Genomic DNA, 54,922 nt, shown 5'->3' with positions numbered 1-54,922 from the left:
GTCCTCCAAAAGCAGCGCCACCTTGATCCGCTCAATCCCAGCCCGGCGCAACACCTCCGCCTGCCGGGGATCCCCCTCTAGGTATTGCCATTCCCCTTTCCGAGAAGGCGGCAGGCAGGGAGCCACCACCACTGCCCGCTGTCCAAACTCTTCCAGAATCTCGAGCGTCAACTCCGCTAAATCGTTGTAGCCACAAACCAGAATGGAAGCACCTGGGTCGCGGCCATTGTCCTGCAGTTGCGCAGCCAGCTCTTGGGAAAGGGAGCCCGCCATACCCTGTCACCTGCTCTGCTCCCTTTATACCCAGGACGGCAGGATCCCCCTCTTATCTGGCCGAGCTTGGGAAAGAGGCTGCTGCTAGTCCCGGCTCCCGACCAGAAAAAAAGGCAGCGCAAGCCCCGGCATTCATGGCAAGTGCTCTGCGCCGCTGCCGCGAGGGGGATTAGGGCATGGCGTCCCCCACAGGCTCGTGGTATATCTGGCCCTGTGTAGCCCCCCAGCGAGTAGAAACCTAGCCGCTACAAGCCGTGAAAAAATCTCCATCCTCTAGAGCTGGGGAGAACGTCCAAGGAGAGCTGTAGGGGGTGTTTCATGGAATCTGTAGCCGACACTTGGTCCACTTCTAGGCTCTGCAGCCTAGCGGCCGTTGCTACCTCGGCAAGGGGTAGCGGAGCTTTGGTGCGGGTTATGAATGGCGCTTCTAACCCGTAGTTCCGCCGCTGTAGGGTCTTGTCCTTTAGCCCACTCCCAAGATAAAACGGTGGTTCGCACTGCCTCCCTTAGCCCTATGCCTTCCCCCAAGGACGCTGTTTCTGTTGCCCCCGTCAAACAGCCTGCCGCCCAAGCCAGCTCTACTGGGGGCGAGTCTTTTCTCCAAGGGTATGGAGCCTTTCCCGCCCACCTCATCCCCCAGGGATCGCTGCAGCTCTACACCCAGCCCGGCCGGGGCATGTTCACTCCTGTGATGGTCCAGGCCCTGCGCTTGGCTGGTCAGGGAACGCGGGTGTTGATTGTGCAATTCCTCAAAGGCGGGATTAAGCAAGGGCCGGAGAACCGGGTTTTGCTGGGCAGTTCCCTGGAGTGGGTTCGCTGCCGTCTACACCGCTGCATTGATACGCCGCATCTGGAGCCAGAGGAGCGCGTAGCTCTAGACGAGTTGTGGCAATTTACCCAGGAGGCCGTTAGGAGTGGCCGGTATGGCTTGGTGGTGCTGGATGAGCTGAGCTTGGCCATCAAGCTGGGCTTGATCCCGGAAGAACAGGTGCTGGATTTGGTCGATCAGCGGCCAGTCTGGATGGATATGATCATCACCGGGCCCGAAATGCCGGCTTCCCTTCTAGAACGCGCTGATCTCATCACCCAGCTACGCCCCCGGCAGGAGTCCTCGCGGGCTCTGGGCAGGCGCCGGGATCCCTCGCGAGTCAGTAGTCCCTAGTACCTTCTGGTCTTGCCGTCATCTAGCCATGCTAAAGAGCGACCGCTGGATCCGTGAGCAAGCGCAGCGGGGGATGATCGAGCCGTTTTGCCCCGAATTGGTGCGGGCCGTGGAGTGGAATGGACAAATGCGGCCTGTTTTGAGCTATGGGCTTTCCTCCTATGGCTACGACATTCGTCTTTCCCCCGTGGAGTTTAAGATCTTTCGCCATGTGCCTGGTACTGTGGTAGATCCCAAGCGGTTTAACCCCAAGAACCTCGAACCGGTGGAGCTTCACCACGACGAGATGGGGGACTACTTCATCATCCCTGCCCATTCCTACGGGCTGGGGGTGTCCCTCGAGCGGCTGCAGGTGCCCGACAACATCACTGTCCTCTGCATCGGCAAGTCTTCCTACGCCCGGGTGGGGCTAATTGCCAACCTGACTCCAGCGGAAGCGGGGTGGCGCGGCTACCTGACGCTAGAGTTTTCCAACGCCTCTAGCGCTGACTGCCGGGTGTATGCCAACGAAGGAGTGGTGCAGCTGCTGTTTTTTGAGGGGGATCCCTGTCAAATTACCTATGCCGACCGTCAAGGCAAGTACCAGGATCAGCCGCAGCGGGTGGTGGTGGCTAGGGTTTAGCTATCTGCCCCAGTTTATCGTTCAGACTGGCTGCCTAGCAGGTGTTGGGCAATGAAATCCGTATGCACCTCACCCCGCAAAAAAGCCTCGTGGCGCAGGATCTGCTGGTGAAAAGGGATCGTGGTGGGCACGCCCGTGATGGCGCACTCTCCCAAAGCCCGCTGCATGCGGCGGATGGCCGCTGACCGGTTGGGCCCCCAGACAATCAACTTGCCCAATAGCGAGTCGTAGTAAGGGGGAATGGTGTAGTCGGTGTAGATGTGGGAGTCCATGCGCACCCCTGGCCCACCGGGGGGCAAGTAGGCAGTGATGGTGCCCGTGCAAGGGCGAAACTGTTGCTTGGGATCCTCGGCATTGATGCGGCACTCAATGGCATGGCCTCGCAGTTGCACATCCTTCTGGCGAAAGGTGAGGGGCTGACCTTGGGCAATGCGAATTTGCTCGGCAATGAGATCTAGTCCCGTCACCATCTCGGTTACGGGGTGCTCTACCTGGATGCGGGTGTTCATCTCGATGAAGTAGAACTGGCCGTTTTTGTCCAGCAAAAACTCCACTGTGCCCGCCCCCACGTAGTTCACCGCCTTGGCTGCTTTCACAGCCGCCGCCCCCATGCGAGCACGCAAGCTCGGGGTTAGAGCAGGGCTAGGGGCCTCTTCCAACAGCTTTTGGTGCCGCCGCTGGATAGAACAATCCCGTTCGTAGAGGTGCACCACATTGCCATGGCTGTCAGCCAAAATCTGAAACTCCACGTGGCGGGGGCGCTCGAGGTATTTCTCCAAATAGATGCCCCCATTGCCAAAGGCAGCCTGCGCCTCCCCCTGGGCGGTGCGCATCATCTTCCGCAATTCTTGGGGATCTCGGGCCACCCGCATACCCCGCCCCCCACCGCCGGCCGTGGCTTTGAGGATCACGGGGTAGCCGATTTTCTCAGCTAGCCGCAGCGCCTCCTCTTCAGAGGTGATCAACCCGCGGCTGCCCGGCACAGTCGGCACCCCCACCGCTTGCATGGTCTCCCGCGCGGTAGCCTTGTCACCCATCTTGCGCATGGCCTCGGGAGAAGGGCCAATGAAAATTAGGTTGTGGTCGGCACACATCTCGGCAAACTTGGCATTCTCCGCCAAGAAGCCGTAGCCCGGGTGAATGGCATTGGCCCCGCGGGTAAGGGCTGCCGAGATGATGTTGGGGATGTTGAGGTAACTTTTGGCCACAGGGGCTTCCCCGACACAGACTGCCTCATCCGCCAGTTGGACATGGAGCGAGTTCTGATCCGCAGTGGAGTAGACAGCCACTGTGCGGATCCCCATTTCCTGACAGGTGCGGATAATGCGCAGAGCAATCTCGCCCCGGTTGGCAATCAGGATCTTGGTGATGGGCGGCATAAACCCTGAAAGCCAGCAGCCTCAAGCCGACGGATACCACGATGCTAACGTACCCCAGAACGACGCCGGGCAAGAGGTTCTTGCGCCCCCCTACTTACCCATTGGGAGGTTGCTGCCCTGCCAGGCGTTCCATCTCACAGGCCGACGATCTGGGTATTTTCAAAGGTGGAGAGAATCCTGTCCAGATCGCAAGCCTGCCGCAAATAGGTGGCGGTGGCGTCGCTGCCCAACTGGATTTCGTCTCCATCTTCGAGCTCTCGAAACTCTACCCGCTCCCCCCGAACGTAGAGGCCGTTGGTGCTGGGGTTGCCGTGGATGTCTCCATCGATGATTTGGTAGGTAAACCCGTCGGGAGAGGTGGGAGATTCAGTCTTCACCAAAAGGGCGTGGTGGCGGGAGACGTACTGGGAGTCGATGCGAATGCTGTTGCTTGGATCCCGCCCCAGGGAATAGAGCTCAGCTGTCAGCCAGTAAGCCTTAGGCCCTTGGCGATCTTTGACGATGAGCAGGTGATTAAGAGTAAGTTGACGAGGGGACGGAGTCATGGGGGAACAACCACTGGCATAACACGAAACGTAGCACGGGATCCCCGGCTAGGATCCCCTGACCGGTTGGGGGGCAACGCCAGCTCCCAAGCGGGCTAGACGTGTACAAAAGCATTGCGGAGAAAGCAAGTAGATTTTTGTAACAGATCCTCTCATAATAGGATCGAGCAACGCAGACCCTTCCTCAATCGCTCCATGAATGGTGCCCACTCGCCTCTTGTCGACCCGTCCAAAGCCACCAAGGCACCCAAGCTCATCGAGCTGCCGGAGGATGAAACCGAGGCTCAGCTTGGCGATCCCCAGAGCCTGCAGCGGTACGAATGCCGCGCTTGTGGCTATGTCTACGAGCCAACCCAGGGGGATCAGCTCAATCGCATCCCGGCAGGCGTGCCCTTTGAGGAGCTGCCCCCTACCTGGAGATGTCCGGTGTGCCGAGCCGATAAGCGCCTGTTCCAAGCGGTGGGCGCCAAGGGCAAGCCTTCCGGCTTTCAGGAAAACCTGCGCTACGGTTTTGGGGTTAACGTGATGACCCCTGCGCAAAAAAACCTCCTCATCTTCCTGGGGTTGGCGCTGGGGTTTCTGTTTTTGATGAGTTTTTATTTCGTCGAGTAACAGAATGGTGAAGCTCCTGAGGCTAGTGCTGTTGGCTGCCTTCTCGCTCCTGCTGATGGCAGCGGGAATGCCAGAGATGAAGGTGGTGCCCTGGGAACAGGTGGAGGTGCCCACGCAGAACATCCTGCTGGATATTGCCTTCACCGGCACTAACCCTTCTCATGGCTGGCTGGTGGGCGACAAGGCGACCCTGCTGGAGTCTCAAGATGGCGGTCTGCACTGGCAAGTGCGCCAGTTGTCGGCTCTAGAGCCCGAGGCTTACTTGAGATCGATTAGCTTTGCCGGGGCAGAAGGGTGGGTAGTGGGGCAGCCGAAGATCCTGCTGCACACCTTGAATGAGGGAGCGGACTGGACGTTGATTCGCCTTAGCAAGCAACTGCCAGGAGAGCCCCTCTTGATCCACGCCCTCGGCCCTGGCGCTGCCGAAATGGTAACCAATGTGGGAGCCATCTACCGCACAGAAGATGGGGGGCAGACCTGGCACGCCCAGGTGGAAGAGCCGATTGGGGCAATCAAAAACATTGCCCGCGGTCCTGGAGGGGAGTACCTAGCCGTTTCCTCGCGCGGCAGCTTCTACTTTTTGTACACGCCTGCAACCCAAGCTTGGAAGCCCTATCTGCGGGAGAGCTCTCGCCGCATCCAGAACATGGGCTTTGGCCCCAACGGCAGTGCCTGGAAACTGAATCAGGGGGCAGAGATTGCCTTTACCGACGACTTTACCTCTGGCAAATGGTCTAAGCCTCTGCGACCTGGGCGAGCCCTTAGCTTTGGCTATCTCGATGCAGCCTACCAAAACGACCACGACCTCTGGGTGGTGGGGGGCGGCGGCACGCTGATCCACAGCCCTGATGGTGGCAAAACCTGGGAGGAGGCCAAAAAGTTGAGCAGCATTCCCGCCAATTTCTACAGCATCGAGTTTTTCGGCCCCGACCGAGGGTTTATCCTGGGGCAGCGAGGCACGCTTCTGCGCTACGTCGGCTACGGCAGCTCCTGATCCCAGGGCAAGGGTGAAGAGAACCAGCAGGGATCCCGCTTCCCCACCGCGGCTGCTGGTGGCAGCCAGTGGCACCGGAGGTCACATCTTTCCAGCCCTAGCTGTTGCTGAGCAGTTGCCCACCTGGCAGATCGAATGGCTGGGAGTGCCGCAGCGGCTGGAGGAGAAACTGGTGCCAGAGTGCTACCCGCTGCATCGGGTCACCATGTCGGGCTGGCAGGGATCCCCTTTGCAAAAGCTGGGATCCCTAATCCAGTTGGCCCGAGCAACGCGGCAGGTGCAGCAGATCCTCCGGGAGGGACGGTTTGACGCTGTGTTGACCACCGGTGGCTACATCGCTGCCCCGGCCATCTTGGCAGCTCGCTCGCTGGGGGTGCCGGTGCTGCTGCACGAGTCCAACCGTATCCCAGGCAAAGTAACCCGCTGGCTGGGAAGGCTTTGCCAGGTGGTAGCCTTGGGCCTGGCGGAAGCAGCGGAGCATTTGCCAGGAGTAGCTACCTGGGTGGTGGGCACGCCGGTGCGGCCAGAGTTCTATCAGCCTCAGCCCTTGCCTGCAGATCTGCCCATTCCAGAGGGGGATCCTTTGATTGTGGTGATGGGGGGGAGCCAGGGAGCGCAGGGCCTGAACCGCCTGGTGGCCGCCTGTGCCCCAGCCTGGTTGGAGGCAGGGGCCTGGATTGTGCATTTGACCGGCGGCAGTGAGGTCGGGATCCCTTCCCACCCCCGCTACCGCGCTTTTCCTTTCCGCACCGATGTGGCCGCTCTGCTGCAGCGGGCAACTTTTGCCATCAGCCGAGCTGGCGCCCTCAGCCTGGCAGAGTTGTGGGCCACCGCCACCCCCGCCATCTTGATCCCCTATCCGTTTGCCGCCGAAGACCATCAGTATCACAACGCCCTGGCTTTTGTGGAGCGAGGTGGGGGAGTGGTCCTGCGAGAGTCTGAAGAGAATTTGGACTTGCTGCGGCAAACGGCGCTAAGCTGGCTGGATCAGCCCCAGGTGGTTGCCCAAATGGCCGCTAACTTGAAGGCGACAGCTCCTCCCCCTGCCAGCAAGGCAGTTGCCGGCCTGCTTCAGGAGATCTGCCGAGCTTCCGCCCGTTAACTTCCCCAGGAGGCCAGCCGTGGTACAGCCGAGATGGGATCGGGACCCTTTTGCCGCAGCCGTCGACACCTCGGCCCGGCTGGAGCCTCGTCCTCCCAACACCATCGCGGTGGAATTGCTGTTGGCGCGCCTGGAACAGTGCTTTGGCGTCCCCCAACGTCCTTGCAGCCCCGACGGCCTGCCTCTCTATCCCGACCTCTTGGACGAATTGGTGGGCACAATCCTCTCCCAAAACACCACCGACCACAACAGCAGCCGCGCCTTTCGCGCCCTCAAAGCCCCTTTTCCCTCCTGGGAAGCTGTCTTGGCTGCCGACCCGGCCGAGGTGGCCCAGGTGATCCGTCCTGGCGGCCTGGCCCAACTCAAAGCAGCCCGCATTCGGGAGATTCTGGCTGCCATTGTCCAGCGCCAGGGATCCCTGAGCCTCGACTTTTTGCGGGATCTCGACGACGCAGACGCTCTGGCCTATCTCCTCTCCCTGAAGGGGGTGGGACTGAAGACAGCCGCCTGTGTGCTGTTGTTTGGCCTGGGCCGAGATCTCTGCCCGGTGGATACCCATGTGCATCGGGTGGCCAACCGTCTTGGCTTGGTGCGAACCAGACATCCCGACGACACCTTTGCCCAACTGTTGCCGCGGATCCCGACAGGCAAGGCTTATTCCCTACACGTCAACCTCATCCGGCTGGGCAAACGCCTCTGTAAGGCGCGCCTGCCCGACTGCGGTCGCTGCTCCCTGCACCACGAATGCCCCTCCGCCCTGCTGCGGCAGCGCTGATCCCTACTCTGCCGGCCTAGGGGAAGAAGGGATCCCGTTTTCGCTCCCCTCTGAGGCAGGAACTTCCGGATCGAGGACTTGCCGCACAGATTCAATCTCTTGGGAGAGCAACACCCGCTCCCGATCCAGGAGGCCAACCACATGCTCCGGATCCTCCCGCGAGACTACCGGCAACTGGCGCAGATCGTACTCGTACATCGGCTCGGCAGCCACCACCACCGCCTCGTCGGGGAAAGTGGTGAGCACAGGCGACTGGCTGACCTGCTCTACCGTCAGTTCGGCCACTTCCCCGGCTCCCCTATGGGCTAAGGCCCGCTCGAGGTCTTCCAGGGTGAGGATGCCCCGCAGCCGATCTTGCCTGTCCACCACCAAAGCGCTGTGGCACTTTTGCTGCAGCAAACGCTCCAGGGCCTCTCGCAGAGGCGTATCCTGTTGCAGCAGCAGAGAAGGAGGCACCATGACCTCTTGAACTGTTAGGCCCTTGGGCTCCTGCCTGCGGCGGGCGGAAGGGTAAACAACTGGCGGGTGCAAATGCTCCGTTAGCCAAATGCTCAAGCCCACCGCCGCCATCACCGGCAGGGCAATGTGGTAGTCCCGCGTCATCTCAAACAGCAGCAGAATTGCCGTCAGGGGAGCCCGCACGCTGGCTGCTAGTACCGCCCCCATGCCCACCATGGCGTAGGCGGCAGGGGGAGAGAGGGCAAAAGCAGGCAAAACCCTTCCCATCACCTGGCCATAGCCTGCTCCCAACACCGCCCCCAGGAACAGAGCCGGGGCAAAGGTGCCCCCGACAAAGCCGCTGCCCAAGCTCACCGCGCTGAGGAATACCTTGCCCAACAACAGCAAGCCCAACTGGCCAAGGGAAAAGGGCACTCCTTGCAAGATCGACTCAATGGTCTCGTAGCCCACCCCCAGCGCTAACGGGATCCAGAGGCCAACACCGCCGAGGATGGCACCGCCCAGAATAGGCTTGCTCCAGGTTGGCCAGGCCGCCATGCGGCTAAATAGCTGCTTGCCCCCCTCCAGGGCATAGCTAAAGGCCAGGGAGACCAAGCTGGCCAAAAAGCCCAAGCCCAAATAAAGCGGCACCTCCAGCAGACTGTGAAGCTCGTAGGCAGGCAAGACAAAAGCCGGCTGCGTAATGGTTGGCAGCAGGAAGGCCGGCTGCGCCCCTAGCCCCACTTGAGCAATTAGAGCGGAGACCACAGCCGCCAGGACCACCACGCTGACCGCGGAGGTGGTAAAAGAGCGGGCCAGGGCCAGCTCCAAAGCCAAGAACACCCCTGCAATCGGTGCGTTAAACCCCGCCGCCAAGCCCGCTGCCGCCCCGGCAGCCATCAATAGCTGCACCCGCTCCCGCGCAAGACGGAGGTTCTGCCCTACCAGGGATCCCAGCAGGGCGCCGCTTTCCACACTAGGAGCCTCCGGACCCAGAGAGGCTCCCGCCCCCAAGGAGATGGCAGCGGCCACCAGCTTAAGAGGGATCCAGCTTGGCCGAGGGAGGAAGGCTCGGCTAGGACTTACCAAGCTGGAGAGGCTGAAGTTGGGAAGAGGCAGAGCCACCTTCAGCACGCCAATCAAGAGGCCTCCCAAGAGCGGTGCCAAAGCCGGGACCCAGAATCCCAACTGCTCCAGGCCATAGGGTTGGACAGCCTTGGCAAGGTTGCCGAGCAGAAGCTCTTGGAAGAGATGGCGACACCAGCCAATCAAATAGCGAAACCCAACCACCCCTAGGCCCGTGCCCAGGCCGACGGCTGCTGCCAACAGCAGCACCAGATTCTCAGAGGAGAGGCGCAGGCGGGGATCCGCACTCATAGGGAGCCTAACTGGAGGAAGGCAACGTCAGGATCTCCACGCCGGTTTCAGTGACAGCAACAGTATGCTCAAACTGGGCAGAAAGCTTGCCGTCTGCCGTCACCACTGTCCACCCGTCGGAGAGCACCCTCACCTCCCAAGTGCCCTCGTTGATCATTGGCTCAATGGTAAACACCATGCCCGGGCGGAGCTTTTCCCCCTTTCCTCGCTCGCCGTAGTGAGGGATCTGGGGGGCGGTGTGGAACTGCCGTCCCACCCCGTGGCCGACAAAGTCCCGCACCACGCTGTAGCCCTGGGACTCGGCGTACTCCTGGATGGCTGCTCCAATGTCCCCCACGCGGCCCCCGGGTCTTACCGCAGCAATGCCCCGCCGCAGGCATTCTTCGGCCACCTCCACCAGGCGCCGGGCTCGCTCGGAGGGCTTGCCCACAAAGAAGGTTTTGGAGGCATCGCCGTGGTAGCCATCCAAAACGGGAGTGACATCGATATTAATAATGTCCCCTTCGCGCAGGATTTGCTTGGGGCTAGGAATGCCGTGGCAGACAACGTGGTTGACACTGGTGCAGATGGACTTGGGAAAGCCGTGGTAGCCCAGTGGGGCGCTTCTAGCACCCTGGGCCCGCGTCCAGCGCTCGGCCTCGTCGTTGAGCTCTTGCGTGGTTACTCCCGGCTGCACCATCGGCTCCAGGTGCTTGAGCAAATCCGCCGCCAGGCGGCAGGCCCGCCGCATCTTCTCCAGCTCCCGCGGCGAGAGCAATACAATTGGCTGTGCAGCTTGGGCAAGCTGGCTCATGCCTGTCTGGAGGGCAGATCCCAACTGTTGCCTCCAGCGCTGAGAGCGGCGGCCCAGGTTGGTTAACAGCGACCGCATATCTTCCATCGTCAAACCCTTCCCTTCTCTAACACTCCCTCAATTCCTAGGCTGGGACAGGCAGGGATCTCTGCCTGACTTAGCATTGGCCGCCTTCTAGCCCCTCACAGACTCTGCCCCCATCGGCTTATTCTCCGCCGCTGGCGGATCCGGCGTACCAGCCACAGCCCAAGAAAATAGCTGGCCAAAGCTCCCCAAAACCCAACAAAGGCGCAGCCAACAAAAAGCGTGCCCGACACCTCCAGGCCCCACTGCATCCAGTTTTGGGGTGCCGCCAGTTCCGCAGGGGCAAAGGCCGTCGTGGATCCCAGTAGCCATTGCCCAACCCGGTAGTTAAACGCATAGATGGGCACATAGGTAAGAGGGTTGCTCACCCAGGTTCCTGCAGCTGCTACCAGCTTGTTGCCCCGCAGGGGAACTGCCAGCAGCAGGGCAGCTAGGGTTTGGAAGCCGAAGATGGGAAAACAACCGGCAAAGACCCCTGCCGCCAGGCCCCGGGCAATTTCTTCGGGAGAAGATTGCATCCGCAGCAGGCGCAAATACAGGTAGCGCAACCAGCGCCTCCAGCCCGCCTCTTGGCGGGGCAAAGTCAGCCTAGGGGGAGATTCCAGATAGGGCATGGCGGATCCCCCTGAACTGGCAAACCAAAAAGGGGGGCTCATGGACAGTCACTGAGAAAAGGTGTTAAGCCTTGCAAATCCAGTGTATCTTTCCCAGTGCCCAAGACAAAAGGCTCTTGGAGAGTCTGCTAGCTGAGCTTGCTTGCCAAAGCCAGGAGGAAGTTAAGGCTTAAGTAGGAAACCAGCACCAACAAAAAGAAAAACAGGGCAAGGTTCAACGCAGCTCGCAGGGATCCCAAGTTAGGCTTTTCAGGCGGAGGGGTCATGTCAGCTTAAGGTGTAGGGGTTGGTGTAGCTGCTTGGGGGGAAGCTGAGGATCTTTTTTGTTGGAGGAGCTCTTGCAGGCGCACCCGCACTCGCTGATTTAGGGTGGGATCCTCGTTGGCCAAGGTCATCAGCTCACGGTATTTGGCCACCGTCAGCCCCTGCTTCTCGACAATGCGGCTGGCCTGGGCCTCAGTACGCTGCATAATCTTCTCATACTCAGCTTCGCTTTGGGTTTCTCGCAGCTGGGCGCTAGCTTCGCGAATTAGAGGATCCAGCTCCAACAAAATGCGCGCCAACTGCTCCACCTGCGCGTCGGTGACCTGAGCTGCAGTCAAAGAGGGAGAAACCTGCGGGCTGGGAGCCGCTCCTCTAGCCGGGGTAGCTGTTGCAGTAGGACTGGGGATCGGGGTAGAGCCTTTGGATCCCTGGGCCCAAACGGTCAGAGCACCAAAGCCGAGTCCCAAACCCACTAGAAACGTCAATTTCCTCATGGCCAAAATTCCTTAGTAGACCGAAGACAGCCCGAAACCCTACTGGCACAGTCCTGCCTGGAAACAGGGTAGCAGGAGGTTTGGTCTCTGCACTAAGGGTTTAGCGCAAGGCAGGAGACCTGGACTAGTATCTTGTATAAAGTAGGGGATTGGTTGTAGAATCGTGAGGAAGTCCGCCAAGGATTACTCCTTTCGGCGAAGCTAGGTTTGCCGGTCTACAGTCAGCTGCTCCCCTTCTAAGCTGGGGAGTTGCCCATAGTGGGGCTTGGCTATTTGCTCTGCTGGGGTTGTTCTTTGCATTTTAGGGCTCTTGGGCAGTAATGGAGGTAGGTTGCTGTACAGGACTTCTTAGTGCAAGCTTTTTGCCTCTGCAAAAGATGACGACAAAAAACGGCGAGGACTATTGATTTTCTTAAGCAATCTTGATATATTCTTTGCGACTGTTTCGTAATCCTTCTGGGGGAGGCTTACATTGGTCAGGAAAAGAAAGCGTAAGAGCCGCCGCCGCTTGGAAGGGCGCAAAATTTTAGATCTTGTTCCTCAATATAAGCTAGACAGTGGTGAAGAAAAGTCTGTTACTGCGGCTCGAAGGTACATTCAGGAAAACTCTATTCAGCCGCCAGCACTTATCTTGGTTCGACGAAATGAACATACCATTGACCGCTTCTTTTGGGCAGAGAAAGGACTATTTGGTGCCCAGTACGTTGAAGAAAATCACTTTCTTTTTCCCAGCTTGCGTTCTCTCTTAGCAAAAGTTGCAGCGGAGAAACCAGAGAGGAAGTCTTCTAAAGCTCTAGCCGCTGCCCCTCAGTAGCCTCTCTAGAAGCTGAGATCCCCCTTTTGGGGGGTTTGTTTTTCAGATCCCTTCTGTTCCTGGCCTGGCAAGGTCTCAAGGTTCTGCAGCGTTAACCTTTTTTGCGGCAGGGCAGCCAAGTGTTTTCTTGATTGAGCTAGCAGTAGACCTTTGCCCAACTAACTTTGAAGATCTGGGCGGCTACAGTGGGGCTGCTCGGCAGAGCTGACAACCTTGAGCTGGAGCGCCGTCTCATTGTGAGAATAGGAGCTAGAGGGCTAGTCTCGCCTCTCACCTAAAAGCCAATCCTGGGATGGTAAAGTCAGAACACGGGAACCCGGAGGAGGGACAAAGGCATGAAAGCCATGATCCTGGCAGCCGGCAAGGGAACGCGGGTACGGCCCATTACCTACATGATGCCGAAGCCGATGATTCCCATTTTGCACAAGCCTGTCATGGAGTTTTTGGTGGAGCTGCTGCGGGAACATGGCTTTGACCAGATCATGATCAACACTAGCCACCTCGCCCACCAAATTGAGGACTACTTCCGGGATGGCCAGCAGTGGGGAGTACACATTGGCTTTTCCTTCGAGGGCCATTTTGAGAACGGCCAGCCGGTGGCCGAGCCCCTGGGATCTGCTGGCGGTATGCGCAAGATCCAGGATTTCTCCGGCTTTTTCGACAGCACCTTCGTGGTGCTCTGCGGCGATGCCTTGATTGACCTCAACCTCACTGAGGTGGTCAATTTCCACAAGTCCAAGGGGGCGCTGGCCACGGTAGTGCTGCGGGAGGTGGATCCCAGCCAGGTCTCCAGCTATGGGGTGGTGGTTACTGATGAAACGGGTCGGGTTACGGCTTTCCAGGAAAAGCCAAGGCGAGAAGAGGCCCTTAGCAACACCATCAACACGGGCATCTATGTTTTTGAGCCAGAGGTGTTTGACTATATTCCCCCTGGCCGTCCCTACGACATTGGCGGCGATCTCTTCCCTACTTTGGTCAAAGTCGGCGCTCCCTTCTACGGCGTCAAGGCTGACTTCCAATGGGTGGACATTGGCCGTACCCACGATTACTGGCTGGCTGTGCAAAAGGTGCTGCGCGGGGAGATCAAGGGCGTCAAGGTACCGGGGATCCAGATTCGGCCCGGCGTCTGGACAGGGATCAACATCCGTGCCAACTGGGATCGCATCCACATCGAGCCGCCAGTCTACATCGGGGCCAGCACCTACCTGGCAGACGGGGTAAAGCTCATCGGCCCCACGGCCATTGGCTACGGCTGTGTCTTAAACGAGGGGTGTACGCTGGATGCCAGCCTCATCTTCAACTACACCCAAATTGCTGCAGGGGTAACCCTGCGCCACCAGATGGTGATGGGCCGCTACTGCATTTCCTCCGATGGCAATGCCATCGACACGGAGGAGTCCAATCTTACCTGGCTCATTGGAGATGCCCGCAGCCATGGCAACGGCAAGTCCCAACCCCGCTAGCGCCCTCTACCTCTACGGGATCGTTGCCGCCCCTGGCCCGCGCCACCTGAATGTAGTCGGCTTGGACAAGCAGCCGGTGCGGGTTCACGTGCTCGGATCCCTGGCCTTCCTCTATTCCCAAACCTGCCAGGAGCGTTACCTGGCTAGCCGGGCCAACCTGCTGGCTCATGAGGCCGTTTTGGAAAGCGTCATGAATGAGGGCCATCGCACCCTACTGCCACTGCAGTTTGGCCTAGTAGTGAGCAGTTGGGATCAGGTGGAGCAGGATCTGGTCAAGCCACGCCTGGCCGAGCTCTTGGCCTTGCTGCAGCGCCTAGAGGGCAAGCGGGAGGTGGGGGTAAAAGTCTTCTGGGATCCCGAGCGAGAGCTCCAGTTGGGGTTAGAAGAAAACCCCGCCCTGAAAGCCCGCCGCGACGAGCTGGCTGGCACTCCGCTGGGGCTGGAGGCCGTCGTGGAAATGGGACGGGCTTTGGAGCAACTTTTGGAGCAGCGACGCCAGCATATTGCCCACACCTTCACGGCTGCCCTTGCTCCGCTTGCCAGCGATTGTGTGGAAGGAAAGCTGCTTACCGAGAACATGGCCTACAACAGCGCTTTTCTCATTAACTGGGAAGATGAGCCGGCTTTTGCCCAAAAAGTGGAGGAGCTGGATCAAGCTTTTCAGGGACGGCTGCGCATCCGCTACAACAATTTCACTGCTCCCTACAATTTCGTCAAGCTTTGACCGGCCTGTATTCCTCCCCAGGATTGATAACATGGGCTTGCAACTTAGGGCGGAGCCATTTCAGGCCAGATTCATATCGGCATCTGGGGAAGGCTATTCAACATCGTTGCCCAGAGTGATCACTCCCAAGGAGTCTTTCGATGGCCGCAGTAACCGAAGCCAAAAAAGAAGTCCAACAGGAAAAAAAGATTTGGGCTGATGAGGAACTCATGGCGCTGCCTAAAGATGGGCACCGCTATGAGGTTGTCAATGGAAAACTGGTAGACATGGGAAGTGCAGGGGCACTGCATGGAAATCTTACTATCACTCTAAGTTCAGCTCTTTTTGCAGTTGTCAAGGCCAAGAAGCTAGGCGCCCTGTTCGATTCCAGCACCGCTTTCAGGATGAAGAGTGGAAATCTGCGATCGCCCGATATTTCCTTCTTTGCCAGGGAACGCTTACAAGGGATGGCCGAGCTGCCCACTGGCTTTTTGGAAGGGGCTCCGGATCTGGCCGTTGAAGTGCTATCTCCTAGCAACACCGTAGAGGAAATCGAGGGGAAAATTGCCGACTATTTCGAGAACGGTGCCCGCTTGGTCTGGGTCATCAGCCCAACTCAGCGCTACGTGTTGGTCTATCGCTCTGCTCACGAGCCAGATCGCCTGCTAAAGTCCGCAGATACCCTCGAGGGGGAAGAGGTGATCCCTGGCTTCCAGTTGCCGCTTGCCGAGCTCTTCCAGAAGCTGCCTTTCTAGCCTGCCCTTAGATTGTCCCAAAATTAAGAGGTGGCGATGGCCACCCCAAGAAAAAGACTTTCCCAGCCAATGTCAAACCAGCGCCGGCACCCGCGCGCCAGCCAGAGCCTCCTTGAGCGCCCGCACCTGGGCCACCATGGCTACCTCGTCCTGGAGGCGGCTGACAGCTTTGCCCACCCCCACCGCCGAGGCCCCAGCAGCGATGGCTAGAGGTACCGTTACCGTCGAGAGGCCGGAGGCGCAGATGACCGGCACGGAAACTACTCGGCTAATCTCATAGGTGGCAGCTAGGGTGGGGGCAGCTTTCTCAATGAGGCCCAGGGATCCGCTATGGCGCGGCTTAGCGCTGGTGCTGCCCTCGGTTTGGATGAAGTCAGCCCCCAGGTCTTCCAGTTTCTCCGCCAGCTCCGCCTGCTGATCCAAAGGCAGCGTGTGGGGAACGGTTACCGATAGGAGGGTGCGCGGCAGGAGGGAGCGGGTTTGGCGAGTGAGCTCCAAAACCTCTTCTGCGGAGAAGACGCGGCCTGAGGGGTAAAAGCTGTCGTAGTTGCCAATTTCGGCCATGTCAGCCCCTGCTTGCACCGCAACAGCCAACTGCTGCGGATTCACTGCCGACACGCAGATGGGCAGATCTACTTGAGCCCGCACCGCCTGCACCAACTCGGGACTGGCAGCAATATCTACCCAGGTGGCCCCTCCCTGCTGGGCAGCACGGGCAATTTTCAGCACGGACTCCAGGTCAAAGTTCTGCAGGCCGCTGATGATCTTGAGGGCACGGCGCTGGGCAAGAGCGTCAAAAAGAGCAGCTTGAGAGGCAGGGGTCATAGAAGTGTCAGGTCAGCTTATTCAACGAGACAGAATGGAGAGGGAAAGCCAAGGGGCCGCTGTTTAGCCGCGGCAATACCAGTGTAGGGGTTTTGCCTCCATCTCACAAGGGATCTTTCCCTTCAATACAATAGGAATCCCTTCTTGTACTTTTGCTATGTATCGCTCCCCCCTGCCTTTTCTGGGCCTGCCCGAGTCGGATCCAGAGGTAGCCCACGCCATTCTCTTGCCTGTCCCCTACGAGGCCACCACCTCCTACGGAAAAGGCACCGCCAAGGGCCCCCAAGCGCTCCTAGAGGCTTCGGCCTACGTGGAGATCTACGACGAGGTGAGGGACTGCCAGCCGGCCCTCCGCCCCGACTGCCGCGAAGAGATCTCCCGCTACTGGACGGCGCCGCCGGTAGAGTTCGAGGGGCTGGATACCCACGAGCTGGCCATGGCCGAAATTCAGCGCCGCGCTGCCGAGTGGGTTAGGCCAGGGCGGTTTTTGCTCTCCATTGGCGGCGAGCACTCCATCACTGGCCCCATAATTGCCGCCCACTTGGTGCATTACCCCGAGCTGCATGTGCTGCAGATCGACGCCCACTGCGACCTTAGAGATAGCTACGAGGGATCCCGCTACTCCCACGCCTCGGCCATGGCTCGGGTAGTCGAGCAAGTGGGCAGCCGCCTTACCCAGGTGGGGATCCGTTCTATCTGCGCCGAAGACCGCCAGGCCATCCGCAAGTACCGCCTGCACACCTTCTTTGCCCACAGCCTGCACAGCAAGCCAGCTCAGGAGTGGATCCCAGAGGTGATTGCCACGCTGGGAGCCCAGGTTTACCTGACGGTGGATGTAGACGGCCTCGATCCCGCGGTCGTGCCGGCCACCGGCACCCCTGAGCCCGGTGGGCTGAGCTGGTGGGAAACCGTGGAGCTGATCCGAGCGCTGGGGCAGCAGCGGCAGATTGTTGGCGCCGACGTGGTGGAGCTGGCCGTTACCGGGGAGCGGGAAACTGATCGCCGCAGCGCTTTTACCGTCGCCAAGCTGGCCTATCAGATCCTAGCCGCCGCTTTGGGTTAAGCTCCCCTAAAGACTGGACTCTCGGTGTTGCCAGCTTCCTAATGCCCCCAGCCATGTCCTCGCCTTCTTTGCCGCCGCCCCCAGTTGACGAGGAGCTCATCCACAGCCGCATTCAGGCTGTCCGAGCCCAGATCCCAGAGCAGGTGGAGATCATGGCGGTGAGCAAGGGCTACAGCGTCAACCACATCCGCGCCGCCTATCGAGCCGGGATCCGCCACTTCGGCGAGAGTCGGGTGCAAGAGGCAGCCGTCAAACAGGCGCAGCTGCAGGATTTGACCGACATTGTCTGGCACCTGATTGGACACCTCCAGACCAATAAAGTAAAGCCAGCCCTCAAGCAATTTGCCTGGATTGACAGCGTCGACAGCCTGCGCCTGGCCAAGCTGATTGACCAAAAAGCGGGGGAGCTCCACCTCACCCCCAAGCTTTGCCTGCAAGTGAAATTGGCACCGGATCCCAACAAATTCGGCTGGCTTGTCCCCGACCTGCTGCAGAGCCTGCCTCAGCTCAACCAGCTGCTGCAGGTGGAAATTGTGGGCCTGATGACCATTCTGCCGCTCGGCCTTAGCTCAGAGGCCGCCTTGGAACTGTTTCGTAAACTAGCTGAGCTTGCTGAGTCCATTCGGCAAAGCGGCTACGAGCGCCTGCAGCTACGCACCCTTTCGATGGGGATGTCTGACGACTACCTGCTGGCAGTGGCGGCAGGCTCCAACTTGATTCGGCTGGGACGCGCTCTGTTTGCCAATGCCGAGCGTCGGTAGATGCAAACTTTATGAAGCCCTTGAGTTGTGATTAAATTTTTCTGAAGCTGTGCCCCTCCAGGATTGCTCTGCAGGGCTCTTTAGAGGGGGAGGCCTGCGTTACTTGGCTGGCGTTAGCAGCTTCTTGCCCAAAGGCCTCCTTGGTCTCTTGAGAATATGAAGGACGTTTGAAGGACGTTTCCTAGCTTGGGCCTCTGCCCAAGATCGCGGGTCTAAACGCCGAGCTTGCTGTAGATGTAGGGTAGGTAGTGAGGATGCAAGGGATGAATGTCAGTGGAATCTGGAGCAGGGTAAAGGACTTTGTGGGCTTAAATGATCCCGCGGATAACCTGGAGGAGTACTCTGAATCGGAGATGGAGGGGCAGGACGACTACCAACTTCTCTACGAAAGACACCGTTCTGCATCGGCCACCTCTAGTGAGGAGGAGGTAGAGCACCCCTGGCGGGGACGGCGGCAGCGCTCAGTAGAAGCTGGCGAAGGGCCTGTCCATCGGGAAGAGTCGCGTGGCCATCGGCGCAGTCAGCCTCCTCGGGAGCGCTCAGGAGGGAGTGGTATGGGGAGCAAGGTGATTGGATTGCCTGGCGTCAGCCAGCCGACCAATGAAGTAGTGGTGCTGGAGCCGCGCAGCTTTGATGAAATGGCCCAGGTTATCCAATACTTGCGCGAGCGCAAAACGGTGATCATGAACTTAAGCCTGATGGATCCCGCCGAGGCGCAGCGTTCGGTGGACTTTGTTGCCGGCGGCACCTACGCCATTGACGGCCATCAGGAGCGTATTGGGGAGAATATTTTTTTATTCACCCCCAGCACCGTCACCATCTCCACCCCCAGTAGCCAAGTTATGCAGCCGCTGCAGCGCCCTTTGCAAGGCCCTACCCCTCTCTGGCCCAGCGGCTATGAGCACCTGCAGGCGGTAGGCCAGCAGTAGCTGCGATGGAGCAACCGCTGCTGAGTGTCATTGGGGGCGGAGCTATGGGATCTGCCCTGCTGCGCCGTTGGGTGGCGGCAGGGGTTTATTCTCCAAAGCAGATGGCGCTGCGGGAGGTCGATAAGGACAGGGCCACCGCTCTCCAGCAAGAGCTTGGCATTCGTCTATTGGCCGATCCCTCGGAGGCGGGGGAGGCCGAGATTTTATTTTTGGCCGTCAAGCCCCAGGTCTTTCCGCAGGTAGTGGCAGAGATAGGGCAGCCGGCGGCCACAGAGTTGATCATTTCTATCATGGCCGGGATCCCTTTGCAGCAGTTGCAGCAGGCTTTTCCCCGGCAAAAGGTGGTGCGCACCATGCCCAACACACCGGCACTGGTGGGGGCAGGGATCACGGCTATCTGCTACGGGCCAGGGGTGACGCCTCAGCAAAGGGATCTGGTGGAACGGTTGTTTCGGGCTGTAGGCCAGGTGGTGACGGTGCCGGAGAGCCAGATGGATGCGGTAACCGCCCTGTCAGGATCGGGGCCAGGGTATTTGGCAGTGATCCTGGAAGCGCTCATCGACGGCGGCGTAGGAGTGGGCCTACCGCGCCCCATCGCCACCCAACTGGCGGTGCAGACCCTGGCAGGCACTGCTGCCCTCCTGCAGCAGGAGCAGCTGCACCCCGCCCTGCTCAAAGACCAGGTCACTAGCCCCGGCGGCACCACCATTGCCGGCCTCCAAGTCCTGGAACAGGCAGGGGTGCGAGGGGCCCTAATGCAGGCGGTGCGGGCGGCCTACGAGCGCTCCCGTCAGCTCCAGGGATCCTAGCGCCTGCCACAGCGGGCGAGTCATCCAGCTCCACCCCACCCTGAGCTGGTGCTCTAGAGTGGGCAGGCGGAAGAGGTAGGCAACTCGCCGCGCTAGGTAGCCCAGGGGGCCGGTTAGGGTAAGGCCGCCCAAGGCCGAGACTACTGCCGTATCCGCCCCTAGGCTGAGCATCTCCCCCAGCGAAAAGTAGCGAAACGGCAGCAGCGGCCGCTCCTGGGTGAGCAGAGCCCACAGGTTCCAAGCGCAGTAGCCCGCTTCTTGGAAAGCTGCCTGTGCAGTTGCAGGTACGGGCTGTCCTGTGGCATCCACCACCGCTGCTCCGTCGCCCAGGGCAAATACTTCGGGAAAGGTGGGCGTTTGGAGAGTGGGCAGAACCTGCAAGCGGCCCCGATCGTTCTTGGGCAAATCCAAGTTAGCAATGGCCGCCGCTGGTTGGGTGCCGACTGTCCAAAGCACAGCATCGACCAAGTCAACAGCCATCTCCTGAGTTGCCAGGCGCTGCCGCTGCAGACGAAAGGGAGGAGCGCCGTTTTCTCCCGTAGCCTCGATCCCAAGTACCTTGGTCTGCAGCTCCACCTGCACCCGCCGTTGGGCCAGCGCCGCCTGGGCTGCCTTCCGGCTTGAGGGAGCAAAACCCGGCAAAATCTGGGATCCCACCTCAATAAGACGGATCTGGCCGCGCGATCCCAGCCGGTCAGCCAATTTGCAGGCTAGCTCTACGCCGCTGGCCCCCGCCCCCACAATAGCTAGGTAAATGGCCTGAGCCGGATCCCGCGCTTCTAGGGTCTGCAAGTGGGCCCGCAGCCGTTGGGCATCGGCTAGGGTGCGGAAGGGAAAGGCAAACTCCGCTGCTCCCGGCACGCCCTGCAGAGGAGTTTCCCCTCCCAGCGCCAGCACCAGGGCGTCGTACTCCAAGGTCTGCCCCTCTGCCAGGAAGACGCAGCGGTCTTGGAGGTCAACCGACTGCACCGCGCCGCGGCGAAACGCTACCCCTTCCGGCAGCAGATCCTGGAAACGGGGGGCCACCTCCCACTCTTCCATCTCGCCGGTGAGCAGCTCGTAGAGCAAAGGAGCAAAAACAAAGCGCTCCTGACGATCCACCAGGGTAATCTGCGGCGGCTCCGGCCAAGGCCGGCGGATGAGCTCCAGGGCTGTATACAGCCCGCCAAAGCCGCCCCCAAGGATGCAAATGCGACGCATGCTTCGAGGGTTGAAGGTAACATCAGCTTAACAAACCGACCGGGATCCAGCCTCAGGGCTCTGCGTTGTGCAGGGGAACAGCCGCTTTTGGCGGAAAGACCGTTGCCGCATTGACTCTGCAGGGTAGGATGCTGTCCAAAAAGCCAAGGATTCCCCAAACCAGGCCGACGCTGGCCACCCAAAAGAGCCACAGCCCACCCGCCCAAGGAGGTGGCAGATCCAGAGCCACTCCCCCAATGAGCGGCCCAACGGCAAAGCCTGCTGCCCAGCAGAGGGAGTTGATCGATAGATAAACCCCCCGCAGATGCTCTGGGGCCAAATCTGCCACCAGCGCCGAAGCTGAGGGGTTGTAGCTCGCCAAGGCCAAGGAGAGCACCGCCAAGGCCAAGGCCGCCATCCCTATAGCCGGCATCGCTCCCAACTGTGCTGCTGGGCCGCTGAGCCAAACCAACCCAAATCCCAGGCCCCACATCAGGGCGGATCCCTGTAAACCCTGGATGCGGGTGAGGCGGTTCAGCCAGCGGGCCACTGGTATCTGCAGCAGGGCAACGATGGCTCCGTGCAGAGCAAACAACGGGCCAATCTGCACCTCAGGGATCCCAGCTCCCTTGCGCAAGTAAAGGGGCAAGCTGCTGCTGAGTTGGGCAATGTAGGTGGTGAAGAAAATGTTGGCCAGGGCAAACACCCATAGGGGGCGATCCCGCAGGGCAACTTTCCAGCCTGCCAACAGAGGCTCTGCCGCCGGCTGAGCTACTCGAGTTTCCTGAACGCAAAGCCAGAGTAGGGCTAGAAAGGCCAAGTACGTGAGGCCGTCGATAACAAACAGGAGGCGGTAGTTCTTCGTCAGAGCTACCAGGACGCTGGCCATGGCGGCGCCAAGGCTCAGGCCCAAGTTATCCCCCAGGCGGTTTAGGGCATAGGCTTCGTTGCGCTGCTCGCGCGTGGTTAGATCCGCTACCACTGCCTCCACCGGCGGCCAATAGAGGCCCTGCCCGAACCCTGCCGCCAGGTTGGCCAGGGCAAAGCTCCAGAAGCCATGGGAAAGGGCAAAGCCAAAGGAGCCCAGAGCGGAAATGGCCAGCGAGAGGATCAAAGTGGAGCGGCGGCCCCAAGCTCCGTCTGCCATGGATCCCCCGAGAAGGCGGCCAAGCACGCCAGCAAAGGCCATCATGCCCAGACCCAAACCTACCTGAGTGGCCGTCAGCCCTACCTGATTGACGAAAAAGAGGGTAGTGTAGAACAGAGTAAAGCCGGTTCCGGTTTGGGAAATCAGCCGACCGATAAAGATCAGCCAGACCTGAAAACCGAGCTGTGGCCACCAGTAAGGGATCCGCATAGGGGAGGCAACGGGAGACAGGTTACCTAGCCTAGGGGATCCCAGTCGCTGACGCCAGAATCCAGTGCAGCAGGCAGGAGCAGCCGCGCCAGCCGGCACAGCCGGTAGTCGAGCTGAGCCAGGTTATTTTCCATTGCCTTCATCACCACCAAACACCTGCTTTCCCAAACTGGCTGGCAGCCCTCTCTCGACCTAAACCCCGCCGGCTCGCCTTTTCTTTTGGTCGGCCCACCCCTCGGCACCGAGACAGACCTTGGGGGCCAGGGCTTGGAGGGCTGGCTGCAACAAACTGTAGCAAAAATTAAACAAGCATTGAGAACCAAGACCCACCGGCCAGCAAGGCGGCTTGCCAACCCCTAGCATCCGTGGGCCAGCAGGAGAGGATCCAACTGGCTGTTACCTGACGGCCACCGGCGACTTGGCTGCCACAGCGCGCTCTTCCTCTTCTTCCTCAGGAGGAACAGCCACAAACTCGATGTGGTTGAGCAATGTTGTCACGAAGGCAAAGAGCAGAAAAGGCAGGGAGATGACCAAGATCAACGCGATGGTGAGGAAGGCGTAGAGAGGGCTATTCATCAGAGAGAGGGCGGCGCCCAGGCCAGCAAAAATCACGATTAGCCAAACAATGATCTGGCCGTAGATATCCCCGAAGGAGAGGGTACAGATAAAGCGGTAGCGGGTGTGGGTGTTCATGGCCATTTCTCGGGATAGCCTGGCTGGCTTGATCCTGACCGGGAACCAAGCCTTAGCCTCACGGGTGGATATGAGTATCTTGAGATTTTAGACGAGAGAAGGGGAGACGCCTCTCTTTCCTAAGAAATGTCTCAAGAATCGGCTGAGCAAGCCGGATCCTCCGTCTTCCCGAAGACAGGATGCTATTGTCGAGATCGCAGACTCTTTCTGGTAGGCAGCAGCCATGTGTATTTGTATTCACTGCTACTACGTGGACCGTTGCACCACCTATCACGCCGTGGAAGCGCAGCACCAACAGCCCCACCTCACCCTGACGCCAGATTTTGAGCCGCAAGGGCCCCAGATCAACGTCAACATCCGCAACGGCGGCACTGAGATGGAATGGGATGTGGTGGCCTGCCAGAGCTTTCGTGAGGAGCGGAACAAGTGGGCAAGGCTCCGCCCCCACGAGGTCGTTCCCACTTAAAATCTAGAGATGGCCTAGATGCCAAAAGGGTTCTCCGCGCCTGGGGGCTTGAGACTTAGGTCTGCTGCAGGCAAAAGCCTTAGTTCGTTTATTTCGAGAGATTGGGAAGACTACGATGCTAACCGCAAGCCCGACAGCACCACCAACGGATGCTCGTCAACGGGTAGGCCAGTTTATGCGGCATCTCCAGGACGAGATCTGTGCTCGTCTGGAAGCGCTGGATGGCAAAGCCAAGTTTCGGGAAGACAGCTGGGAACGCCCTGGAGGGGGAGGCGGTCGCTCGCGGGTCATCCAGCAAGGAGGCGTGTTCGAGCAAGGAGGGGTCAATTTTTCCGAGGTATTTGGCTCCCAGCTGCCCCCTTCGATTTTGAAACATCGCCCCGAGGCAGCGGGGCATCCCTTTTACGCCACCGGTACCTCCATGGTGTTGCATCCCCGCAACCCCTATGTGCCGACGGTTCACCTCAACTACCGCTATTTCGAGGCGGGGCCGGTTTGGTGGTTTGGCGGCGGCATGGATCTCACCCCCTACTACTTGTTTGAGGAGGATGCGGCTCATTTTCACCGCACCGCCAAAGCGGCCTGCGACCGTCTGGATCCGGTCTACTACCCAACTTTCAAGATCTGGTGCGACCGCTACTTCTTCTTGCCCCATCGGGGCGAGGCCCGCGGCGTTGGCGGCATTTTCTTTGACTATCAAGACGACCGGCCCGGGCTGCTCTACCGCCCTGAGGGTGAGGCAGAGGCGGATCCCGAACAGCTTGTGGCTGAGCCGCTGCCACTCCAGGCGCGGGTGGGATCCCGCAGTTGGGAGCATCTCTTTGAGCTGGTGCAAGCCTGTGCCGAGGCGTTCTTGCCTGCCTATGTGCCGATTGTGGAGCGGCGGCAGGGGATGGAATGGGGGGAACGGGAGCGACAGTTCCAACTCTACCGGCGCGGGCGCTATGTGGAGTTTAACCTCGTCTACGACCGGGGCACGGTCTTTGGTCTCCAGACCCAAGGTCGTACCGAGTCGATCCTGATGTCGTTGCCGCCATTGGTGCGCTGGGAATACGGCTACGAGCCGCCGCCCGATAGCTGGGAAGCCCAGCTCTACGAAGTGCTGCGCCAGCCTCGGGATTGGGCCTAGGCGGTATTGGTCTCAATTTTTGAGGATCGCGTTGTCTTCCCCTCTGCCCCTTGTCTACCGCTTTCAACCGCCCCGCCAGGCCGGGCCGGGATCTGCTCCTGTGTTGGTGATGCTGCACGGGATCGGCAGCCATGAGGGGGATCTCCTCCAGTTGGCCCCTTACTTGGATCCCCGCCTAGCGGTGATTAGCCTAAGGGCGCCGCTTCCCTGGGGGGCGGGTGGCTTTGCCTGGTTTGAAATGGCCTGGACGCCGGAAGGGCTGGTGGGGGATCCCGAGCAAGCCCGCCGCAGCCGGGAGCTTGTCAGCCACTTTCTGGAGCAGGTTCTGCCCCAGGGGATGGCCGACATTTCTCTGGATCCGGCCCAGGTCTATTTGCTGGGGTTTAGCCAGGGGGCGATCATGAGCCTATATCTGGCTCTAACCCGGCCGGAGAAGCTGGCTGGCGTAGTGGCCATAAGCGGTCGCCTTTCACCGGAGATCCTAGCCGAGGCGGTGGAGCCAGCCCGGATGCAACACTTGAGCGTCCTCGTGGTTCACGGCACCGCCGATACCGTTTTGCCTGTGGCTTTTGGCCGCCAGATCCGCGACTACTTTGCCTTGCTGCCCCTGAGCTTGACCTATCGGGAGTACGAAATGGGCCACGAGGTTTCCCCAGAAAGTTTGCGGGATATCCAAGGGTGGTTGCAAAGTCAGCTGGACAAAAACGGTGGCCCTCCTTGGAGTTGAACCCTGGGCAAGGGCTGGGAGCCGTTGGGATCCCCTACAATAGCGGCAAAGTTTTTGCCCCCTGAGGGTCTCAGTGAACGGCGGCCAGCCTCCCTACGACATCCTCATCCTCTCCAACGGCCCCGGCGAGCTGCTCACCTGGGTGCGGCCAGTTGTCCTAGAGTTGCGCCAGCAACTGCCCCAGGCGCGTCTTTCCCTGGTGCTCTCTCCTTGTCCGCACGCTTCTGGGCAAGAGGTGAAGATAGCAGAGGAATTTATCCAGGTCGATCGGGTTCAGGATCCCGATTTTTTTCTAGCTTTTTTGCTCACGGGTCAGACCGAAGAAGCCTGGGACTGGGCCAAGCGGGGGGTGGTGCTGTTTCTAGGAGGGGATCAGTTTTTTGCGCTCTGGATTGCCCGCCGTCTGCGCTACCGTCTGGTGGTGTATGCGGAGCGTCGGCCTCGCTGGCGACCCTGGGTAGACGTTTTTGCGGTGCGGACGGAGGAGATCAAACGCCGCTACGACGGGGGACGCCTCTTGGGCCACCGCTGGGCTGCCAAGATGCAGGTGGTCGGGGATCTGATGGCCGATGGAGTGGCCAGTGCTGTCTCCTTGCCGGGGATCCCTCTTCCCGGCTGGCTCAGCAGCCGCTTTCTCCCCCCGCCGGCTTCTAGCGCTGCTCCTGAAGCGACGGCAGGCTTTTCCACCCTCCTCCAGCCCCTCCCCGATCCCATCGAGGAGCCGGAATCGGGGCAAACGGCACCGGAAAGGGTGGAACCCCCCTCTGCCGACGAAGCCTTGCTGCCGCGGGGCTGGCAACGTCTTGGCGACCGCAACCGCACCCACTACCAGGTGGGGCTGCTCCCCGGCTCCAAGCCGGCCAAGCTCTCCCTGGGAGTGCCGCTGGTGCTGGCGGTGGCCGATGAGCTGCGCCAGTTGTTGCCCAACGTCCGCTTCGTGATCCCAGTGGCTCCTGGCCAGACCCCTCAGTCGCTGGCGGCTTACGCCCATCCCAGGCTCAACCCCGATATGGCCGTCATCTACGGCACCTCCGCCACCCTGGAGCAAACCAACCTGGGATCCCACTTCGTCACTCCCTTTGGCACCACGGTACAGCTGTGGACCCGTTTCCCCGCCTATTCTGTGCTAGCCAATTGCGACCTCTGCCTGACTACAGTTGGAGCCAACACCGCTGAGCTGGCCTATCTGGGGGTGCCCATGGTGGTGGCGATCCCCACCAACAAGCTGGAGGCGATGCGCGCCTGGGACGGGATCCCTGGCCTGTTGGCCCGCTTGCCTGGCCTGGGCACTTGGATAGCCCGCCTCATCAACACAATTGCCCTGCGGTGGTTGGGTTACCTGGCTTGGCCAAATATCTGGGCAGGACGGGAGGTGGTGCCGGAGCTGCGAGGCCATTTGCGACCAGCCCAGGTAGCCGAACAGGTGCGGGCCCTGTTGGCCGATCCCGAACGACGCCAGCAGATGCAAAGGGAATTGCAACAGCTGGGGGGCAGACCGGGTGCGGCCCAGGCCATCGTGCAACTCGTGGCCCAGCAGTTGAGCAAAAGCTAAATGAGGCGACCGAGGCGCTCCCGCAGCTCGGCAGCGGCCTGCTCTAGATGCTCGGGAGTATAGCCGGTGGTCTCTACCCGAACGGCAAGATGGGTGTCCTGGCTCTCGTGCAGATGGATCCACAGAATGTGGCGGCCATCTTCAGTTTTGCGGTTGGCGGCTTTGACGCCGTTTTTGGGGGCAGCGTAGGCGTTTGGGTCGCAGCGAACCAAATCCACCCAGGGAAGGTCGCGCAGGAGCTTTTCCACCTTGACCCAACTGCGAGGACGGTGGTGGCTACTCTCGCTTCGCAATTGGATGACCTCGGCGCGATTGCGGCCAGAATCTGGCAAGCTCGCCCGCGGGATCCGAGGCTGGACTTGCGGTTGCAGATAGGGCAGATACACCAAAGACTTGTATTGCTCGTGGATGTAGCAGACCGGGATCCCCAGTTGGCTGCCCACCACGGCCATAACCATGGCCTGGGCTTTGAACCCCCCAGTGGCGGCGAAGGTGACGAGCCCTTTAGCGCTCTCCGCCAACTGTTTCAGCAGCTCGGCCATCCGTTCCAAGGAGGATTCCTCCAGCTCGTAGTTGATGCCGGGGAGGGGCACCAGGGAAACCCCTTGTTGGCCCAGGGCTTCCTCAAAAAAGAGCTTCAAAATCTGGGCGCACTCTTGGCCTTCGGGAGTTTCTGAGTAAAGCAAAATCAAGGCATCCTGGGGGGTGGGGTCCAGCCGGTAGTAGGTGTTGGTTTCGGCGCTGATCAGCTCCAGGTCTGTCTTTCTCATCCAGGCTAAGGCCCGCTCTGGATCCCCAATGGTTTTTTGCCCTAGCCACGGCCGCGGCGGCTGTAGGTTTTTGTCCGGGTTGGTGAGCAAAGAGGTGCCCACGGTCATGATGATGGTCTGCATGGGTTCCCCGCAAATTTGAACCGGCGGACTTATAGGGTAGCGAAGCCCAAAGCTATGGCTCTCAGCGCCGGCGGGAGTAGGGACGGGGATAGGGCTGGCGCATTTGCCGAGCCAGGTACACCTGAAAGGTCTGCGCCACTGCACCCGCTCGCCGCAGAGGGATCTCGGCCACCGGTTCAATGTGTTCAAAATAGTTGCCGTAGGTGGCTGGGATCCCTGCTTTTGGCTGGAACAGCGTGGAGGTGACTAGCAGTCCGTCTTTTCCCAGCCAGTCTTCCGGCTGAGACCAAAAGGCAAAGCCCCGCGGATCTTCATCTAGGCAGGTGAGGGGCTTCTCCGTCAGCGGTGCCAAGGCCATGCCGATCTGCCCGCTCAGGAAGTAGGTATTGGTGAAGATGAAGTCTACTGCCTCCAGGGCCTGAGTCAGGCGGGGATCCGTCTGAAACTGGCGGCGTAACTGCTCAATTTCAATGAGCTGGGTGGAGGGATCCCGTTCCACTGGCCACAGGCCCAAGCCGCCGGGCGCCTGCAGCAACCCGTAGCGCACATGGGCTAGCCCCACCCCCACCAACAGGCCCACCGCCACCGCCGTCCCCGCCAAGAGCCGCTTTGCTCCTGGCCATCCTTCCCAGCGGGATCCTAAAAGCAGGCTCAGCACCCAAAACCCCGGCATCGGCCAGGTGGGGAGGATGGGCCGGTAGCCCCCCATCAAGGTAAAAGCCAGCACTAGCGGCAGCCCACAGGTCAGGATTAAAAGATGCCTCAGCTCCTGATCCGCGAGGCGTCTTCTCTGGAAGAGAGCTAGCCCCAGCCGCCCGCCCTCTGCCAAGCTCAGCCCCAGCAGAGGGATCCCCAAGGTTGGGAAAAGATAAAAAACTTCCTGCAGCACCGTCAGAGCCAGATCCTGCAGGCGGTAGCCTGTCTCCGGCACCGCTCGCCCCCCTTGGAAGCGAAAGGAGATCCAATCCTGCTGGGCGTTCCAGAGCAACACTGGGCTAAAGACTGCCAAGAACCCCAGCGCCGCCAAAAGCGCCCAGCCGGATCTAAAGGCACAGCGGTGGGCCGGGCTGAGCAGGCAAAAGAGCACCAGGCCAAACCCCAACGCCAGGCCGTGGTATTTGCCCAGAGAGGCCAGCCCCACCAACAGCCCAATCAGCGCCAGGCGCGGCCCTGGACGGTAGCGAGCCGACCCGTAGACCCCCGGTTTGGGAGCTGGAAAAAACTCCTGGGCAGCCACCCACAGCGTTGCCGCCGTAAACAACGTCAGCGGGCTATCCGGCAGGGTTAGCACCCCAAACCCAATCCAGAAAATGGGCGCGATGCTAATGGTTGCCAGGCTAATCAGCCCCGCCTGCACTGAAAAGAGCCGTGCTCCAGTGAGGTAAAGCAACAGCGAAGAGCCGCTGTAGGCCAATAGGGATCCCAGTCGGATGGAAAAAGCCGACACCTGCCCTGTCAAAACAGGCCCCAAACCCGTCGTCCAGGCCACCAGCGGCGGATGGTCAAAATAGCTCCAGTCCGGATGGCGGGTATAGAGGTAGTAGTAGGCTTCGTCAAAGCCTGGCGGCAACAGAGCTGCGACCAGACAGCGCAGAAGCAGGCTCAACCCCAGAATCCACAGAACAGCCCGCGGCAGCACAGGGGATCGCTTTGAGCGCGTGGGCAGATGCCATTATCTCAGCTTTGGCAAATCTTGCCTCCCCCACCTTCCCCAAAAACCAAGGGGGGTCTAGTCTAGGCCTAAGGCGTTGTCTCCGGCAGCCTTACTGGACACCTCAAAAGCTGGCCCAATTGTTCTGCTTCCGCCCTTGCCTTGCTATCGTCAGTACCAAAACTCAGGTACAACAAAGGTTCTCCTGATTGCAACTGCACCTCCACCGAAAAAAGGTATCGCCATCAGAGTCTGTTGTGCTCTGAACCACAACTTGCTGCACGTCTCTGAAGGAGTAAGTTTTCCTCCTCCTTATCCCAAAGGGAGTGAGGTACTCCTCCAAGATCTGGTCTAGGGAGCGGTCAAAGGTCAGCCGGCATCTCGGTAGCGCAACTGTTCGCAATAGACCTAACAGAAATAACATTCCTGGGAGAAAAAGCACAATCAGAAGTACAGACAAACTTCCTAAGTCGAGAGTATTGCCGTCCACCAATAGCTGACTCTCTGCACTCACCTGAAACGATTGGATCTTTGTTGCCAATTGTCGAGCTTTGCTCTCGCTGGCAGTTGACCAGGCTTCCTTTTCTCCTGCAGAAGTTATGAGAGTGACGTAGTAATAGGTTCTCTTGTCTCCCTCAAAGTCTATTTGAACTTCAGTTTTGGTTCTGGCCCCTCTTACGTTATAATAAGACCTGACCCATTTTGGTAAGAGTAGTGGCTGGAAGACCACTTCGCAGTTGACCATATCCTATCAAGGCGATAGCAAGTGAAGCTGCGATCTACCAGAAAACGCCAAGTCAGGGAACAAAGACACAGCACCAAAAAGAGAGCAAAGATAGCACTAACCGACAAAACTCCAAGCCCCCTTAGATAAACACGCTTGCTGGGGGTCTGCTCCACACACCTCATCCCCATAGGCTTACCTCCGTCGGGATCCCCAGGCTTTGCCCTCATTATTGCTTGCTGCCGTGATACCTGACCGTTTTCCACAATTTTTGAGAGCGGAGTTTGGTTTTTTATGCCCAAATTAGACTGAGATCCAGGACAAAGCCAGGGAGGAGAGGATCCCCCTGCAGGTAAGCTGGGCGCTCCAGGACTTGTAATGGCTGGCTAGGACGATAGACACGGGTCAATTAGCCAGCCCAGTTAGTGCAGCTTGACTTGCAAAGCAACTAGAGAGGGAGCGCAACTCCAAAACAAAGCTTCCTAAGCGCCCCCAGCAGCATCCAGCAAGAGGTGAAGGAGTCGAAGACCAGCGATTTTCCTTTTCAGCTTTTGGGGATCAGCCGCTTCGGACAGGCGGCGCGGATATGGGACTTGCTCAGGTCAGGCATGAGGGCCAAGGCTCGTTCGGCATCAATTTGTGCTTCGCACACTGCCTCCAGCACCTGCTCTGCCAGCAGGGAAAGGGGCATGTCAGCAGTCTCCTCTGGATTGGTTTTTTCAGAGATTTGCCGAACTCCCTGGGGCGGAGGGGGTAAGGTCGGCTCTGCTCGGGGAGGCAAGGTAGTGGAGGTGCCCACTGACAGTGGGGTTTCAGCAAAGGTTGCGCCAATCCTCCCCAGCAGTAGGGATCCCAGCAGCAACACCAGCCCAGCCATCCCCTGTGCTGGCCAACGCCTTGGTCTCTGGGCAAGGCTGCGGCTGACCACCTCCCTGTCCAACCACCTACCAAGCCCCTGGCCGCTCATTTCACCCCTCCAAGACCACCTTCTTCCTCAAGCCTCAGGATATCCAACAGACTCAGAATTTGCAGTAGGCTAGGCCTTGGTCAACCTTTCCCGCTATGGCACGTCTATCCCAAGAGCTAGCCCGCTTAGCCGGCCTTGCCAACAGCTCGGAGCAGCCCGAGGGATCCCCACCAGAGGCGATCCGCATTGAAGAGATTCTCAAACTGGCGCGCGAGCGCAGCTTTGGCTTGTTTTTGGCAGTGCTATCTTTTCCCTCGGCTTTGCCTCTGCCCGCTCCTGGCTATTCCACTCCCTTTGGCGTAGTTATTCTGCTGCTGGCCCTACAAATGCTGGCAGGGCGAGCCACTCCCTGGCTGCCGCCATGGGTGCTGCAGACATCCATTGAACGGAAGCAATTTCAAAAATGGGTGCAGGCCGGGATCCCTTGGCTGCTGCGCCTTGAACAAGTTGCCCGCCCCCGCTGGAACCTCGTCTGCACCAGTCGCCTGGGCCAGGTCTGGCTAGGCACCTGGATGGGTTTGATGGGCATTTCCATGATCATTCCCGTGCCCGGCACCAACACCCTGCCGGCAATGGGGGTCTTCGTCACCGCCTTCGGCCTCCTGGAAGAAGATGGGATCCTCTGCAGCTTGGGATCCCTGATCTGTGTGGCAGCGGGGCTGCTGACCACTTCCATTTTGGTAGGCCTGGGGCTAGGGGGAACGACCTTGTTGGATTGGCTGCGAAGATAGCGCCCTACCAGCTTCTCTCCCAGAGGGAATTGGGGATCCCAGCTTCACTGACAAATTGTACCGCCTACACCTTGCTGCAATCTAGAGCTCCGCGCCGCTAGCGGGAGATCCTGGCTGAGGTGTTCAACACCCCTACCTCTGGCGGCGTGACATTGCCGCAGCCCCCAGCACTGCTTCTGTAGCAATGGGGCGAGATTGAGGGATCCAAAAAGCTCGGCCTGGAGCGCCTCGGCAGGCGGCATGGGTTAAATGACCTCGCCCTCGGACGTGATTCTCCCCTTGAGTTTGCCGGCTCGTTTTTCAGCTTCCTCAAGAACAAGAGGCAGTTGCTCCAACACCTCGCCAGGGTACTTCTCCAACACTCTCAAGGAGAGGGCGACCCGCCCCTTGGTCTCATCCACATCGATGACCACGGCTTTGATGGGCTGCCCAGGCTGGAACAAGTCGGAGAGGGAGGCGACAAAGCGTTGGCTGACCTGCTTGATGGGCAACAGCCCGCTGGCCCCTTCCTCCAGCTCCACAAAAATGCCAAAGGGCTTGAGGGCGCTGACCTTGCCCCGCACCACTTGGCCAGTGGTATAGCTCCCCAAGCTCTCCACTTGTCGGGCCACTCGCTGGGAGAGCACCAGCTTGTTGGCTGCGGGGTTGACCTCCAGCAAACTGGCAGTGAGGAATTGGCCCACTAGCTCCTCCAGAGCTTCCCGCTGGATGAGATGGGAGCGCGGAATGAAGCCGCGCAGGCCCTGCACATCCACCACCACCCCGCCCTTGTTGATGCCAATCACCGGCGCTGTGACCACCTCGCCTCTGGCTTGCTTTTCGGCCAGCTCTTCCCAGAGCCGCTTCAGCCGCAGCCGCCGCACCGAGAGCAGGATCTGCCCTTCTGCGTCTTCTCGCAAGATGAGAAACTCGGCTTCGCTTTTGAGGGGAAACACCTGGCTTAAGTCTTCCTCTGAGCCAATCCCAGCTTCCTTGAGAGGCAAAAAGGCTGGCGACTTGGCGCCAATATCCACCAAAACGCCGTCGCTCTGGTGCTGGAAGATGCGACCTCGCACTACCTGGCCCGGTCGGAAGTCAAGGCCTTGGGCCGCTAGAGCCTGGGCAAAGTCTTCTGCGGAAAAGATCTCGGCAGCGGGCGGGCGAGGGGAGTGCAAGCTCATGGCCAGGGTAGCAATGTGAAGCAGTGCGCTCCAGGATAACCCAAAACAGAGTCAGGATCCCAGCCCTTCCTGTCTGCCTTGACTTTTGCTGCAGCTTAGATGTAGTACATCAGCCTGGCCTGTTGCCCTTGGGCCTGCCGGTCGCAGAGATCCTGCAAGGTTGTCTTTTGGAGAATGTCCACTGCCGCTGCTTGGGCCTCTTGCCAAGCCTGCAGAAGCACCTGGCGCTCTGGAGTGAGATCGCTGCTGGGCAAGGTGCGGGAGCGGCTCAGCTCCTCGCCCTCGATGGCCTGAATGACGTCTAATAGGGAAATCTGCCAGGGCGGTCGAGCCAGAAAATAACCCCCTTTGGCCCCCCGCTGGCTACGCACCAGCCCTTGCCGGCGCAAGGTGGCCAACAGTTGCTCCAGGTAGCGGTCGGGAATGGACTGATGGGCTGCAATCTCCCTAATCTGCAACACCCGGCCGTCGTTGTAGTGCTGGGCCAATTCCAGCAGCGCCAGGAGCGCGTACTCGCTTTTGCAGGACAGCTCCAAAATACCCATCCTTAGCTGTAGGGATGAGATCTATGATATTCCGGTTTTCCGCCGGGGTTTTGTGGGATCCTGCTCTGGGCTGGGATTGGGCTTGTATGGTGGAATAGGCCTCTTTGGATCGATCTATGGTGGGTGCGGGCACCCGGATGCCGGCGGAGCGACTGCAAACTTTGCAGCAGCAGATCGGCAGGCTGATGGCCAACGTCGAATCGGTATTCCAGGGCAAGTCGCAGGTGGTGCAGGCGGTGGTGACAGCCTTGGTGGCAGAAGGCCATGTCCTGCTAGAGGATGTGCCGGGAGTGGGCAAGACCACGTTGGCGCGGGCCATAGCCCGCAGTTTGGGGGCCAAGTTTCAGCGAATTCAATTTACCAGCGACCTCTTGCCGACTGACATTCTTGGCCTCACTCTTTTCAACAAGGAAAAAGGGGAGTTTGAGTTTCGCCCCGGCCCCATTTTTGCCCATGTCATCCTAGCCGACGAGATTAACCGCACCTCGCCGCGCACCCAAAGCGCCCTGCTAGAGGCGATGGCGGAAAAGCAGGTTTCGCTGGACGACCGCACCTACCCACTGCCCCGCCCCTTCATCGTGCTAGCCACCCAAAACCCTTTGGAGTACCACGGCACCTATCCCCTGCCAGAAAGCCAGTTGGATCGGTTCTTGGTGCGGCTGTCGATTGGCTACCCCAGCCCTGAAGTTGAGCGATCCCTCCTGTTGCATCGGCAACAGGCGGATCCCGTGGAGGCTCTGCAGCCCGTGCTTTCGCTGGCCGAGTTACGGGAGATTCAGGCGGCGGTGGATCAGGTGTACCTGGAGGGATCCCTGGCCGACTACCTTCTCCAGGTAGTCCAGGCTACACGCACCTCCAAGCTGCTGCGGGCTGGGGTCTCCACTCGAGGGGCGTTGGCTTTGGCAAGGGCAGCGCGAGCCAGGGCCCTCGTAAAGGGACGCGGCTTCTGCCTGCCCGAGGATCTACAGGCCTTGTTCGTGCCGGTGCTGGCCCATCGTGTTTCCCTAGCTGGAGGGGGAGAGATGGCAAGTAACCGCCGGCAGGAAGCCGAAGCCATCATCCGCGACATTGTGGCCACGGTCGAGCCCCCGGTTTGATATTCCAGAAGACAGTCGAGGGGGTTGCCCTGCCTGAGGCTTGCGCTTCTCTGGCCCAGGGGCTGGCTAAATTGGGGGCTGGCAGAGCTAGGGGGCCTTTGCGCCGCTTTTCCGGTAATGGAGAATAGGGGATAGATTCTCACGGCTTCAGGATGAGCCAGCTACCTCAGACCACTGCCCATGTGCAGATCACCCGCCGCTCCTGGCAGGAGGGTGCCATTGAAGGGGAAGTCAGCGCTAACGGCTGGGTTTGGCACTTTTGCTGGCGCTTTCGAGGTGGAGGGCTTAGGGTGGAGCCCTCAGTGGGGCGAGCCCTGATTTGCGATCCCTTGAGCCGTTTTTTGGAGAAATCGGATTACCTGCTAGAGCCCGGCAGCAACTACTCATTTGTTATTCGTAGCCGCCTCTAAATAGCCGTTTGGAATCCTCACGCGGGAGAGGCTAGCGCTGAGCAGACCTCCCTTTCCTCGTCATGTCGGCTACCTCCGTGCTGCCGGCGGACAAGTTCTAATATTGGGATGGTCGTTCTAGGAGCTGCCTTCATGACCTCTTCCTCCCACCTAGCGGCTGCAGAGCAGGCCAGTGGTTCTGCTAACGGCCTGAAGGAGGCCTCTCTCCTGGCGCAACGGGATTCCTTGGACCGGGCCCTCCCTAGGGACGAGGTGCTCGATCGTCGGAACACCTTGTTGAACCAGCGCCTGCAACTGGTTGAAGAACTTTGGGAATCGGTAATCCTGCGGGAGTGCGGGCAGCCGTTGGTGGATCTGCTGCGACGGCTGCGCTCCCTGTGTTCTCCCGAAGGGCAAGCTCTAGAATATCCAATCCCAGAAGTCTTCCAAATTGTTGAGAACCTTAGCCTTGAGGAAGCCATTCAAGCAGCGCGCGCCTTTGCCTTGTTCTTTCAGCTCATCAACATTGTTGAACAGAATTACGAGCGGGCAGAAGAGTCGGATATGCGCATGGTGGACAGCCAACAGCGCACCGTGCGGGAAAACGAAAAATTTGAACGGCTCTTCCCCTACCTGCGGGCTCAGGGAGTGCCGCCTGGCTTGCTGCGCCGCCTGCTGGAGCGGCTGCACATCCGCTTGGTGTTTACCGCCCACCCCACTGAGATTGTCCGCCACACCATCCGCGAAAAACAACGGGTCTTCTCCCGTCTGCTCAGCCAACTGGACTGGGCAGAGCAGTTCGACCCTCTGCAAGCTCAGATGTTGAGAGAACAGCTGGCAGAGGAAGTTTTGCTCTGGTGGCACACCGACGAGTTGCACCAGACCAAGCCGACGGTGCTCAACGAAGTCGATTACACCCTGCACTATTTTGAAGAGGTACTGTTTCAGGCTATCCCTCTACTGCACGAGCGCCTCAGGCGCAGCCTGAAAAAGTCCTTTCCCACCGTCGAGCCGCCCCCTGCAGGATTTTGCAACTTCGGCTCCTGGGTGGGCGGGGATCGCGACGGCAACCCTTCAGTGACTGCCGACGTAACCTGGCAAACAGCCCGCTACCAGCGCAACCTCATTTTGGGCAAATACATTGAGTCGGTGAAAGCGCTCACCAAAACCCTAAGCGTCTCTTTGCACTGGGGAGATGTGGACAGCCAACTGCTGGACGCCCTCGAGCAGGATCGCCGCCTCATGCCTGAGGTCTACGAGACCTTTTCCTTGCAATACCGCCAGGAGCCCTACCGACTGAAGCTCAGCTACATCCTGCGGCGGCTAGAGTTGACGCGGGAGCGCAACCGCAACTTGGCTGATTCCGCCTGTCTGCCCGCTCCTCCTTCCTTGGGCAACGCTTACGCCAGCGCCGAGGAGTTTTTGGCCGACTTGCAACTCATCCAAAGAAGCTTGAAAAACAGCGGCCTTGCCTGCCGCCAGTTGGACTACCTCATCGAACAGGTACAGGTCTTTGGCTTTCACCTGGCTCACCTAGATATCCGCCAAGACAGCAGCTACCACGAGGCCGCGCTCACGGAGATCTTCGAGTACTTGCGCATCTTGCCGCGGCCTTATAGCCAGATGACGGAGGAGGAAAAAAGGGCTTTTCTCCTGCAGGAGCTGCAAACTCGGCGGCCCCTGATTCCGCTGGAGGCTCCTTTTTCTGAGAAAACGGCGGAGCTGATTGCCACCTTGCGTACCCTGCGCCGCCTGCAGCAGGAGTTTGGTCGAGACATCTGCCAGACCTACATCATCAGCATGAGCCGCCAGTTGAGCGATCTGCTAGAAGTTTTACTGCTGGCCAAGGAGGTGGGCCTTTATGATCCCATCAGCGGGCGCGGGTCTCTAGCGGTAGTGCCGCTGTTTGAGACGGTGGAAGACCTGCAGCGGGCGCCGGAGATCTTGCGGCAGTTGCTGGAGATCCCCTTCTATCGCCAGTACCTGGCCCAGCAGGAGAATTTACAGGAGGTGATGCTGGGCTACTCCGATAGCAACAAGGATGCCGGCTTTTTGAGCAGCAACTGGGAGATCTACAAGGCCCAGCAGCGGCTCCAGGCGGTGGCCGAGGCGTGTGGGGTAAAGTTGCAGATCTTCCATGGGCGGGGTGGCTCGGTGGGTCGCGGCGGCGGGCCGGCTTACGAGGCCATCTTGGCCCAGCCTGGGCGCAGCGTGGGGGGCCGCATCAAGATTACCGAACAGGGAGAGGTGCTGGCTTCTAAGTATTCCCTCCAGGATCTGGCCCTTTTCAACCTAGAGACGGTTACTAGCGCTGTCATTCAGGCCAGCCTGCTGCGCACTTACCCCAATGACCTGCACGAGTGGTCGCGCCTGATGGAGTCCCTAGCGGAGCGCTCGCGGCAGGTGTACCGCAACCTGGTCTACGAGCAGGAGGGCTTTGAGGAGTTTTTCCACGAGGTCACTCCTATCGAAGAGATTAGCCAACTGCAGATTAGCTCTCGCCCAGCCCGCCGTAGCGATGGCTCAAAGGATATCCGATCCCTGCGGGCCATCCCTTGGGTATTTAGCTGGACGCAAAGCCGTTTTCTCCTGCCAGCCTGGTATGGAGTGGGCACTGCCCTCCAGGAATACGCCGCCCAAGGCGAGCACCATCTCACCCACCTGCAACACCTCTACCGCGAGTGGCCCTTCTTCCGCATGGTGATCTCCAAGGTGGAGATGACTCTGGCTAAAGCGGATTTGCAGATTGCTCGCCACTATGTCCAGGAAATGAGCTCCCCCGAGCGTTTGCCGCGGGCAATGGAGCTGTTTGAGCTCATTGCCCAAGAAATGCACCGCACCCGCGAGATGGTTTTAAAAATTACCGGCCATAGGGAGCTGTTGGAAAGTGACCCCTACCTAAGACGCTCAATCCAGTTGCGCAACCGCTCCATTGTGCCCCTGGGCTTTATTCAGATCTCGCTGCTCAAGCGCCTGCGCGGCAAGCAAAGACCCCCCCTTCACCCCAGCCAGCACAGCCGCGCTGAGCTGCTGCGCGGAGCCCTTCTCACCATCAATGGCATTGCCGCTGGCATGCGCAATACCGGCTAAAGGCTTTAGGGGTCTGCTGGGTCAGCTAAAACAAGTCATCCTCGGATTCGTCCGGCTCTGCCTCCTGCACTTCCACCGACTCCACCTCGACGACGCGGCGAGAGGAAGGGCGAGGCTTTGCTTCGGCGTAGCTCTCCTCTTGAGTTTGGGGTAGACGGGGAGGACGACGTCGGCTACCGACGTCAGTGCTTTGCTCCTCCTGGGTATCGTCCCGATACTCCTCAGGGGTTGGGCGACGAGGGCGACGGGCGGAAGGCGGAGGGGAAGACTCAGCCTCCTGCTGCAAGGTTGTCTCTAGCTCTTCCTCGTCATCCTCCGAACGACGACGCGGGCGCACCTGCGTACTGCTGGTCAACTGTGGCCGCGGGCGGCGCGCTGGTTCCTCGCTGCGCTCAGGAATGGAGCGGCTAGAGGAGGAGGTATCGCGAATGCGGGATCCGCTGGCCGCGCTGGCAACGGCACGTCCTTGGCCATAGCCATCGGGCGGATAGGTGCGGCTAAAGCCTTGACGCCGCATAGCTGGACGAACTCCAGTTATCTGGCGCACCTTCTCGTTTAGGAGAATGCGCAGGCGGAAGGTCTGGATGGCAAACCAGCCCGCCATCACCGCCAACAGCACCTGGGCAAAAAACAGCAAGGGGATTAGGCGCTGACCTTCCAGGAGCAGAGAGATGGAGTAGATCAGGCCCATCGTAGCGAAGATTACATCTGACTCTTCCGAGGCTTCGGGCTTGACAAAGCGGACGGCAAAGATGGCTCCACTGGCAATTGCCACCAGGGCTGCCATCAAAAAGTAGGGGCTTTGGGTGAGAAACATGCCAGGGATCCCCAAACGATAGGAGCGGGAAAGCTGTAAGCTTTACCCCTTTCAGAGCCGATCCTAACACCAATCCTTCTGCTGGCACGGCCCAGGATCAGGATGCTTTGGTAGGGAGGGGTTGGTGCTAGAATCGACGGCAGCTCCCAGTAGGCTCCATGCTGTACCTGGCACGGGTAGACAAGAAAAGTCTTTTTGGCCCAGCGGAGTTACAGCTTCTAGCCCAACAGGGCGAGAAGGGGATTTGGACACCGCTGCCTCAGCCGGAGCGGATTACTCTCAAGGAGGCAGCCCCTTACAACGTTGGGGTGTTGCTGCTGGTCGAGCTGGGAGAAAACCGGCAGGTGCAGCAGGTGGAAGAGGCGGCGATGAAGCTGGTGGAGATGCTGCACAGCCTCTCCCAAGCCTACAGCCTAGTTGACTGGACGGAGATTGAAAACTGGCGTTTTTCCCTAACTCGGCAAAGCCAAGAGTTAAGCCGTCGCGAAGCGGAGATAGCTGCCCGTCAGGAGCAGCTGCAACAGTGGGAAGCTCAACTGCGGCAAAAGCAATCTTCCTAGACGGGGCTGAGATCGGGCCGTAACTCGCGAGCGCCTCTTAGATAAACGTGGTGCATCTCCGCCTGGGTCAGGGGAGTGTTCAGTTGGATTAAAACACGGATGCAGCGGGGCAAAGCGCCATTGACCTCCATCTGTTGCACGTCCAGCAGAGGCACTGCCTCCCAGCCAGGACGGCGGCGGGCAAATTGGGCAGGAAAGGCGGCATCTAGGTCAGGGGTAACGGAGAAAATGACGCTCACTACCTCTGCCGGATCAATGGCGTTGCGATGTTCTAGGGCATCCAGCAGCTCGTTTACTGCCGCACCAATGGCCTCGGCAGTGTTGGCCGGCACGGTGATGGCTCCTCGAATTGCTCTCACCCGCCACCCCAATGGCTTGGCCCTCGTGCCTTTGAGCTCGTCTTGCTTTCACAAGATTATACAGTTTGTCTCTTTGGGATCCCACCCCCTCCTTGCAAGCTAGGGGGCAGGCTGCAACACCTTCTCTAGGATCTGCTCGTGGCTAAGGCCCGCGTCCACCCAGGTTTCTGCCTCCTTGAGGCGGTTGGCAGCCGTCAAGATAAACAAGTTGCTTTTTGCCCCCAGAGCCTCGCTGGTGGTTTGCACGCAGGCCAAGTCCTGGCCAGTCAATTGGCTAAACCAAGTGGCCAATAGCCCTGCCTCCAAGAAGCCCATTGGGCGCTTAAAGTGCGGAGGTGTGGCAGCGGCGAAGGGAGAGTTGCGAATCGACACCACCACTACCCCCTGGTCTTTGTAGGTCCAGTCGAGGTCGATCAACCCCCAGCCGTGGGTTTTCCAAGCCTGTTTGAGATTCTGGAGAAAAAGGCCCATCTCCAGCTCAGCTAGGGGCTTTTGGTAGTAGTCGGAGAGCTCCTGGGCAAAGCGGCGGAAAAACTCCTTGCCCCACATGCGACCACAGTGGCGCAGCACCAGACGGGCTGCTTGTCCTGTCTCGTATTCCAGGCCAGTGTAGATGGCTCGCAATAAGGTTTCTGGAAGGGCTAGGAGACGGTCGCCGTGGCGACTTTCTAGCAAACCCGACTCCAGATCGCTTTGCAGGTAGAGGCTGGGCGCGTAGTAGTTGGCCAAAACCGGCGTGTAGGGATCAAAGCCGGCAGAGCTGTTGGCAAGGGAAACGGTGTCAGCCATAGGGGATCCCTGGGTTGGCGAATGGAAGCCACCGCTAGGCGGCTGGGAGGCCGCTTAAAGCTAGCAAAGCTGCCTGCACGCGGGTAATCAAGGGACGGATGAACTCGAGTTCGCCAGGTTGTAGGCAGTCTTTGAGCTCCTGCTGGAAAAGCCGATGGGCAACTTCGTAGACGTTCTGCAGCCCATACAGGCGCACTTCCTCTTCCATCCAGTCGATGAGCCGCTCTTTGAGGAGGTTTTCGTCCTGCAGCAACATGGCCAGGGCGCTGTGCCGCAGCAACAGCAACAGGTGGCGCCGGCACAGATCCACGACCTGGGGGGAGAGGTTGGGCATCTCCTTCTGCAGAGCCTCCAAGGTGCGGCCCACCATCTGAGCCTCCCCCTCCCGCAGAGCCCGGTACACGTGCTGCCGTTTTGGCCAGCCGAGGACATAGGCTTTAAGCTGATCCAGCTGCTCCGAGGTGAGGTAGCGAGCCTCTGCCTCGATTAGCATTTGCTCCAAGGGGCTGACCATCTTGCTTCTCCTAGAAAGCTAGCGTTCAAAACAGGCCAATAGGTCGTCCAAGGTGATCTGCTCTTCCTCTGGCCCAGCTTCCGGTACCGACCCCAGGGATTGCCAAGAACGGGCCGCCAAGGCCAGGGGATCCCCGGGCCAGGGGATGGAGTTAAGGTACTCCCGCACCCGTAAGAAGGGCATTGGCAGCAAGCGGCTTTGCCGTGGGCGGTTATCCCAGTTCAAGCGGGCAAAAAAGCTCTGCACCGACTCCTCTAGAAAGCTCTCTGGCGTCATGCCTTGGCCACCCCTTGACCAGAGCGCAACCTTTGGGCAATTTCACTAGCCGTGGCCCCCTCGTTGAGCCAAAAGGCAGCCGCGTCAATGCGCTCTTTGCTGCCGAGCAAAAACTTGCAGTAGCTTTCCCCCATGGAGTAGCACTGGATCTCGATGCAGTTGAGCTGCCGCTCTACCATCGTGCTGAAAAAACCGGCAAATAGGCCGGCGTAGAGGTGGCAAACGGGTTTGCCCACATCCCCCAAGGTGCGGGCCACAGCCGAGTCGAACAGGTTGATGAAAATAAACCCCTGCCGCCGGCTTTCGAGCTCGACTTCCCAGCGCCCCCAGCCTTGCGAGGTCAGAGGCCACCACCAGGTTTCCAGGAGAAACATGAGGTGGGTCTGCTTGGGCTTGCGCCGATACTCCTCCTCGAACCAGCGGGAGAAGTGGAGAGCATCGTTGCGCCCCCACTCGCGGCCAATGGTATACATCAAAGAAGCAGAGGCATCCCCCACCTCTTCTTCCAGCCCCTGCTGCAAGCCGAGGATAAAGTCTTCGCTGACCAAGACGTTGCGCGCGCCCGTCCAGTCCACTAGAGATCCCCGCGAGGGGTCGAAGCGGTAGAAGTCCTCACGGCTGTAGTGGTTGTGTCGCTGGGCAGCGGGCTGCAGGGCGAGCTCTAGGGTGCCGGTTGTCATGGCTGGAGGCGAGGAAGGTTAATTGTTTCACCCTTCTTGCTGAATCATAACCTTTCTGCTAGAAGCTTTTCGATGGATGCGCCAAGAGCTCCTGCCGCTGGGAAGCCAGCGACAACAAAGAGGCTAGGGGAATTTGGGTTTAGGGGTGAGGTCGGACTTTGACAAAGGCGATGGCGGAGCGCCACAGCAGCGATTCTTGCCCCTCCGCGTCCGCTAAGCAGAGACAGTCGGGATCCTGCCAGCGTAGCTGGCCGATGAAGACATCTCCCGTATTGAGCTTAACCTCCAGGATTTCTCGATCCCGAATCACCTTCTGTAGGCGACGCACACTCGGGATCCCAGTGTCAAAGTCGGTCACGGCAGTCCTCTTGGCCAGTGAACGGACGGCGTATCGGCAAGCGCACTGCTCTCAGTATAGGGGATCCCTGCCGGCCCGCACCTTGGCTTAGCCAACGCTAAAAAGCGCTCTCGCCCTTTGACCCACTTTTTCTGCCAGCGGCTACTAGGTAGGGGGGTGCGCTTAGAGAAGACGGCAAGCCTTGTCGACCTGCCGTGTTCTTCTGTTCTCCCCGGAAAAAGCTAGCGGAATAGCGCTGGGGTGGCAGAACGTGCACCTGTCGCCCTAGAGAGGGCCAATCCCGTTGGGGATCCCTTCTATCTACCGCTTTGCCACCGAATTGTTGTCCTTTTCAACCATCATCCTTGCAGGAGAGAAGCTATGGCAGTTGAGAAAGTGAACTCTTCTTCGAGCTTGGCCGAGGTGATCGATCGCATCTTGGACAAGGGCATTGTGGTCGATGCCTGGGTGCGGGTTTCGCTGGTGAGGATCGAGCTGTTGGCCATTGAAGCGCGCGTCGTCGTGGCTTCGGTGGAGACCTACCTGAAGTACGCCGAGGCTGTGGGCCTAACGGCTACTGCTGCCGCTCCCGCTGTCCAAACCTCCTAATCGACTTCCCAGCTTTCAACAAAGCCTCAGCCTTTAACTAAAATGCAGTCGGCAAGTGAGGCAGGGGTTCAAAAGAATCTCTGCCTCCTCCCCCTTCAAGCGATTGGCTTGCGGTTTGAGGGGAAGTAAAAAACTGCCAAGGAGAGAACGCCATGAGTTTGCAGGAGCAGTGGGCCGAAGCCCGCAGCCGACGGGTGGCTCAAAACCTAAGTTTGTTGAGCGGATCCCGGCAGCAGCGCCTGGAGCAGCACCGCGCTCTGATGGCCGAGCTGAGACAACGTCGCCAGGAACGCCAAGAGGCAGTACGGCAGCAGAGGGAGCAAACCCGCAGCCAACTGCGCAGCCTGGAGCAGAACCGAGCGGCGCAGTGGGCTTTGGACAAACATGCCCGTCTAGAGGCTGCAGCGCAGCGGGCCCAAGGAGTGGCGGTGCTTCTCTCTCGCCTGGCCCAAGAACGGGCCGCCCAATCGCAGGCGCAGCGGCAGGAGCTAGAGACTTTTCAAGCCGACTTGACAGCGATGGTGAAGAGCTTGCTAGCCACCTATGCCCAGGCGCGGCAGGCCATGGCCAATCAAACCCGACAAGTGCGGCAGGCTTTCTATGCCGACTTGCGGCAACGGGTACGGCAGGAGCTGGCTCGGATTGCCCAAGAACAGCGGGCAGAAGCCCAAGCGCTTCGGCAGGCTTTGGCGGCTTTCCGCAGGGCGTTGCGCGAGCAGGTGTGGGGGGATGGGATCCCTGTCCGCCTACCTGAAGATTCTGGGGCTGTTGAGAAGCAGTTTGAGTGTTGGGACAAACCCCCAGAAATAGCTCCAGGCGAAGCTCCTCAGCCAGAGGCTACAAGCAAGAGCGAACCCCCAGGGGATACTCCTGTAGCGCCGCCACCCCCTGAGCCCTCTCAAGATCGAGTTGCACCCCCACTTGCTGGCGAGGAGCAGCCGGATCCAATCCTGAACTACGTCAACAACTATGTGGCAGCCCTGCAGGCGCAGGATCCCAACCTAACCTTGCTGCAGGTGATTGGCGATCGGGAGCGGGTGCGGGATCTGCTGGCCCGCGGTGCCGTGGATCTGGGGGTGGATCCCTCGGAAATCTTGGCCACCTTGCGGCGTATGGTGTCAGCGACGGCTGTGATCTCAGTTCCGCCCCCGTCTCCGTAAGCGCAAGAAGACGGTTACGGCTTACGGCTATAGTCCAGGCAAGTTAAGCGTTGGGTATTGATATGGCTACGGTTTTGCAAGCGCGTCCCCGCCAGTTTGTAAGCACTCCCTACATTGAGCGGATTACCCGCCGCGCCTTGCGCTATCTGCAATCCGGTTTTGCCGTGCATCTGCGGGGGCCTTCGGGCACAGGCAAGACCACCCTGGCAATGCATTTGGCCAGCCTTCTAGGTCGCCCCATCATGCTGATCTACGGCGACGATCGCTTTGATTCTTCCGACCTCATCGGGGGGCGCACTGGCTTTACCCATCGGCGGGTGGTGGATAACTTCATCCATATCAGTGGTGAAGGTAGAGGAAGATGTGCAGCAGCGCTGGGTAGATGCCCGCCTCACCTTGGCCTGCCGGGAGGGGTTTACCCTCATCTACGACGAGTTCAACCGCTCCCGCCCCGAGGCCAACAACGCCCTCCTAAGTGCCTTGGAAGAAAGGCTGCTGGTTTTGCCGCCGGGCAGCCACCGCTCCGAATATCTGCGGGTGCATCCCCAGTTTCGGGCCATCTTCACCTCCAACCCCGAGGAATACACGGGGGTTCACAGGGCTCAGGATGCGCTGCTGGATCGGATGATTACCATCGATATTGGGGAGCCCGACATCGAGACGGAAAAGGAGATCCTCATTTCCCGCATTGGCCTATCGGCTTCCGACGCGCTTAAGATTGTCCACCTTGTCTGTACCTTCCGCCGCAGGTTGGATCTGACTCGCCAACCCAGCCTGCGCAGTTGTCCGATGATTGGACGCATCGTCAGGGAGCACGAGCTGGCGGTGAGTAAGAACGATGCCGATTTTCGTGCTCTGTGTGCCGACGTGCTGTTGCCCAGGGCCGGCAAGCGCTACGAGGAAGGAGCCCAGGTGCTCAACTACTTGCTGGATCAACTGCCCAACTGATATTGGTTTGCACGCTTTGGAGGAGAATTCCCAGTGCCCATTGCCTCTCAACCCCTGGCCACGGCAACGCATGGCTCTTCTCTGGCCGATGTCCTGGAGCGGGTTCTGGACAAGGGCATTGTCATCGCTGGAGATATCACCGTTTCCGTGGGCAATGTGGAGCTGCTCAGGGTGCGCATTCGGCTGCTGATCTCTTCGGTGGACAAGGCCAAGGAGATTGGGATCAACTGGTGGGAATCGGATCCCTATCTCAGCAGCCAGGCGCGGGAGCTGCTGGAGACCAACCGCCAGTTGCTGCAGCGGGTTAGCGAGTTGGAAAAGCAACTGGCTCAAGTCCTGCCCAGGGGAGGGGATGGCAAGGGCTAACAGGCTGCCCCAGCAGCGGGATCAGGGATCCCGGGCTAGACTGGCTGCTGGAGTGGTTTAACCAGGGGAGGGAATGGCGAGGGGGATCGACCTTGACCAAAGGAGCTTGGGCCGCCAGAGGAAGGTGGGTTGGGCGGTGAGCATAGGGTTGGCCCTTGCGATCCCCGGCCCAGCGTGGGGGCAAAATCCACGCGCCATCAGCATTAGCGCCGATGTTCAGGAGGCCAACGCCAATACAGGGGTGTTCGTAGCCACTGGCAATGTTACCCTCCGCTTCCCTGCTGAGCGCCTCACGGCCCGCGCTCAAAAGGCAGTCTACTACAGCCAAGAGCAGCGGATTGAGCTGGAAGGCCGGGTCACCGTCCGCCAAGGAGAAAATCAACTCCAGGCCGAGAAAGTCATCTATCACATTGGAAAAGGGATCATTCAAGCCGTCGCCTCGCCCGGACAGCAGGTGGAGTCTACCTACGTGCTGCCGGCGCCCACTGCCAGCCCTTGACCCAATCTCAACTAACGCCCACGAAAGGATTCGAACCTCCGACCCCTGGGACCGGAACCCAGTGCTCTAGTCCGCTGAGCTACGTGGGCAGCCTTCAGACCTTATCCTACCCTCCCACTGGCCTGCTTGCAAGTCCCGAACGGGGGCAAAGCTATGGCGATGCTGGGGGCTTGGCCCCAAGCGCTGCAGCGCTAGCCAGTGCTCCCGTGTCCCATAGCCGACGTTGGTGCGCCAGCCGTAGCCGGGGTACTGGGAGTCCCAGCTCTGCATCAGGGCATCCCGCCAGACCTTGGCCACGATGGAGGCAGCAGCGATGGAGAGGCTGAGCTGATCCCCTTTGACCAGCGCCGTCTGCTGGGATCCCAGCTCCGCCAGCGGCAGCCCATCTAGCAGGATGTGCCCCACTTCCCCCACCTGGGCCAGAGCTCGCTGCATGGCTAGCAACGTCGCCTGGCGAATGTTGAGTTGGTCAATTTCGGCAGCAGAAGCACTGCCAATGCCTACGGCCAGGGCTACTTGACAAATCCGCTCTGCCCACTGGGCACGCTGCCGTGGGCGCAGTTGCTTGCCATCCTTTACCCCTGCCAGCACCTCGGGATCGAGGTAGGGTGGCAGGATGACCGCCGCTGCCACCACCGGCCCCGCTAGGGCTCCCCGCCCCACTTCATCCACGCCTGCTACCCGCAGGATCCCCTCTTGCCACAGGGATTCCTCCCAGCTCAAGCTGGGCTTCGTTGCTTTGTCCATACGGCCACAGCGCTATCTCAAGCAAGAGCGCTAACCGGCTTGGCTAGCTGCTGCGAGAGCGCCGTCGTCTGGAGGCTGCTGGAGACTGGTGAGAGGGATCAATGACCACTTCTGGCGGCGCCTCTGTTGCCGGTGGCTTTGCTATTGATTCTGTAGGCAACCGTTCAGGCTGGGCAACTTCCGCCAAAGGCGCGCCGTTGGTAGAAGTTGTGTCGGTTTTTGCCTCCACCGGGCTGTCCACCTTGGCCGTGCCTGGCAAAATGACCCTAACCACCGTGTCTCGGCCCGCCGGCGGCGGCTGATCCAGAAGCAACAGGGGTGACAGCCCCAGCTCCGAATAGACCCGCTGCTGGAGAGGAGTCATCTCCACAGTGATGGTTTGTCGAGCTGGCTGGCTCTCTGGAGACTCTGTCCCACTGGCGCGCCCAGCGTCCTCCCCCCGGCCAGGGCGATGGACTTCCTTGCGCTTCTGCTCTGCCCCTGCCACTGGCGGTGGCTGCGGGCTTTCCTCTTCTACTGCTCCCTCTTCGCGAGGCCGTTTGCGCACCGGCTCAGCCCTGGCTTCCTCTGGCTCCAGTCGCTCTCCTTGAGCAAGCCGAGAGCGGTCTAGACTTGGCAACGCCCCATTGCTTCCCACCTGCAGGCGCGCCCGCTGGGAATCACCATTCCGGGGCAGAATTGGAGCGCCCTCCTCTTCGCCCTCCTCAGCCTCGCCAGGCAGCGTTACCGGTCGTCCACTTTCGACAGTTAACAGCCGCCCCGGCTCGGATCCCGGCAGTCGGGCCAGGATCCCTAGCCCCTCACAGGTGGGGCAGGGGTAGCCAAAGATCTCATAGAGGCTCTGCCCCTGCCGCTTGCGGGTGAGTTCCACTAGCCCCAATTCCGAGAGCTGAACCACCTGGGGGCGGGCCTTGTCATGGGCAAGGGCTTTGTTGAAGTGTTCCAAAACCAGCAGCTGATCCCGGCGGGAGTCCATGTCGATGAAATCCACCACGATCACGCCGGCAATGTTGCGCAGCCTCAGTTGGCGGGCAATCTCGGTGGCAGCCTCGCAGTTGGTCCACAGCACCGTCTCGCGGGAAGTGGCCGACTGGGTGAAAGAGCCAGAGTTGACATCGATCACGGTCAGGGCCTCCGTGGGCTCGATGACGATATAGCCCCCGGAGGGTAGATCCACCCGCGGCCGCAGCGCCTGGCGAATAACCGCATTGACCCGGAAATACTCCAAGATGGGGGTGGGCTCACGGTGAACCTCGACCACAACGCCGGGCGGCATTTTTCCTTTGTTCCAGCCTTGCAGATAGCTGCGCACCCGCTTCGCACCGGCCACCGAGTCAGTAACGATGCGGTTGACATCGTCTGAGTAGACGTCCCGCAGCACCCGCTGGATAAAATCCTCGTCTCGCCTCAGTAGACCCGGCCCCCGTGCCGCCTGGTACTGCTGTTGAATCTCTTCCCAGAGCTTTTTCAATTGCTCCAGGTCATCGATCATCGCCTCTTCGGCTACTCCCTCGGCCTCAGTGCGCACCAACAGGCCCATCTGGGGAGGCTTAATCAAGATGGCTAGCGATTTCAGGCGATTGCGTTCTTCTCGATCCTCGATGCGGCGAGACAAATACACCCCTTTGCCGTAAGGTCGCAGCACCAGGTAGCGTCCTGGAAGAGCCAGGTCTCCCGTAAGACGCGGCCCTTTGTTGCCAGTGGGCTCTTTCATGACCTGCACCAGCACTTTCTGTTGCGGCAGGACCAGTTCGGAAATGGGAGCCTGGTTGCGTTTGAGGCGCAGCGGGCCTAGGTCACTGACGTGAATAAACCCGTTGCGTTCTCCAGAGCCGATATTGACAAAGGCGGCATCGATGCTGGGCAGGACGTTCTCGATGACACCCACGTAGATATCCCCCACCTGGTGGGTGCCACTGGCGATGATCAGCTCTTGGACTTGGTCTTCGGCAAAGACAGCGGCAATGCGGTGTTGCTCAGCAATAACGATCTGCCTAGGCATGCATTTTCCTCCCCGCCCCCACGGCCTGCGGTTTTGGATTTGCCCTCGTCTCGGAGAAGTGGTGTTCTAGGATTGGCTCGATTTGACAACAAAATTGACTTATCGTGCAGCTGTCCATTACCCTAAGCTCTGCTCCAATGGCCAACGACGAACTTTATAGACAGGCAGCAGGAAAAAAGTAGCCCAGCAGAGGAGCCTGTGGCAGCCTAGCCACCTCTTGCCCGTAACTTGCCTGCAGGAAAGAAGCCTGTCCTCGGGAGAAATGAAAAGCTAGGTCTAACTGGAAGAGGCACACCTCTTTGTAGCACCTGGCGCCTGGGCCCTGTTGCGGCTGCTGCCTGCTCTGGATAGTGAGCTCAAATTTGGCCCGACTTTTGCTGGCTGCTCATCTTGCCTTGGGTCAGGTTGAGGGCTAGCAAGGGTGGCAGCGGCAGAAGCCAGGGGTAGCAAAATTATAGCGCTTGCGGGATCCCTCAGCCCAGCTAACCCTGATACCGCAGCCTGACTGGGGATTTGTCCAGGGGATCCTGCCACCCGTCCTCAGTCGGAATTCAAGGTGCCGTCCTCCCACAACAAGCGCAGCCGTTTGGCCGCCTGCAGTGTCCAGCGAGGCAAGCCCAGGGCCTCGGCCATTTGCAGCAGTTGGTTGGGCCGCAGGTAGGCGCCGTTGTTGCGACAACTGCCGCGGTAGAAGAGGTAGGCGCTGCCGTCGGGGGCCAAGCCCTGAAACTCCAGGTAGTATAGCAGGGGACGGGCATTGAAGAGAGAAGCTTTGCCCGACTTGGAGACTTTTTCAATCCAGATCTCGCGCGCATCCAGGATCTGGGTGACCCAGGCTGGCCAGTCGGCAGTGGGCGACTCGCAACTTACAGTGAGCTGATACTCAGCGGCATAGACGGCTTCGGTAGCCGAGGGATCTCGCAGGCCAATCTCTTGGATGGCCCGGATGGAGATTTCTGGCGGCAGTTGTTCGACCAGCAGGGCGCGCAGTTCGTCAGGGGTAACGGGCCCCTCGGGGCGCTTTAGCAACTCCAGATCGAGGACTTCGCCGTAGCCTTCCTGGCCGATGGGCAGGGCGTTGGCGTTGGCTAGTCGAGGCATGGGGTGGTAGCCGCCGCTGAAGGCTAGGGGCAAGCCGGCGCGCCGACAGGCCCGCTCCCATAGGCGCATGAGATCCAGGTGGCCTAGCCAACGCAGATCCCCGGTTTTGCTGTAGGTGATGCGGAAACGCTGGGCAGGCGGCTCTGGCTCGAGAGGATCGGGGGTGGGGGTGGGGCGGCTTTGCAAGGGCGGAACGGGCGGGGGCGGGATGACAATGTTGTGACCAAAGCCGGGACCGCAGACGCCGCAGGCGGAGCACTTCTCGAAGGAGCAGTCTTCTACCGTGATCGCTTCTAGGGCGCGGCGGTAGTCTTTCTGCAGCCATTTCTTGTCGATGCCGGTATCGATGTGATCCCAGGGCAAGGGATCCTCCAGGCCAAATTCGCGCATCGGGAGATAGGCGCAGAGGGCCACTGGATCGGCGCTGGGATCTACCGCCTCGCCACTGTAGGCCTTCACCCAGGCGGCATAGGCGGCGTCGATGTTTTCCCACCAGGCATCCAAGCCGGCGCCAGCTCGCCAGGCCTGCTCGATCATGCGGCCCAGGGAGCGATCCCCTTTGCCAATCAAGTCCTCCAGGATGCTAAAGCGAATATCGGTAAAGTGGGCCTTGACTCCCCGCAGCCGCCGCAGTTCCCTTTGCAGCAGATCCTGCTTGCGCCGCACGTCAGCGTAGTCCACCCGGTGCCACTGGAAGGGCGTGTGGGGCTTGGGGACAAAGTTGGAGAGGGTGAGGGTAAACTCCACCCGCTTGCGGCCCAGGGCCGCACATTCTCGCTGCAGCATCTCGACCGTGCGGGCAATCCCAATCACATCGTCGTCAGTCTCGCCGGGCAGGCCAATCATGAAGTAGAGCTTAATTTTGTCCCAGCCCTCCTGGACTGCAGTGCGAATGCCGCGAATGAGGTCAGCATCGCTAAGGCCCTTGTTGATGATGTCCCGCAGCCGTTGCGTGCCGGCCTCCGGAGCAAAGGTCAGCCCCGAGCGGCGGGATCCCTTCATGATGGCGGAAATGTTCTCATCAAAGCGATCCACCCGCTGGCTGGGCAGGGAAAGGGCAATGTGCTGGCCAAGGAGACGGTTATGTAGCTCTGCTCCCACCGCTGGCAGGGAAAGGTAGTCAGAGCAGCTGAGAGAAGAAAGAGAAAACTCGTTGTAGCCGGTCTTGCGCAAGCCCTGCACCACCGCCTCCACTACCGCTTCCGGATCGACATCGCGGGCAGGGCGGGTGAGCATGCCGGGTTGGCAAAAGCGACAGCCGCGGGTACAGCCACGTCGCACTTCCACCACCAGGCGGTCGTGGACGGTGGCCACCAGCGGCACTAGACCAACGGAGTACTGCAGTTGGGGCAGCGCTACGCGGCGGCGAATGCGCTCCGGCACCCCAGGCACGATGGGCCGCGGGGGGATCCCCTCGTAAAACTGCGGCACATACACTCCTGGCACCTGGGCCAGCTCCAAGAGCACCTCCCGGCGGGGCTTGTGCAGGGATCCGGCCAGCACCTGACCAATTTCCGGCAGCACCTCTTCCCCATCCCCGAAGACGAAGAAATCAAAAAAGTCGGCAAAGGGCTCTGGGTTGGAGGTGGCAGTCGGCCCACCGGCAAAGATGAGGGGACACTCTTGTGGGGTAAAGGCTTGCCGTTCCCACCACTTGAGCGGGATCCCGGCCAGATCCAGCATCTCTAAGATGTTGGTGCCCCCCAGCTCATAGGCCAGGCTAAAGCCGACGATGTGGAAAGCGCGCAGGGGGCGACGCGATTCTACGGCAAACAGCGGGATCCCCAGCTGCCGCATCCGAGCCGCCAGATCCGGGCCTGGCAAGTAGGTGCGGTCGCACAACTGGTCTGGCTGGGCGTTGAGGATGTTGTAGAGGATGATGTGGCCCAGGTTGGAAGCCCCCACCTCGTACAGCTCCGGGTAACTTAGCACCCAACGCACCCGTGCCGAGTCCCAAGGGCGATGGACAGCCCCGAATTCTTTGCCCAAGTAGCGAGCTGGCCGCTGGATTTCAGGCGTGAGCAAGCGATCCAAATCAACGGGTTCTAGGTGTGCTTCCGTGGCAGCCGCAGCAAGCATGGGGATCCTGGCAAGAAGTAAACGCAGCTACTAATTCTGACTCTAGCCGAACTTTTCCAGCAGCCCAAACCCGGCGTGGTTTCTGTGTAGGCAACGGGCGCAACCCTCAAGAAAAGGACAGCTCGACGGGAAGTGATCCCGTAAAGATCCCTCCAGTGGGGCAGTGGAGATAAACCCCGCTCCTAGCTAGGGGTTGTGGAAAAGTCCGCTTTTGTCTAGTGTTGTATCAGTCTTCAGAGCGGTCAATCCTGCTCTTCCTCCGCCTCGAAGGAGTACCCAGAAGCTACTGCCAAAGCTTCCAGCGAGCGGAGTCCCACGTAACTGCGGCCATTGATAATCCAAGTGGGATAGCTGGTGATCCCTGCCTTCGTACATTCCTCAACCTGAGGCGTGCCGGGCCCGTTGGGCGAGCACTCCACGTAGGGTATCTGGGCAAAGGCCGACCCAAACAAGGCCTTCTGCTCTTGGCAGTGGGGGCACCAATAGGCCCCGTACATGGTGGCGCCAATCTTGCGCAGGTGGGCTGCTAAGCCTGCCGCTAGGGGGCTGGGCGGAGGAGCCTGCTTGGCGTACACCCCAAGGGTAACTACCAACGTAAATAGGCCCACGAGAATGTAACTGAAAGCCAGCTTGGCCCAGTCCAGCCAGCGGTGGCCAAACACCGTGACGAGCCACAGCCCCGCTACCAGCCCCATCGCTGCCGTGCAGTACAGGCAGAATTGCCGTAGCACCGCCACCATCAGGTAAAGCATATACATCTCAAAGACAGTCATGGCGGAAACCAAGCCAAACAGGGCTGGCCATCGCCACCGCTTCACTCCTGGGATCTCTTCCGGCAGCCCTGCCAGGGCCAAGACGGCTAGAAACCCCAGCAGGCCAATAGCTGCGGTTGGGATCCCCAAAAACTCTGCCCACCGACTGGAGAGCACCAGGTTACACCCCCCATCCCCCCCGCAGAAGGCAGCAGGCTGCTCCGTCAGCTTGGTGTAGGTAAGGTAGGCTGTTAACAGAACTCCCAAGCTGGACAAGAAGACCAAGATTGGGCGCGCATGGCGCTGCAGCCAGGTTTCTTCTGGGGTTCTGAGATGGGAAGCCATAGGATCGTCCCAGCAGCTTGACACCTCTGAAATTATAGAGGGGCAGAGTTGACCTCGTCCGTGGGATCTAACACCGGCAAGCCGGCTGAACGACGTACTTGAGCGGCCAAACTGTCTCCCAGCCGCAGGGATCCCAGCTTGGGGTCAGAGAGGGGGCGGTCGCAGATCCCCCAGCGGCGGCGAAAGTAGCGGGCCAAGTCGGCTTCGGCCAAAACTAGATAAACTGGACGGCCATGGGGACAGGTGTGGGGGTTAGCCGTGCGCTGCCAGGCATCCAGCAACTGCTGCATCTGCTCCAGGGTAAGTGGGACCCCATTGCGCAAGGCACCACGACAGGCCAGGGCCACCTGAGCTGCTTCTAGATCCGCGCAGCGGCTGAGTTCCAGAAGGGATCCCTGCACCTCTTCGGGATCTTCAGAGCAGAGAGCTAGCGGCAGGCGGCGCACCAAATACGTAGCGGGGCCAAAGGGTTCCGGCTCTAGCCCCAACTGTTCCAGCTGCTCCACGGCCTGGGAAGACAATCCCTGCAACATGACTGGTGTCTCGAGCTCCACTAGCTGCCAGTGCCGTTGGATCTCCTCATAGCGCACTCGCTCGTGGGCCAGGTGTTGCTCCACTAGCCACAGCCCCTGGGGGTGCTCCGCTAGAATGTAGGTTCGGTGCAGTTGGGCTAGCGCCTTCAGGGGGGGCAAGGAGCAGCCGGCGGCGGAGGGAACTGAAACCCGGTAGAGCGACTTGGACTCGCTGGCGCGGAGGAGATGAAGAGAGCGGCGGCTGGACTGGGCAGAGCCTGCGTGCAGAAGATCCTGCAGGTACTGGCGCAATTGCTCCTGTCGCTTCTGCGGCTCCTGTAGATAGAGCTCGCTCTTAGCTGGATGGCGGTTCCAGTCCACTTGTTCCGGTGGCAGGCGCAGGTGCACCACTACCAGAGGATGGCGGTGGCGGGGCAAGGCGTGTTGAAAGACTGACTGGATTAACCGTTGCCACTCCAACATCTGCACAAAGCGGCCATTGACGGCTACCCGGATCCAATCGGGGCGAGGGCGATGCAGGCGATCCGGCAAGCCCACCACCAACTCCCAGTCGCTATCCCCCTCTTGAATGCGCCGGTAGCGCAGATCGGAAGGCTCCACCTGCGGCAACATTTGCAGGAGCAGATCCTGCAGAGATTGGCCCGGCCAAAGACTAAGTAGCAGCTGCCCCTCCTGGCAGACTTGCCAGCTAACCCCTGGATGGGCTAGTGCAGCGTTCTGGACCAAGGTTAGGAGTGAGCGCGTCTGGGGCGGGGGACAGCGGCGCAGGGGCCAGCTAGCAAACAAATCCGCCACTGTCACGACTGTCCCTAAAGCGGTGGCTGCTGGCTGCTTGTGGATCAACTCCCCCTGCTGGTCGTAGGTGGCCAGCCAGCCATGCTCATCGGTGGCATGACGGGTCTGGATGGTCAGGGATCCCAAGCGGGCTAGGCTGTGCAGAGCTTCTCCGCGAAACCCCAAGCTGCACCCATCCCACTTGCTCGTGGTATGGCGACGGGCTACCTGCTCCAACTCCGAGCCTGGGATCCCTTGGCCGTTATCGGCTACCCGCACCTGCCAGCGGCTTGGCCAAAGATCTACCTGAACGCGGCTGGCCTGGGCATCGAGGGCGTTTTCTATTAATTCCCGCAGGGCTGCCTCCAGGGAGTCGATCACCTCTCCCGCCGCCATTTGGGCAACTCGTTCCGGACTTAGAGGCCGAATCTTGACTATGGGAATATCCAGCACTGCTCCCCTGGGAGTCCTCTTTGCTCAATACGCCCAGTATGTCCTGAAAGAAAAACCCCTGGCGCTGGGGCCAGGGGAAGTAGAGTCAGGAAACCTGGGGAAGCACTAGCCCCGCACAGCCGGCGCTACCTCCACCGCCGCCAAATCCAGCGGGAAGTTGTGCGCATTCCGCTCGTGCATCACTTCCATCCCCAGGTTGGCACGGTTGAGCACGTCCGCCCA

The 54,922-nt window shown here is 59.9% G+C and carries 57 protein-coding genes, 1 tRNA gene and 2 pseudogenes (1 of these 60 cut by a window edge); 29 read left to right on the top strand and 31 right to left on the bottom strand.

The features are described from left to right. Window positions 1-273 carry the beginning of an NAD-binding protein gene (locus tag NW812_RS06900; RefSeq protein ID WP_414395243.1) on the bottom strand. The gene continues 834 nt to the left of window position 1, outside the view, so the window shows 273 of its 1,107 coding nt (coding positions 1-273); it begins with the start codon at window positions 271-273; its stop codon lies beyond the left edge, outside the window. A 514-nt stretch (window positions 274-787) separates the two neighbouring features. On the opposite strand from NW812_RS06900, the gene NW812_RS06895 reads away from it, so the two are divergent. Both NW812_RS06895 and dcd read left to right on the top strand, forming a co-directional pair. Beyond that, window positions 788-1,435 (top strand): cob(I)yrinic acid a,c-diamide adenosyltransferase, encoded by a 648-nt coding sequence (locus tag NW812_RS06895; RefSeq protein ID WP_414395241.1) that lies wholly within the window; start codon window positions 788-790, stop codon window positions 1,433-1,435. Between the two features lie 28 nt (window positions 1,436-1,463). Next, on the top strand, window positions 1,464-2,057 hold the full coding sequence (gene dcd, locus NW812_RS06890; protein ID WP_414395239.1) for a dCTP deaminase: 594 nt from the start codon (window positions 1,464-1,466) through the stop codon (window positions 2,055-2,057). A gap of 14 nt (window positions 2,058-2,071) precedes the next feature. On the opposite strand, the gene accC is transcribed toward dcd, so the two are convergent. Continuing rightward, on the bottom strand, window positions 2,072-3,436 hold the full coding sequence (gene accC / locus NW812_RS06885) for an acetyl-CoA carboxylase biotin carboxylase subunit (protein WP_414395237.1): 1,365 nt from the start codon (window positions 3,434-3,436) through the stop codon (window positions 2,072-2,074). Between the two features lie 134 nt (window positions 3,437-3,570). Continuing rightward, window positions 3,571-3,981, bottom strand: a complete 411-nt coding sequence (locus NW812_RS06880; RefSeq protein ID WP_414395235.1) for an FHA domain-containing protein — start codon at window positions 3,979-3,981, stop codon at window positions 3,571-3,573. Window positions 3,982-4,176: 195 nt separating this feature from the next. On the opposite strand from NW812_RS06880, the gene NW812_RS06875 reads away from it, so the two are divergent. From NW812_RS06875 to NW812_RS06860, 4 genes are read left to right on the top strand one after another with little or no spacing between them, the layout of a single operon-like run. Beyond that, on the top strand, window positions 4,177-4,593 hold the full coding sequence (locus NW812_RS06875; protein WP_414395233.1) for a rubredoxin: 417 nt from the start codon (window positions 4,177-4,179) through the stop codon (window positions 4,591-4,593). A gap of 4 nt (window positions 4,594-4,597) precedes the next feature. Further along, window positions 4,598-5,587 (top strand): photosynthesis system II assembly factor Ycf48, encoded by a 990-nt coding sequence (locus tag NW812_RS06870; protein WP_414395231.1) that lies wholly within the window; start codon window positions 4,598-4,600, stop codon window positions 5,585-5,587. Window positions 5,588-5,600: 13 nt separating this feature from the next. Then, window positions 5,601-6,689 (top strand): undecaprenyldiphospho-muramoylpentapeptide beta-N-acetylglucosaminyltransferase, encoded by a 1,089-nt coding sequence (gene murG, locus NW812_RS06865; protein WP_414395230.1) that lies wholly within the window; start codon window positions 5,601-5,603, stop codon window positions 6,687-6,689. Between the two features lie 19 nt (window positions 6,690-6,708). Then, window positions 6,709-7,464 (top strand): endonuclease III domain-containing protein, encoded by a 756-nt coding sequence (locus NW812_RS06860; RefSeq protein ID WP_414395228.1) that lies wholly within the window; start codon window positions 6,709-6,711, stop codon window positions 7,462-7,464. 3 nt (window positions 7,465-7,467) lie between these two features. Here NW812_RS06860 and NW812_RS06855 read toward each other — a convergent pair whose 3' ends face one another. The 5 genes from NW812_RS06855 to NW812_RS06835 all read right to left on the bottom strand — a co-directional run bounded on the left by NW812_RS06855 (window position 7,468) and on the right by NW812_RS06835 (window position 11,528). After that, window positions 7,468-9,279 carry a chloride channel protein gene (locus NW812_RS06855; RefSeq protein WP_414395227.1) on the bottom strand — a complete coding sequence of 604 codons (1,812 nt, stop codon included), beginning with the start codon at window positions 9,277-9,279 and terminating at the stop codon, window positions 7,468-7,470. Between the two features lie 7 nt (window positions 9,280-9,286). Then, window positions 9,287-10,072, bottom strand: coding sequence for a type I methionyl aminopeptidase (map, locus tag NW812_RS06850; RefSeq protein ID WP_414395566.1), 786 nt, complete (start codon window positions 10,070-10,072; stop codon window positions 9,287-9,289). A 182-nt stretch (window positions 10,073-10,254) separates the two neighbouring features. After that, window positions 10,255-10,812 (bottom strand): DUF2062 domain-containing protein, encoded by a 558-nt coding sequence (locus NW812_RS06845; RefSeq protein ID WP_414395225.1) that lies wholly within the window; start codon window positions 10,810-10,812, stop codon window positions 10,255-10,257. An 86-nt stretch (window positions 10,813-10,898) separates the two neighbouring features. After that, entirely contained in the window at window positions 10,899-11,036 is a 138-nt protein-coding gene (locus NW812_RS06840) for a hypothetical protein (protein ID WP_414395224.1), read from the bottom strand. Window positions 11,037-11,042: 6 nt separating this feature from the next. Next, window positions 11,043-11,528, bottom strand: coding sequence for a DUF4168 domain-containing protein (locus tag NW812_RS06835; protein ID WP_414395222.1), 486 nt, complete (start codon window positions 11,526-11,528; stop codon window positions 11,043-11,045). Between the two features lie 472 nt (window positions 11,529-12,000). Here NW812_RS06835 and NW812_RS06830 point away from each other — a divergent pair, with 472 nt between their 5' ends. From NW812_RS06830 to NW812_RS06815, 4 genes are all read left to right on the top strand, one after another. Next, window positions 12,001-12,342, top strand: a complete 342-nt coding sequence (locus NW812_RS06830; protein WP_414395221.1) for a DUF3155 domain-containing protein — start codon at window positions 12,001-12,003, stop codon at window positions 12,340-12,342. A gap of 335 nt (window positions 12,343-12,677) precedes the next feature. Next, window positions 12,678-13,805 (top strand): sugar phosphate nucleotidyltransferase, encoded by a 1,128-nt coding sequence (locus NW812_RS06825; protein ID WP_414395220.1) that lies wholly within the window; start codon window positions 12,678-12,680, stop codon window positions 13,803-13,805. Continuing rightward, window positions 13,777-14,529, top strand: a complete 753-nt coding sequence (locus tag NW812_RS06820) for a GvpL/GvpF family gas vesicle protein (protein WP_414395219.1) — start codon at window positions 13,777-13,779, stop codon at window positions 14,527-14,529. Before NW812_RS06825 ends, NW812_RS06820 begins: the two co-directional genes overlap by 29 nt. A 140-nt stretch (window positions 14,530-14,669) precedes the next feature. Next, the gene (locus NW812_RS06815) at window positions 14,670-15,263 is read left to right on the top strand and encodes a Uma2 family endonuclease (protein WP_414395218.1); all 594 of its coding nucleotides are present in this window, start codon (window positions 14,670-14,672) and stop codon (window positions 15,261-15,263) included. Window positions 15,264-15,335: 72 nt separating this feature from the next. Here NW812_RS06815 and NW812_RS06810 read toward each other — a convergent pair whose 3' ends face one another. Next, window positions 15,336-16,088, bottom strand: a complete 753-nt coding sequence (locus tag NW812_RS06810) for a DUF561 domain-containing protein (RefSeq protein ID WP_414395216.1) — start codon at window positions 16,086-16,088, stop codon at window positions 15,336-15,338. Window positions 16,089-16,245: 157 nt separating this feature from the next. Here NW812_RS06810 and speB point away from each other — a divergent pair, with 157 nt between their 5' ends. From speB to proC, 4 genes are all read left to right on the top strand, one after another. Next, the gene (gene speB, locus NW812_RS06805) at window positions 16,246-17,151 is read left to right on the top strand and encodes an agmatinase (RefSeq protein WP_414395214.1); all 906 of its coding nucleotides are present in this window, start codon (window positions 16,246-16,248) and stop codon (window positions 17,149-17,151) included. Window positions 17,152-17,204: 53 nt separating this feature from the next. Continuing rightward, window positions 17,205-17,912: a YggS family pyridoxal phosphate-dependent enzyme gene (locus tag NW812_RS06800; protein WP_414395212.1), complete on the top strand. Its 708-nt coding sequence runs from the start codon at window positions 17,205-17,207 to the stop codon at window positions 17,910-17,912. Window positions 17,913-18,265: 353 nt separating this feature from the next. Next, window positions 18,266-18,841 (top strand): cell division protein SepF, encoded by a 576-nt coding sequence (locus tag NW812_RS06795; protein ID WP_414395564.1) that lies wholly within the window; start codon window positions 18,266-18,268, stop codon window positions 18,839-18,841. Window positions 18,842-18,846: 5 nt separating this feature from the next. Then, window positions 18,847-19,650 (top strand): pyrroline-5-carboxylate reductase, encoded by an 804-nt coding sequence (gene proC / locus NW812_RS06790; RefSeq protein ID WP_414395210.1) that lies wholly within the window; start codon window positions 18,847-18,849, stop codon window positions 19,648-19,650. Here the strand turns inward: proC and NW812_RS06785 are convergent. The 3 genes from NW812_RS06785 to NW812_RS06775 all read right to left on the bottom strand — a co-directional run bounded on the left by NW812_RS06785 (window position 19,594) and on the right by NW812_RS06775 (window position 22,879). Next, complete coding sequence (locus NW812_RS06785; RefSeq protein ID WP_414395208.1) at window positions 19,594-20,850, bottom strand: NAD(P)/FAD-dependent oxidoreductase; 1,257 nt, start codon at window positions 20,848-20,850, stop codon at window positions 19,594-19,596. The genes proC and NW812_RS06785 overlap by 57 nt on opposite strands. Window positions 20,851-20,902: 52 nt before the next feature. Then, a complete protein-coding gene (locus NW812_RS06780; protein ID WP_414395206.1) occupies window positions 20,903-22,186 on the bottom strand; it encodes an MDR family MFS transporter in 1,284 nt (427 codons plus the stop codon). 396 nt (window positions 22,187-22,582) lie between these two features. Beyond that, window positions 22,583-22,879: a hypothetical protein gene (locus NW812_RS06775; protein ID WP_414395562.1), complete on the bottom strand. Its 297-nt coding sequence runs from the start codon at window positions 22,877-22,879 to the stop codon at window positions 22,583-22,585. A gap of 223 nt (window positions 22,880-23,102) precedes the next feature. On the opposite strand from NW812_RS06775, the gene NW812_RS06770 reads away from it, so the two are divergent. The 4 genes from NW812_RS06770 to NW812_RS06755 all read left to right on the top strand — a co-directional run bounded on the left by NW812_RS06770 (window position 23,103) and on the right by NW812_RS06755 (window position 26,753). After that, window positions 23,103-23,345 carry a Ycf34 family protein gene (locus NW812_RS06770; RefSeq protein ID WP_414395204.1) on the top strand — a complete coding sequence of 81 codons (243 nt, stop codon included), beginning with the start codon at window positions 23,103-23,105 and terminating at the stop codon, window positions 23,343-23,345. Window positions 23,346-23,460: 115 nt separating this feature from the next. Further along, a complete protein-coding gene (gene hemF, locus NW812_RS06765) occupies window positions 23,461-24,474 on the top strand; it encodes an oxygen-dependent coproporphyrinogen oxidase (protein WP_414395202.1) in 1,014 nt (337 codons plus the stop codon). A gap of 31 nt (window positions 24,475-24,505) precedes the next feature. Next, window positions 24,506-25,201: an alpha/beta hydrolase gene (locus NW812_RS06760; RefSeq protein WP_414395200.1), complete on the top strand. Its 696-nt coding sequence runs from the start codon at window positions 24,506-24,508 to the stop codon at window positions 25,199-25,201. A gap of 73 nt (window positions 25,202-25,274) precedes the next feature. Continuing rightward, the gene (locus tag NW812_RS06755) at window positions 25,275-26,753 is read left to right on the top strand and encodes a hypothetical protein (RefSeq protein ID WP_414395199.1); all 1,479 of its coding nucleotides are present in this window, start codon (window positions 25,275-25,277) and stop codon (window positions 26,751-26,753) included. Here NW812_RS06755 and NW812_RS06750 read toward each other — a convergent pair. The 3 genes from NW812_RS06750 to NW812_RS06740 all read right to left on the bottom strand — a co-directional run bounded on the left by NW812_RS06750 (window position 26,750) and on the right by NW812_RS06740 (window position 30,898). Beyond that, window positions 26,750-27,646, bottom strand: coding sequence for a putative CRISPR-associated protein (locus NW812_RS06750; RefSeq protein ID WP_414395198.1), 897 nt, complete (start codon window positions 27,644-27,646; stop codon window positions 26,750-26,752). The two genes, NW812_RS06755 and NW812_RS06750, sit on opposite strands and share 4 nt — an antisense overlap. A gap of 61 nt (window positions 27,647-27,707) precedes the next feature. Continuing rightward, on the bottom strand, window positions 27,708-29,252 hold the full coding sequence (locus tag NW812_RS06745; protein ID WP_414395197.1) for an ArnT family glycosyltransferase: 1,545 nt from the start codon (window positions 29,250-29,252) through the stop codon (window positions 27,708-27,710). A gap of 1,313 nt (window positions 29,253-30,565) precedes the next feature. Beyond that, window positions 30,566-30,898, bottom strand: coding sequence for a hypothetical protein (locus NW812_RS06740; RefSeq protein WP_414395195.1), 333 nt, complete (start codon window positions 30,896-30,898; stop codon window positions 30,566-30,568). A gap of 185 nt (window positions 30,899-31,083) precedes the next feature. Between NW812_RS06740 and NW812_RS06735 the strand changes: the two genes are divergently transcribed. Continuing rightward, window positions 31,084-31,719: an exopolysaccharide biosynthesis protein gene (locus tag NW812_RS06735; RefSeq protein WP_414395194.1), complete on the top strand. Its 636-nt coding sequence runs from the start codon at window positions 31,084-31,086 to the stop codon at window positions 31,717-31,719. 245 nt (window positions 31,720-31,964) lie between these two features. Here NW812_RS06735 and NW812_RS06730 read toward each other — a convergent pair whose 3' ends face one another. Both NW812_RS06730 and NW812_RS06725 read right to left on the bottom strand, forming a co-directional pair. Beyond that, complete coding sequence (locus NW812_RS06730) at window positions 31,965-32,879, bottom strand: S1 RNA-binding domain-containing protein (protein ID WP_414395192.1); 915 nt, start codon at window positions 32,877-32,879, stop codon at window positions 31,965-31,967. Window positions 32,880-32,974: 95 nt separating this feature from the next. After that, window positions 32,975-33,415: an RrF2 family transcriptional regulator gene (locus tag NW812_RS06725; RefSeq protein ID WP_414395560.1), complete on the bottom strand. Its 441-nt coding sequence runs from the start codon at window positions 33,413-33,415 to the stop codon at window positions 32,975-32,977. A gap of 125 nt (window positions 33,416-33,540) precedes the next feature. Between NW812_RS06725 and NW812_RS06720 the strand changes: the two genes are divergently transcribed. The 3 genes from NW812_RS06720 to ppc all read left to right on the top strand — a co-directional run bounded on the left by NW812_RS06720 (window position 33,541) and on the right by ppc (window position 38,000). Next, window positions 33,541-34,521 carry an AAA family ATPase gene (locus tag NW812_RS06720; RefSeq protein ID WP_414395190.1) on the top strand — a complete coding sequence of 327 codons (981 nt, stop codon included), beginning with the start codon at window positions 33,541-33,543 and terminating at the stop codon, window positions 34,519-34,521. A 152-nt stretch (window positions 34,522-34,673) separates the two neighbouring features. Further along, a complete protein-coding gene (locus tag NW812_RS06715) occupies window positions 34,674-34,931 on the top strand; it encodes a DUF3146 family protein (protein WP_414395189.1) in 258 nt (85 codons plus the stop codon). Between the two features lie 132 nt (window positions 34,932-35,063). After that, the gene (gene ppc / locus NW812_RS06710) at window positions 35,064-38,000 is read left to right on the top strand and encodes a phosphoenolpyruvate carboxylase (protein ID WP_414395187.1); all 2,937 of its coding nucleotides are present in this window, start codon (window positions 35,064-35,066) and stop codon (window positions 37,998-38,000) included. A gap of 25 nt (window positions 38,001-38,025) precedes the next feature. Here the strand turns inward: ppc and NW812_RS06705 are convergent, their stop codons facing one another. Further along, window positions 38,026-38,817 (bottom strand): Ycf66 family protein, encoded by a 792-nt coding sequence (locus tag NW812_RS06705; RefSeq protein WP_414395185.1) that lies wholly within the window; start codon window positions 38,815-38,817, stop codon window positions 38,026-38,028. 158 nt (window positions 38,818-38,975) lie between these two features. Here NW812_RS06705 and NW812_RS06700 point away from each other — a divergent pair, with 158 nt between their 5' ends. Further along, window positions 38,976-39,377, top strand: coding sequence for a hypothetical protein (locus tag NW812_RS06700; RefSeq protein WP_414395183.1), 402 nt, complete (start codon window positions 38,976-38,978; stop codon window positions 39,375-39,377). Here the strand turns inward: NW812_RS06700 and aroH are convergent. The 6 genes from aroH to NW812_RS06670 form a co-directional block, all read right to left on the bottom strand. Then, window positions 39,374-39,748, bottom strand: coding sequence for a chorismate mutase (aroH, locus tag NW812_RS06695; protein ID WP_414395182.1), 375 nt, complete (start codon window positions 39,746-39,748; stop codon window positions 39,374-39,376). The genes NW812_RS06700 and aroH overlap by 4 nt on opposite strands. Before the next feature lie 87 nt (window positions 39,749-39,835). After that, window positions 39,836-40,525 (bottom strand): V4R domain-containing protein, encoded by a 690-nt coding sequence (locus NW812_RS06690; RefSeq protein ID WP_414395181.1) that lies wholly within the window; start codon window positions 40,523-40,525, stop codon window positions 39,836-39,838. A gap of 34 nt (window positions 40,526-40,559) precedes the next feature. Next, window positions 40,560-41,039 carry a hypothetical protein gene (locus NW812_RS06685; protein ID WP_414395180.1) on the bottom strand — a complete coding sequence of 160 codons (480 nt, stop codon included), beginning with the start codon at window positions 41,037-41,039 and terminating at the stop codon, window positions 40,560-40,562. A gap of 18 nt (window positions 41,040-41,057) precedes the next feature. After that, on the bottom strand, window positions 41,058-41,315 hold the full coding sequence (locus NW812_RS06680) for a hypothetical protein (RefSeq protein ID WP_414395179.1): 258 nt from the start codon (window positions 41,313-41,315) through the stop codon (window positions 41,058-41,060). Then, window positions 41,312-41,995, bottom strand: a complete 684-nt coding sequence (locus NW812_RS06675; RefSeq protein WP_414395177.1) for a V4R domain-containing protein — start codon at window positions 41,993-41,995, stop codon at window positions 41,312-41,314. Before NW812_RS06675 ends, NW812_RS06680 begins: the two co-directional genes overlap by 4 nt. 139 nt (window positions 41,996-42,134) lie before the next feature. Then, a complete protein-coding gene (locus NW812_RS06670) occupies window positions 42,135-42,353 on the bottom strand; it encodes an Hfq-related RNA-binding protein (RefSeq protein WP_414395176.1) in 219 nt (72 codons plus the stop codon). 360 nt (window positions 42,354-42,713) lie between these two features. On the opposite strand from NW812_RS06670, the gene gvpA reads away from it, so the two are divergent. From gvpA to NW812_RS06640, 6 genes and pseudogenes are all read left to right on the top strand, one after another. Then, entirely contained in the window at window positions 42,714-42,941 is a 228-nt protein-coding gene (gene gvpA, locus NW812_RS06665) for a gas vesicle structural protein GvpA (RefSeq protein WP_414395174.1), read from the top strand. A 152-nt stretch (window positions 42,942-43,093) separates the two neighbouring features. Further along, on the top strand, window positions 43,094-44,101 hold the full coding sequence (gene gvpC, locus NW812_RS06660; protein WP_414395173.1) for a gas vesicle protein GvpC: 1,008 nt from the start codon (window positions 43,094-43,096) through the stop codon (window positions 44,099-44,101). Between the two features lie 62 nt (window positions 44,102-44,163). Further along, a pseudogene (locus NW812_RS06655) lies at window positions 44,164-44,340 on the top strand (AAA family ATPase); the annotation flags it as partial. A 106-nt stretch (window positions 44,341-44,446) separates the two neighbouring features. Next, on the top strand, window positions 44,447-45,049 hold the full coding sequence (locus tag NW812_RS06650) for an AAA family ATPase (RefSeq protein WP_414395172.1): 603 nt from the start codon (window positions 44,447-44,449) through the stop codon (window positions 45,047-45,049). A 33-nt stretch (window positions 45,050-45,082) separates the two neighbouring features. After that, the gene (locus tag NW812_RS06645; RefSeq protein ID WP_414395170.1) at window positions 45,083-45,415 is read left to right on the top strand and encodes a gas vesicle protein; all 333 of its coding nucleotides are present in this window, start codon (window positions 45,083-45,085) and stop codon (window positions 45,413-45,415) included. Between the two features lie 73 nt (window positions 45,416-45,488). Then, window positions 45,489-45,914, top strand: coding sequence for an LptA/OstA family protein (locus NW812_RS06640; protein WP_414395169.1), 426 nt, complete (start codon window positions 45,489-45,491; stop codon window positions 45,912-45,914). 15 nt (window positions 45,915-45,929) lie between these two features. Here the strand turns inward: NW812_RS06640 and NW812_RS06635 are convergent. From NW812_RS06635 to NW812_RS06605, 7 genes and pseudogenes are all read right to left on the bottom strand, one after another. Beyond that, window positions 45,930-46,003, bottom strand: a tRNA-Arg gene (locus NW812_RS06635). After that, complete coding sequence (locus tag NW812_RS06630; RefSeq protein WP_414395168.1) at window positions 45,981-46,661, bottom strand: ribonuclease HII; 681 nt, start codon at window positions 46,659-46,661, stop codon at window positions 45,981-45,983. Before NW812_RS06630 ends, NW812_RS06635 begins: the two co-directional genes overlap by 23 nt. 43 nt (window positions 46,662-46,704) lie before the next feature. Next, window positions 46,705-48,663 (bottom strand): Rne/Rng family ribonuclease, encoded by a 1,959-nt coding sequence (locus tag NW812_RS06625; protein WP_414395167.1) that lies wholly within the window; start codon window positions 48,661-48,663, stop codon window positions 46,705-46,707. A gap of 540 nt (window positions 48,664-49,203) precedes the next feature. Next, window positions 49,204-51,843, bottom strand: coding sequence for a TIGR03960 family B12-binding radical SAM protein (locus tag NW812_RS06620; protein ID WP_414395165.1), 2,640 nt, complete (start codon window positions 51,841-51,843; stop codon window positions 49,204-49,206). 242 nt (window positions 51,844-52,085) lie between these two features. Continuing rightward, window positions 52,086-52,940 (bottom strand): vitamin K epoxide reductase family protein, encoded by an 855-nt coding sequence (locus tag NW812_RS06615; RefSeq protein WP_414395164.1) that lies wholly within the window; start codon window positions 52,938-52,940, stop codon window positions 52,086-52,088. A gap of 32 nt (window positions 52,941-52,972) precedes the next feature. Beyond that, on the bottom strand, window positions 52,973-54,700 hold the full coding sequence (gene mutL, locus NW812_RS06610) for a DNA mismatch repair endonuclease MutL (RefSeq protein ID WP_414395163.1): 1,728 nt from the start codon (window positions 54,698-54,700) through the stop codon (window positions 52,973-52,975). A gap of 105 nt (window positions 54,701-54,805) precedes the next feature. Further along, window positions 54,806-54,922 (bottom strand): annotated as a pseudogene (locus NW812_RS06605) (photosystem II q(b) protein); the annotation flags it as partial.

Origin of the sequence: Synechococcus sp. O70.2, from assembly GCF_047462135.1 — a bacterium.
Lineage (GTDB): Bacteria > Cyanobacteriota > Cyanobacteriia > Thermostichales > Thermostichaceae > Thermostichus.
Note: the sequence above shows the minus strand (reverse complement) of the source record. Positions and strands in the feature narration are given on the sequence as shown.

Coding starts and splice junctions, on each gene's coding strand:
- NW812_RS06895 (WP_414395241.1), top strand. CDS start 788: ATGCCTTCCCCCAAGGACGCTGTTTCTGTTGCCCCCGTCAAACAGCCT.
- dcd (WP_414395239.1), top strand. CDS start 1,464: ATGCTAAAGAGCGACCGCTGGATCCGTGAGCAAGCGCAGCGGGGGATG.
- accC (WP_414395237.1), bottom strand. CDS start 3,436: ATGCCGCCCATCACCAAGATCCTGATTGCCAACCGGGGCGAGATTGCT.
- NW812_RS06880 (WP_414395235.1), bottom strand. CDS start 3,981: ATGACTCCGTCCCCTCGTCAACTTACTCTTAATCACCTGCTCATCGTC.
- NW812_RS06875 (WP_414395233.1), top strand. CDS start 4,177: ATGAATGGTGCCCACTCGCCTCTTGTCGACCCGTCCAAAGCCACCAAG.
- NW812_RS06870 (WP_414395231.1), top strand. CDS start 4,598: ATGGTGAAGCTCCTGAGGCTAGTGCTGTTGGCTGCCTTCTCGCTCCTG.
- NW812_RS06855 (WP_414395227.1), bottom strand. CDS start 9,279: ATGAGTGCGGATCCCCGCCTGCGCCTCTCCTCTGAGAATCTGGTGCTG.
- map (WP_414395566.1), bottom strand. CDS start 10,072: ATGAGCCAGCTTGCCCAAGCTGCACAGCCAATTGTATTGCTCTCGCCG.
- NW812_RS06845 (WP_414395225.1), bottom strand. CDS start 10,812: ATGAGCCCCCCTTTTTGGTTTGCCAGTTCAGGGGGATCCGCCATGCCC.
- NW812_RS06840 (WP_414395224.1), bottom strand. CDS start 11,036: ATGACCCCTCCGCCTGAAAAGCCTAACTTGGGATCCCTGCGAGCTGCG.
- NW812_RS06835 (WP_414395222.1), bottom strand. CDS start 11,528: ATGAGGAAATTGACGTTTCTAGTGGGTTTGGGACTCGGCTTTGGTGCT.
- NW812_RS06825 (WP_414395220.1), top strand. CDS start 12,678: ATGAAAGCCATGATCCTGGCAGCCGGCAAGGGAACGCGGGTACGGCCC.
- NW812_RS06820 (WP_414395219.1), top strand. CDS start 13,777: ATGGCAACGGCAAGTCCCAACCCCGCTAGCGCCCTCTACCTCTACGGG.
- NW812_RS06815 (WP_414395218.1), top strand. CDS start 14,670: ATGGCCGCAGTAACCGAAGCCAAAAAAGAAGTCCAACAGGAAAAAAAG.
- NW812_RS06810 (WP_414395216.1), bottom strand. CDS start 16,088: ATGACCCCTGCCTCTCAAGCTGCTCTTTTTGACGCTCTTGCCCAGCGC.
- speB (WP_414395214.1), top strand. CDS start 16,246: ATGTATCGCTCCCCCCTGCCTTTTCTGGGCCTGCCCGAGTCGGATCCA.
- NW812_RS06800 (WP_414395212.1), top strand. CDS start 17,205: ATGTCCTCGCCTTCTTTGCCGCCGCCCCCAGTTGACGAGGAGCTCATC.
- NW812_RS06795 (WP_414395564.1), top strand. CDS start 18,266: ATGGAGGGGCAGGACGACTACCAACTTCTCTACGAAAGACACCGTTCT.
- proC (WP_414395210.1), top strand. CDS start 18,847: ATGGAGCAACCGCTGCTGAGTGTCATTGGGGGCGGAGCTATGGGATCT.
- NW812_RS06785 (WP_414395208.1), bottom strand. CDS start 20,850: ATGCGTCGCATTTGCATCCTTGGGGGCGGCTTTGGCGGGCTGTATACA.
- NW812_RS06780 (WP_414395206.1), bottom strand. CDS start 22,186: ATGCGGATCCCTTACTGGTGGCCACAGCTCGGTTTTCAGGTCTGGCTG.
- NW812_RS06775 (WP_414395562.1), bottom strand. CDS start 22,879: ATGAACACCCACACCCGCTACCGCTTTATCTGTACCCTCTCCTTCGGG.
- NW812_RS06770 (WP_414395204.1), top strand. CDS start 23,103: ATGTGTATTTGTATTCACTGCTACTACGTGGACCGTTGCACCACCTAT.
- hemF (WP_414395202.1), top strand. CDS start 23,461: ATGCTAACCGCAAGCCCGACAGCACCACCAACGGATGCTCGTCAACGG.
- NW812_RS06750 (WP_414395198.1), bottom strand. CDS start 27,646: ATGCAGACCATCATCATGACCGTGGGCACCTCTTTGCTCACCAACCCG.
- NW812_RS06740 (WP_414395195.1), bottom strand. CDS start 30,898: ATGGCTGGGCTGGTGTTGCTGCTGGGATCCCTACTGCTGGGGAGGATT.
- NW812_RS06735 (WP_414395194.1), top strand. CDS start 31,084: ATGGCACGTCTATCCCAAGAGCTAGCCCGCTTAGCCGGCCTTGCCAAC.
- NW812_RS06730 (WP_414395192.1), bottom strand. CDS start 32,879: ATGAGCTTGCACTCCCCTCGCCCGCCCGCTGCCGAGATCTTTTCCGCA.
- NW812_RS06720 (WP_414395190.1), top strand. CDS start 33,541: ATGGTGGGTGCGGGCACCCGGATGCCGGCGGAGCGACTGCAAACTTTG.
- NW812_RS06715 (WP_414395189.1), top strand. CDS start 34,674: ATGAGCCAGCTACCTCAGACCACTGCCCATGTGCAGATCACCCGCCGC.
- ppc (WP_414395187.1), top strand. CDS start 35,064: ATGACCTCTTCCTCCCACCTAGCGGCTGCAGAGCAGGCCAGTGGTTCT.
- NW812_RS06705 (WP_414395185.1), bottom strand. CDS start 38,817: ATGTTTCTCACCCAAAGCCCCTACTTTTTGATGGCAGCCCTGGTGGCA.
- NW812_RS06700 (WP_414395183.1), top strand. CDS start 38,976: ATGCTGTACCTGGCACGGGTAGACAAGAAAAGTCTTTTTGGCCCAGCG.
- NW812_RS06690 (WP_414395181.1), bottom strand. CDS start 40,525: ATGGCTGACACCGTTTCCCTTGCCAACAGCTCTGCCGGCTTTGATCCC.
- NW812_RS06685 (WP_414395180.1), bottom strand. CDS start 41,039: ATGGTCAGCCCCTTGGAGCAAATGCTAATCGAGGCAGAGGCTCGCTAC.
- NW812_RS06680 (WP_414395179.1), bottom strand. CDS start 41,315: ATGACGCCAGAGAGCTTTCTAGAGGAGTCGGTGCAGAGCTTTTTTGCC.
- NW812_RS06675 (WP_414395177.1), bottom strand. CDS start 41,995: ATGACAACCGGCACCCTAGAGCTCGCCCTGCAGCCCGCTGCCCAGCGA.
- gvpA (WP_414395174.1), top strand. CDS start 42,714: ATGGCAGTTGAGAAAGTGAACTCTTCTTCGAGCTTGGCCGAGGTGATC.
- gvpC (WP_414395173.1), top strand. CDS start 43,094: ATGAGTTTGCAGGAGCAGTGGGCCGAAGCCCGCAGCCGACGGGTGGCT.
- NW812_RS06640 (WP_414395169.1), top strand. CDS start 45,489: ATGGCGAGGGGGATCGACCTTGACCAAAGGAGCTTGGGCCGCCAGAGG.
- NW812_RS06630 (WP_414395168.1), bottom strand. CDS start 46,661: ATGGACAAAGCAACGAAGCCCAGCTTGAGCTGGGAGGAATCCCTGTGG.
- NW812_RS06625 (WP_414395167.1), bottom strand. CDS start 48,663: ATGCCTAGGCAGATCGTTATTGCTGAGCAACACCGCATTGCCGCTGTC.
- NW812_RS06620 (WP_414395165.1), bottom strand. CDS start 51,843: ATGCTTGCTGCGGCTGCCACGGAAGCACACCTAGAACCCGTTGATTTG.
- NW812_RS06615 (WP_414395164.1), bottom strand. CDS start 52,940: ATGGCTTCCCATCTCAGAACCCCAGAAGAAACCTGGCTGCAGCGCCAT.